Below are 55,877 nucleotides of genomic sequence, written 5' to 3' on the forward strand. Positions count from 1 at the left end.
TTACCTGCGCCCGCAATCAGACCGGAATGCTGGCCTTTGCCTGCCGCCGTTTTTCCAGCGCCAGCAGGACGCGGAACACGATATAAACGAGGATGCAGACGGCGTTGAACGTGACCGTCAACGGCCTGCTTTCAAAGTTCCGTTCAAAGACCGAATAGATGCTGATCTCGCCGATTGCGGCCACGAACCAAAGCACCGGCCCCCAGGTTGCCCGCATCCAGAGACCCGTTGCGGCAACCGGCATTAATACCGCCAGCGCGACCACGGCGGTCTGCCACATCCATGGCATCAGATCGAACCGCCAGAGCAATCCCGGATGAATGCCTATGAGCCGCACCCAATAGAAAACGCCGCTTGCAAGCGCAGTCAGCGCCAGCAACCGAATGAACCATGTAAATGTCCATTCCAGGCCGCTCGGTTGCGTGTGCTGGCGCAACTCATCCATATGCATCAGCAATTCCTCATGAGAACGTCAGTTCCTTTTCGCCAAGATTGACGAAATAGGCGTTCACCTGTTCCGGTTTCACGTCCTCGATGGAAGCCGGTTGCCAGGATGGCGCGCCATCCTTGTCGATCAGAAGTGCCCGCACGCCTTCATAAAAGTCGTGCGCTTCCAGCATCCGGCTGGCAATGCGATATTCCATGCGCATGCAATCATCGAGATCGAGCGGACGACCATCGGCGATCTGCCGGAAGGTCACCGCCACGCTGGTCGGCGACCGCGTTGCGATCACGTTCAGAATATCCGTCGCCGGTTTGCTGCCCGAAGCTGCGGCCTTGTCCAGCAGGTTCATGCAATCGGCAAGCGTCGCGCCGGAAAAGCATTCTTTGATCACATTCCGCGCTTCTGCCGGGGTTTCGAAATCGGGATACTGGCTGCGGGTCAATGCAGCGTCGATATCGGCCGTCGCGATGAGATCCTCGCGCACGTCGTTTAGATCGCTGGCTGCAACCGCATGGGTGGCAATTCCGCTCTGGAGGCAATCACCCCAGCGAATACGATTGCCCGTCAAGGCGAGATAATAGCCGAAATTGTCGTGGAGATGCGGCAGGAATGCGCTTCCTCCAACATCGGGAAAGAAACCGATTCCGGTTTCCGGCATGGCGAACATGGTGTTTTCGGTCACGATGCGATGCGAGCCGTGCACCGAAATGCCAGCGCCGCCGCCCATGATGATGCCGTTGATCAGCGAGATATAAGGCTTGGGGAAACGGCCAATGCGGGCATTGAGCCGATATTCATCGCGGAAAAATTCGTAAGCGGGCGTTCCCTCGCGGCCAGACTTGTAGGCAGCCACCACATCGCCGCCAGCGCAGAATGCCCGGCCCTCGCCTTCCAGAATCACGCAGGCGACTTCGGGATCGTTTTCCCAGGCCTGCAATGCCCGATCGAGCGCCAGAATCATCTTGTGCGTCAGCGCGTTGAGCGCTGCGGTCCGGGTCAGCCTTACCAGACCGGCTTTTCCCTTGCGTTCGAAGCTGATTTCGTCGCCACCGCCAAAGTCAATCTGCATATCTTGTCTCCCGTTCCCCCAAATGGGTAGAAAGTGAGACGCCCCGCGTCAATCCCACACAGGCGAGAGTGGGCCAATCTTCTTGGTTTCACCACTTTTCCCGTGATAAACGGTGCGCATCCGAAGTCAGCCCTTTGATCGCATTTGCATCGCGGCTTCCATTCTCGGGAATAATTCAATGAGCGACCGTCAATCCAAATATCTCCCCCCTCATATCGGCAGGCATGTCGATGACGTAACCGGCAGCCGCCGTTTGCGCCGTATGCGCAAGGCCGACTGGTCGCGCAGGCTGGTGCAGGAAACGCAGCTGACGGTGGACGATCTGATTCTGCCATTCTTCCTCACCTATGGAAACGGCGTTTCCGAACCTGTGGAAGCCATGCCGGGTGTGGAGCGCTATTCGGTTGATATGGCGGTGCGCGTGGCAGAGAAAGCCGCTAAGCTTGGCATTCCAGCCATTGCCCCCTTCCCGCGCGAAAAGGCCGAAGTGAAGACGGATGACGGCGCCTTTGTCGCCAGCCCCGACAATCTGATCAATCGTGCAGTGCGGGCAATCAAGAAGGAAGTGCCGGAAATCGGCATCATTACCGATGCCGCGCTCGATCCGTTCACCACACATGGCCATGACGGCATTTTGCGCGATGGCGAAATCGTCAACGACGAATCCGTCGCGATGGTTGTTCGCGGCGCGCTTTCGCAGGCCGAGGCCGGTGCCGACATCGTCGCGCCTTCCGACATGATGGATGGCCGTATCGGCGCGATACGTCAGGCGCTGGACGAGAACGGCTTTCATCATATTCCGATCATGTCCTATGCGACGAAATTCGCCTCGGCTTTCTACGGCCCTTATCGCGAGGCCATCGGCACGCAGGGCCTGCTGAAAGGCGACAAGAAGACCTATTATATCGACCCGGCCAATCCGGAAGAAGCCGTGCGCGAAGCCGAACAGGATGTTGCCGAAGGCGCGGACATGCTGATGGTCAAGCCCGGCCTGCCCTATCTGGACATTATCCACCGCCTGAAGAACGAATTCCGCCTGCCGACCTATGCCTATCAGGTGTCGGGCGAATATGCGATGATCAAGGCCGCCGGTATGAATGGCTGGATCGACGAGGAAAAGGTGATGATGGAAAGCCTGCTGGCCTTCAAGCGCGCCGGTTGTGACGGTGTCCTCACCTATTTCGCGATCGAGGTCGCGGAAAAGCTGAAACAGCAAAGCTAATAATAGCAGGGTGTCAGTGCTTTCTCTGACACCTTCCTTGAAACGGCCTATTTCATTTACCATGTTGATTGCTGTTCCGCCCGGAAGGCGGAGCGACGCCGGACATGGTTTTTACTCCATGAGTTTTATTCCGGTTGTCTTTTTAAACGACTGGAAGGAAAAATGTCCGACCATATCCTGCACGGCGAGATTATGGCTCCGCGTTACGACAGCCGCGCCTTTTTCGAAGGTGTGCGTACGCGCCGTATCATGGCTTTTCTCATCGACTATCTCATCGTCTTTCTGCTGTGCATTCCGGCAGCAATAGTGATCGCGCTTTTCGGCATATTGACGCTCGGTATCGGCTGGATGCTCTATGGCATCATGTTCCCCATCGTCGCGCTGATCTATGTGTCGCGCACCATGGGCGGCCCGCAGCAAGCCACCAAGGGCATGCAGATGATGAACCTCAAGCTTGTTCGGCTTGAAGGCGGCACGGTGGACCCGATGCTCGCCATCGTTCACTCGGTGCTGTTCTGGGGCCTCAATGTCGTGCTGACGCCGCTGATCCTGCTGGCTACGCTGGTTCTCGACCGCAAGCGCACGGTGCACGATCTTCTGCTCGGCACAGCGGTCATCCGCTCGGATCGTTAAGATCGGGGCCTATCAGGCTTAAGTTCAAAAAAATTCAGAGCCGGCTGCGCAAAATGCCACTTGACGTTTTGCGCCGTCGGTTCGATCCTTGTCCAATATCGTGATGGTTTCGGTATTGCCATTTCGTGGATATTGAATGACCCATCAACCGCAACAGTCTCCGCAGTTTTTCTTGACGGCACCCTCGCCCTGTCCGTATCTCGACGGTCAGATGGAGCGCAAAGTGTTTACGCATCTCGTGGGCGACAAGGCCAACGAGATCAACGATCTCCTGACCCAAGGCGGGTTTCGCCGATCCCAGAACATCGCCTACCGCCCGGCCTGCGAGCTTTGTCGCGCCTGCGTTTCCGTGCGCATTCTGGCGGGAGAGTTCGAGATGACGCGCAATATGCGCCGCGTCTGGAGCCAGAACCGCGATCTGGTCGGTCGCGTCCACAAGGCACAGCCCAGCACCGAGCAATATGCGCTGTTTCGCGATTATCTCGACGCGCGCCACCGTTCAGGCGGCATGTCGGACATGACCGTGCTTGATTATGCGATGATGGTTGAAGATACCCATGTCAACACGCAGATCATCGAGTATCGCCGTCGCGGCCCCGACAGTTTTATCGACCCGAAAGGCGATGGCGAGCTGATCGCCGTGGCACTGACCGATGTGATGGCCGACGGCCTTTCCATGGTCTATTCGTTCTTCTCACCGCATATGCATGACCGCTCGCTCGGCACCTATATGATTCTCGATCATATAGAGCGGGCGCGGGCCGCAGGCCTGCCGCATGTCTATCTCGGCTATTGGGTCGAGGGATCGCGCAAGATGCAGTACAAAATCCGCTTCACACCGCAGGAACATCTCGGCCCTCGCGGTTGGCAGCGGTTTGAGGGGTAACGTCGCGTTTTCTGATCTTGTCGAAGGATCGAAGCGCTGAGGGAAAACGCACAACGTATACCCCTATCCCCTCACCCTTCGAGACGGTTCCCTTCGCTTCGCTCAGGGCACCTCCTCAGGATGAAGGGTGGTGCTATACCTGTCAGAACTTACCCGAACGTGGAAACCCCTTCGGAACAACGCGGCCGGCGGAAGCGCGTGCACCGATCCATTCGATGAGTTCTTCCTTGCTGCGCGTAAAGGTGCGTTCCGCCGAATCCTGCCATGACAGCCCTTCGGCAATTGCAAAAGTGCGGATATCAGACACGCCGCCATCCTTGTATTTTTGCAGGCGCACGCCCTTGCCGCGCGTCATTTCCGGGATTTCCGTCAGCGGGAACACGACCATCTTGCGGTTTTCGCCGACGACGGCAATGTGATCGCCGGAAACGCGGGCGCAAATCTTCGCCTCGTCCGGAGCCTTTACATTCATCACCTGCTTGCCCTTGCGGGTGTTGGCGACGGCTTCGTTTTCCGGAACGATGAAACCATTGCCTTCATGCGAAACGAGCAGCAGCTTTGCCGACGGATCGTGCACGAAGGCCGTCAGAATATCCTGATCGTTTTCCATATCGACCAGAATGCGGATCGGCTCGCCATGGCCGCGACCGCCCGGAAGCGTATTCGCACCGATGGTGAAGAACTTGCCGCCTGTCGTGAAGAACAGAAGCTTGTCGGTGGTTTCCGCGTGGAAAGCCAGTTTGAGCTTGTCGCCTTCCTTGAAGGAAAGCGTCGAGAAATCGGCCATATGGCCCTTCATCGCGCGCAGCCAGCCCTTTTCCGATACGACGATTGTGACAGGCTCGCGCTCGATCATGGCATTGTGGATGTCTTCAAGATCGTGGGTCGGGGCTTCCGCGAAATTCGTGCGGCGCTTGCCGAGCTTGGTAGCAGGGCCGAATTTCTCGCGCACCGCCTTGATTTCGGTGCTGATCTTCTTCCACTGGCGCGTGCCGGAAGCGAGCAGTCCTTCCAAATCGGTCTTCTCGACGGTCAGAGCGTCGAACTCTTTGCGGATCTCGAATTCTTCGAGCTTGCGCAACGAACGCAGGCGCATATTGAGGATGGACTCGGCCTGAACATCGGTCAGTTCGAAGGCCCGCATCAATTCCTGCTTCGGCTCGTCTTCCTCGCGGATGATGCGGATAACCTCATCCAGATTGAGATAGGCGATCAGAAAGCCGCCGAGGATTTCCAGACGCCGTTCAATCTCGGCCAGACGATATTGCGAGCGGCGAACCAGAACTTCCTTGCGGTGTTCCAACCATTCGCGCAGCACGCCGCCCAGCGAGAGAACATTCGGCACCTTGCCGTGCGACAGCACATTCATGTTGAGCGAAACGCGATTTTCGAGCTCGGTCAGCTTGAACAGCGATTCCATCAGCAGTTCAGGATCGACCGTGCGGTTCTTCGGCTCCAGAACGATGCGGATATCTTCCGCAGATTCATCGCGAATATCGTCGAGCAGCGGCAGCTTCTTGGCCAGCAGCAATTCGGCAATCTTCTCGATCAGGCGCGACTTCTGTACCTGATAGGGAATTTCGGTGACAACGATCACCCAGGTGCCGCGATTGCCCTCTTCTTTTTCCCAGCGCGCGCGAACGCGAAACGCGCCGCGACCGGTGCGATAGGCTTCGACAATATTGCCGTGTTCTTCAACCAGAACACCGCCCGTCGGGAAATCCGGGCCGCGCACCTTGGCTTTCAAAAGTGCAGACGGATCCGATTTCGCTTCCTGCTCGATTTCCGCATATTGCTCCGGCGAGGTGATGAGTTCTTCCACGCCCGCATCGGGATGATTGATCAGATAAAGCGCCGACGAGCACAGCTCCGCCACATTATGCGGCGGAATATTCGTGGCCATGCCAACCGCGATGCCCGCCGAGCCATTGGCCAGCAGGTTCGGGAATGCGCCCGGCAGAACGATCGGCTCCTCGTCTTCCTCATTATAGGTCGGACGGAAATCGATGGCGTCCTCGGTGATGCCTTCGAGCAGCAGCGTCGCCACTTCGGTCATGCGCGCTTCGGTGTAACGCATGGCGGCGGCATTATCGCCGTCGATATTGCCGAAATTGCCCTGCCCGTCGACCAGCGGATAACGCACCGCGAAATCCTGCGCCAGTCGCACCAGCGCATCGTAAATCGACGCGTCGCCATGCGGATGGAACTTACCCATCACATCGCCCACGATACGCGCGCATTTCGCATAGGCCTGATCGGGATTGAGACGCAGCAGGCGCATGGCATGCATGATGCGGCGATGCACCGGTTTGAGACCGTCGCGCACGTCCGGCAGCGCACGATGCATGATCGTGGACAGCGCATAAGCGAGGTAACGTTCCTCGAGGGCCGATTTAAGATCGACCTTTTCGATGTGTTCTTCGCCGTCGCCCGGCGGAATCAGACTTTTTCCCATGCTTCTCAGTACCAAGTGCGCGATTCGTCAGCAAGCGTTCAGGAGAACTAAACCAGTACATTACAGTGCAGCTGCGCCAAATAGGACACGCAAAGCGCAAGGCTGCGCTTGAAATCCACTGCATAGTTGCACAAATCCAGATTGGAGTGTGCAACAGAGCGTCAGTCGCAAATCCGCCGCCATTTACACACTATAGAGCAACCGGAAACTAGTTTTCTCGTGCTGCAACCACAGGATTAGCAAATCTGGTTGTTAAATTAGAACATTTGCGCCTATGAATGCCGCACCCAAATCAAGAGATGAGCCAGGAGCTTCGAATGCAGGTTTTCGTCAACATCAAGCCAGCGGCGCGCATTTTTGCTGCAAGCACAGCGCTTTCGCTGATTTTCGGCAGCGCCGCCATGGCTGCGGATGCCAATGCCGTCGCCGAGCGCCTCAAGGCCCTCTACGAAAAGCAGGGCGGTGAACTGAGCTTTGCCAATGTAAAGGCCGACGGTTCGAATATCGTCCTCGAAGGCACCAAGGTCAAACTTGCCACGCTGTCTCCGAAAGACGTGGAAGTCGGCGATGTGACGCTTGAAGATGTTCAGGACGCACAGGATGGCGGCTTCACCATCGGACAGGTTGTCGTTCCCGACCTCACGCTCGACAGCACCGACGGCAAGAACGATCAGGCCTCCATCAAGGGCATGTCGATGCAGAACCTGCGGATTCCAGCCGAATCCGCCAAGGGTCCGCTCGACAGCATGGTTCTTTACGACAAGATGAAGATCGATGAACTCGCCTTCGGCAAGCCGGGCACGGATGGCGCCACGGTGAAGGGCATCGATGTCTCGCTCGACACGTCGAACAAGGCGGAAAAGATCGGTTACAGCGCCACTGTCGCCAGCATTGACGCCACCTTCGGCAAGGACGGCCAGAACCCGCTTGAGCCGCTGGGCATGAAGAGCCTTCAGGCCGCCGTCAACATGAAAGGTCAGTGGTCGCCGAAGTCGGGCGATGCCACCCTCGACCAGATGGAAGTTGATGCGCAGGACCTCGGCAAGATCAACATTACCGGCAGCCTTGGCGGTTACGATCTGGCCTTTGTCGAAGCCGTGCAGAAGACGCAGGAAGCAATGACCAAGTCGGACGCCGACAAGGACGCCGCCGGTCTTGCCATTCTCGGCCTCGCAGAACAGCTGAACCTCAAGAACCTGACGATCCGCTTTGACGATGCATCGCTGACCGAAAAGCTGCTGACCTATTATGCCAAGCAGCAGGGTTCGGACGCCAAGGCGCTTGGCGAACAGCTGAAGATGATGGTTCCGCTGATGGCCACCCAGCTGAAGAACCCGGAATTTGCGCAGCAGCTGAAAGCGGCATCGGACAAGTATTTCTCCGATCCGAAGTCTCTGACGCTGAGCGCCTCGCCTGACCAGCCGGTCACCTTCGCATCGATCGTTGCAACCGCCTCGCTCGATCCAACGAAGATCATCCAGCTGTTGAAGGTCGGCATCGACGCCAACAACTAAAATCGAAGAAGCCCGGTGAATGCACCGGGCTTTTTTTCGAGATTTGATCCAAAATAAAAAACCCGGCTCAAAGGCCGGGTTTTTTGTTCTCTGAAAAAGAGCTTAGCTCTTCTGAGCCTGGGGAGCCAAACGGATATGAAGATCGCGCAGCTGGGCTGGCGTCACTTCCGAAGGCGCGTTCATCAGAAGATCGAGCGCCTGCTGGTTCATCGGGAACAGCGAGATTTCACGCAGGTTCTTTGCACCGACCAGCAGCATGATGACGCGGTCGATACCGGCAGCCATGCCTCCATGCGGAGGCGCACCGTACTGGAACGCACGGTAGAGACCGCCGAAGCGCTCTTCCACGTCCTGCTGGCTCAGTCCCACCTTTTCGAAGGCCTTGACCATGACGTCCGGCAGCTGGTTACGGATCGAGCCCGAAGCGATTTCGAAGCCGTTGCAGACGAGGTCGTACTGATAGGCCTTGATGGCGAGCGGGTCCTGATTTTCCAGCGCATCCAGACCGCCCTGCGGCATGGAGAACGGGTTGTGCGCGAAGTCGAGCTTCTTGTTGTCTTCGTCCCATTCGTAGAACGGGAAGTCGATGATCCAGGCCAGTTCGAAACGGTCGCGATCCACGAGGTTCAGTTCTTCGCCTGCACGGGTGCGCGCATCGCCAGCGAACTTGTAGAACTTCGACGGTTGGCCAGCCACGAAGAAGCAGGCGTCGCCATCGTCGAGGCCCATCTGCACACGGATTGCTTCGGTGCGTTCCTCGCCAATGTTCTTGGCAATCGGGCCAGCGCCTTCAAGCTTGTCGCCTTCCTTGCGCCAGAAGATATAGCCAAGACCCGGCTGGCCTTCGCTCTGCGCCCAGGAATTCATGCGGTCGCAGAATGCTCTGGAGCCGCCAGTCTTGGCCGGAATGGCCCAGACTTCGACTTTGGGGTCGTTGGCGATCATGTTCGCGAAGACCTTGAAACCGGAACCCGCGAAATGATCGGTCACAGCCTGCATTTCGATCGGGTTGCGCAGATCCGGCTTGTCGGAACCATAGGTGCGGATCGCGTCGTCATAGGCGATACGGCGGAATTTCTGCGTCACCGGCTTGCCTTCGGCAAATTCTTCGAAAATGCCGCGCATGACCGGTTCCATCGTTTCCCAGATTTCTTCCTGGGTCACGAAGCTCATTTCAAGGTCGAGCTGGTAGAATTCGCCCGGCAAGCGATCAGCGCGCGGGTCTTCGTCGCGGAAGCAAGGCGCAATCTGGAAGTAGCGGTCGAAACCGGCAACCATCAGAAGCTGCTTGTACTGCTGCGGTGCCTGCGGCAGCGCATAGAACTTGCCTTCGTGAATACGACTTGGCACGAGGAAGTCGCGTGCGCCTTCCGGCGACGAGGCCGTCAGGATCGGCGTGGTGAACTCGTTGAAGCCGATTTCGGTCATGCGGCGACGCATCGCGGCAATGATCTTGGTGCGGCTCATAATGTTCTTGTGCAGCGTTTCGCGGCGCAGATCGAGGAAGCGATACTTCAGTCGGATATCTTCCGGATAATCCGGCTCGCCGAAGACAGGCAGCGGCAGTTCCTTGGCTGCGGCCAGAACTTCGATCTCGGTCGCGAAGATTTCAACTTCGCCGGTCGGCAGGTTCGCATTGACCGCATCACCTGCGCGGGCCTTCACTTCACCATCGACGCGGATGACCCACTCGCCGCGAACTGTTTCGGCAACCTTGAAAGCGGGCGAATCGGGATCGGCCACAATCTGGGTAATGCCGTAATGATCGCGAAGATCGATGAAGAGAATGCCGCCATGGTCACGGACGCGGTGAACCCAGCCGGACAGACGAACGTTCGAACCGACGTCCGTCTTACGGAGGGCTGCGCAGGTATGGCTGCGGTAACGGTGCATGATTTCTGCCTTTTGGTAAGATAAGTCAGTGCAGGCAAAGCGCTGCAAATTCTGGCGGAAAAGCGCATTTTGACCGGGTTTTGTCAAGTCTGCACTCTCTACAAGTGGCGCGGTTCTGACCGCATGACGTAACGTATCGACAAAAAACACGATTTGCACTTGTTATGCTATCGCTTTTGCGCATTCTTTCGGGACAATCAATGTCGCTTTGTCTAAAAGAAACTTATGCAACTCATCACGACCACCGAGGCCCTTGAAGAGGCCGTATCCGCCCTATCCAAGTCAGATTTCGTCACTGTCGACACGGAGTTCATCCGCGAAACGACGTTCTGGCCGGAATTGTGCCTTATCCAGATGGCTTCGCCGGATCACACCGCGCTGGTGGATGCGCTTGCGCCCGGTCTCGACCTTGCACCCTTCTTCCGCCTGATGGCCGACGAGAAAATCGTCAAGGTTTTCCATGCTGCGCGGCAGGATATCGAAATCGTGTTTCATCTTGGCGATCTCATCCCGTCTCCTGTCTTCGACAGTCAGGTCGCGGCGATGGTCTGCGGTTTCGGCGATGCGATTTCCTACGACCAGTTGGTCCAGAAAGTCACCGGCAAGCATCTCGACAAGTCGTCCCGCTTTACCGACTGGCGCAGACGTCCGCTTTCGGACAAGCAGCTCGACTATGCGCTGGCCGATGTCACCTATCTGCGCGATATCTATCTCTATCTGAAGGAAGAGCTTCAGAAAGAAGGCCGCAGCGAATGGGTGAACGAGGAAATGGCGGTTCTGACCGCCCGCGAGACCTATGATCTGCATCCGGACGACGCATGGCGGCGGGTCAAGGCGCGCGTGCGCAAGCCGATCGAACTGGCCATCATGCAATCCGTTGCTGCATGGCGCGAGCGGGAAGCGCGCGAACGCAATGTGCCGCGTGGCCGTATCATCAAGGACGATACAATTGCCGAAATCGCGCAGCAGCAGCCGCGTGACGCCGAGGCGCTTGGTCGTCTGCGTTCGATCCCGAAGGGGTGGGAACGCTCGGCGCAGGCTGCCGGTCTGGTCGCCGCAATTCAGTCAGCGCTCGCTATCCCTAAAGAAGACCTGCCGAAGCTGCCGAAGCCGTCGCATTCGCCGGAAGGCAGCGCTGCCGCAGCCGATCTTCTGAAGGTTCTGCTGAAGCTGGTGACAGAAGAACACGGCGTTGCCGCCAAGATCGTCGCCAGCTCGGATGATATCGACAAGATTGCAGCCGAAGGCGATGAAGCGAAAGTGCAGGCCTTGCAAGGCTGGCGTCGCGAAGTGTTCGGTCAAAAGGCACTGGACCTGATCGACGGCAAGATCGGCATCAAGTTCGAGAACCGCCGTATTCGGGCGGTGGAATTAGGGGAGTAAGGGAATAGGTGAAAAGGGCTGTATAAACATACTCCCCTATTCCCTTACTCCCTTATTCCCCTCCCTTGTCGCTGATCGCAAAATACAGGTTCTTGCCCGTCAATTTGGCAAGCTGCTGCAGGCGACCTTCCGGGCGGTCCGAAACAAGATCGGCAAGATCGCCCGGCACGACCAGCGCAATGCCGTTTTCTTCCTCACGCCAATAGAGGCGTGGAATGACACCCGGCATCGATGCCGACAAAAGATAGACGACGCGTAGCAATGCACCGAGCAGCTTGGCCCTTTCGCGCAGGCGCGGTGTGGCAAGCTGCACGATTTCCGGCGCAATCTCGTCTTCGATCAGCCCTTCATGACGATAGTAATTGGCCAGCGCCATATAGGAACGGCCCGGATGGTCAATGCCGCCGAACGAGCCGTGAGCAATGATGTTCAGCGCCTGCGAACCGCGATAATCGGGATGCGCGCGCCAGCTTATATCCGCCACAAGACATGCGGCTTCGCGATAACGCGCCTCATCCTCGGTTTCATCAAAGCCCAGTTGCGGCAATGAAAGCGTCGTCCAGACGGCAAGTTCACGCGCATGGCGTGGCGAACGCGACCGCAGGATCGCCAGTTCTTCCGCAGAAGCCAGCAATGGGTCGAGTTTCTGCTCGTTCTTCGGCAACAGCGAATAGAGATATCCTTCGCGCACGCCCAATGCCGAGAAAACGATCTTAGATGGCTTCATGCGGCGGATGGTTTCCAGCATCACGGTCGCGCCATAAGACAGAAGCTGGCGACGGTTCTTCGATACCGCCTCAATACCGCGCATCGTGTCGATATTGCCCTTGGCGACGCGCTTGAGAAAACTCTGCGCCTCGACCGGGTCCATCTCGTAGCCATGCATGACCAGCAGGGGATAATGCTTCGCGGTCATATGCAACTTGGCAAGGTTACGCCACGTGCCGCCGACCGCATAGAAAACCTGCCCCTGATGCATTTCAAGCAGCGTTGCCTTTGCAAGCTCCGTGCGTGTGATCGTCGCAGCTTCCGTCAGCTTTTCGTCGGACATGTCCTGAAGGCGCAAGCCGCCGAGCGGCAGGGTGATGCCCTCGCCGATATCGTGATCGTTGACGGCCACCAGCTCAAGGCTGCCGCCACCGAGATCACCCGCCACGCCATGGGGCTTGTGGAAGCCGGAAATGATCCCCAGCGCCGAATAATAGGCTTCTTCCTTGCCGGACAGTACTTCAATGTGCCGCCCGAGAATGGCCTCGGCCTGCGCGATGAAATCAGGCCCGTTCTTCGCTTCGCGTGCGGCGGCTGTCGCCAGCGCGTGCACGGAAACGGCGCCAGCCTGTTCGGCCAGCGCACGGAAGCGCCGCAAGGCGCGCAGCGCAATATCGACGGACTTGTCGTTGAGCCGACCTGTCTTGGCCAGTCCCTTGCCGAGACCGCAAAGGAGTTTTTCGTTGAAAAGCACCGTCGGTGAACGGACGATACCTTCGTAAATGACGAGACGGATCGAATTCGAGCCGATGTCAATGACCCCGATGGGCTTGAGACCCTTCAGACGGCCTTGTGCTATAGCTGGGCTCATGCAGTCGTTTTTCTTTCCGCCTGCGCACGCTTGCGATGTGCGATGAGGCGGGGGGCCGAAGACTTCAGCGACTTTCCGCGACCCGAAAGGCTAGGATTGGTCATGAAATATTCCTGCGCGTTGAAAGCTTCCTCTCCTTCTTCTTTTTCTATCCGGCGAGAGGTGCCATCCGCAAGTAGCTGATAGCTCTGTTGGTTATCAATTATGTTGGCAAACATGATTTGTGATAAAATTTGTTGATGAACTGTTGCGTTGGTGATGGGTACTAAAGTCTCCACACGGCGGTCGAGATTGCGCGGCATCATATCGGCGGAACCAATATAGACAATCGCCTTGTCGGACGGCAGATCATGCCCGTTTCCAAAGCAGAAAACGCGGCTATGCTCGAGAAAACGCCCGACAATGGACTTGGCGCGAATATTGTCCGATAAGCCTGGAACACCCGGCCGCAGGCAGCAAATGCCGCGGACCACCAGATCGATATGAACGCCCGCCTGGCTTGCCTTATAGAGCGCATCAATAATCTGTGGATCGACCAGCGAATTCATCTTCATCCAGATCGCCGCCGGTCGCCCAGCCTTCGCATGCGCCACTTCATCCTCAATGTGCTTGATGATACGCGCGCGCAAGGTGAATGGCGAAATGGCGATTTTCATTTCCTCGGCGGGCTGGGCATAGCCGGTGATGAAATTGAAGATATGCGCCACATCGCGGGCAATATCCGCATCCGAGGTGAAGAAGGATAGATCCGTATAAATGCGCGCGGTGATCGGGTGATAATTGCCCGTGCCCAGATGCACATAGGAGCGCAATTTCTGATCTTCGCGCCGCACGACAAGCGACATTTTTGCGTGCGTCTTCAATTCGATAAAGCCGAACACCACCTGCACGCCCGCGCGTTCGAGATCGCGCGCCCAGCGAATATTGGCTTCTTCATCGAAGCGCGCCTTCAGCTCGACCAGCGCCGTCACCGACTTTCCCGCTTCCGCCGCATCGACCAGCGCACGCACAATCGGGCTGTCGTTGGAGGTGCGGTAGAGCGTCTGCTTGATGGCCAGCACATCCGGGTCCGCCGCCGCCTGACGCAGGAACTGCACCACAACGTCGAAGGATTCATAAGGGTGGTGAACCACGATATCCTTTTCGCGAATCGCGGCGAAGCAATCGCCGCCATGTTCGCGGATACGTTCCGGGAAACGCGGATTGTAGGACACGAATTTCAGGTCATCGCGCGGGATCGAAACGATTTCCGAGATCATGTTGAGCGCCAGAAGTCCTTCATGCACGCTGACACGATTTTCGGAGACGCCAAGTTCGGTCGCCACAAAGACGCGCAGGGCTTCCGGCATTTCGCCATCGAATTCGATACGGATCACCTGACCGCGACGGCGGCGCTTCAGCGCCGTTTCGAAGAGACGCACGAGGTCTTCGGCTTCTTCTTCAACTTCGATATCGCTGTCGCGAATAATGCGGAATGTGCCCGCGCCGCGCACCTCATAACCAGGGAACAGCCGCCCGATAAACAGGCTCACCGCATCTTCAATGGTGATGACACGATAGACGTTTTGTTGGTCTGTCGGCAGCTGGATGAAACGCTTCAGAGCCACCGGAATGCGCAGCAGCGCAGTCATCGGGTGATTGTCGGCGCGACGCGCCAGCTGCAAGGCAATTGAGAAGCCCAGATTCGGAATGAACGGGAAAGGATGAGCCGGATCGATGGAGAGCGGCGTCAAAACCGGGAAGATCGTTTCAAGAAAATGGCTTTCCAGCCATTCCTTTTCCGAATCCGACAAGCCCGACGGGCGAACGATGTCGATATTTTCCTGCACCAGTTCATCACGCAAAATGCGGAAACGTCCCTGTTGCTCGGCCTGCAAGCGGCTCACTTCATCCAGAACGAAATCGAGCTGTTCCTGTGGCGTACGACCATCGGCACTGCGCAGCGCCACGCCGGCCCGCACCTGTCCGGCAAGACCGGCAATGCGCACCATGAAAAATTCATCGAGATTGGTGGCCGAAATAGACAGAAAACGCAGGCGCTCCAGTAAGGGCTGGCGCATATTGGCCGCCTCGTCCAGAACGCGACGATTGAACTGGAGCCAGGAAAACTCACGATTAACGAAGCGATCCGCGCTGTTCATCAGCTCCGCGATCTTATCTTCATTCAAAGCTTTGTGAGCATCGGGAGCGTTTTGCATGTCCGAACCGATATCGGAGGTGCGGGCTGGTTCAGCTGTCATCTCATGAGCCCCGTTCTGGGTTTGGCTTGCCAACGCACTGTTTTCGTTCATTTTTCCTAATCCGGCATCTGCCGGAACGAACCGGCGCATCGTAAAGCCTATGGCTGTCGCATGACAGTTTGATAGCAAATCACTTAAATATCCCTAGAATTGATGAAAACGCTTCCGGAAACAAGCGTTTCGCGGTAAACGCAAGCAGAGTTTTGAGCGCGCTGGTCTGAGGCGTGCTATATACCGCGAACGACAGCCCGGAGCGTATTATGTCCGATCACATCATTCCTCATTTCCAGAACGACGCCGGCCATAATGCCATTGAAATCGGCGTAAAGGAATTCATGTGCGTCGGCGCAAACCCGCCTTTCGACCATCCGCATGTCTTCCTCGACATGGGCGATGAAAGCGAAGTGGTCTGCCCGTATTGCTCGACCCTTTATCGCTACAATGCCAAGCTGCATGCCGACGAAACCGTCCCGTCAGGCTGCACCTACGACGCCCCAGCCGACAAAGCGGCCTGATCGGCGTCTGTTAAAGCCCATCTCGTCACAGCATTGGGCAAGAAGACCGATATGGGCAAAGGCCACATATTGATAGCAGGAGCCGGTGTCGCGGCATTGAGCGCGGCGCTGGAACTTGCAGCACGGGGCTGGACCATCCGGCTCATCGAGAAAGCCTCAGCTCTTTCTGAAGTCGGTGCGGGCCTGCAGCTGGCCCCCAACGCCATGCGTCACCTCGAACGCCTCGGTATCGCCGACAGCTTGGCTTCCCACGCCGTAACACCTGAAAAGCTCTACCTCGTTGACGGGCGCAAGGCGCGTCCCCTGCTTGCGATGGAGCTGGGCGACAGGGCTTTTAAGCGCTGGCATCATGCCTATGTGGTCTGCCATCGTGCCGATTTGCAATCGGCCCTGTTGCAAGCTTGCGCGGAAAACCCGGCGATCCAGATCAGTCTCGGCAGCGAAATCCTCGATCATAGCGCTCGCGACAAGGGCATCGTGGCGACCGTCAAAAGCGAAAGCGGAACGGAGACCATCGAGGCCGATTATCTGATCGCCTGCGATGGAGTCTGGTCGGTCGAGCGCGCACTTGCCGGTTATGACAAGGCGCGGTTCAGCGGCCATATTGCGTGGCGCGCAACATTGGCAACCAATGCCCTGCCCGCCTCTTTCCTGAGCGCTCTTCCCGTACGCAAGGCCGTATCGGCCTGGCTCGGCCCGAGGATTCATTTCATCGCCTATCCCGTCAAAGCCGGGACATTCTTCAATTTCGTTGCCATAACGGCAGGTGAAAATGCGGGCGAAAACTGGTCCAGAACAGGCGACCGCGCAAAGCTGCAAGCCGCCTATCGGGATTGGGCCAAGCCGGTTCGCGATGTTCTGGCAACTGCCGAAGATTGGACGTATTGGCCGCTTTTCGAAATGTCGGAACCGCAGTTTCTGGGGCCAAACCGCACCATATTTCTGGGCGATGCGTCCCATGCCGTCACGCCATTTGCCGCGCAAGGTGCGGCGATGGCGATTGAAGATGCTGCCGCACTTGCCGAAGCGCTTGATGCCGCCGATCAATCGGTGGGACTGCGTCGCTTCGAAACCGTCCGCAAGGAACGGATCGCGGCGGTCGCCAAACGCGGCCAGCTTAACCGCTTTGCCTATCACGCCACCGGACCGATGGCGCTTGGCCGCAACATGCTGTTTGCCTTGCGCCGCCCGGATACTTTTCTGAAGGATCTGGACTGGCTCTACGGCTATGATGCGGTTGCGGCCATACGTGGATAGTCGGTTAAAACTCAGGCAGCGTCGCGCGCCGCTTCCAGTGTCGCAACATCGATCTTGACCATCTTCATCATGGCGTCCGCTACGCGCTGACGGACATCGGGCGCACCGTTTTCGAGAATATCGAGCAACATGTCGGGCACGATTTGCCATGCGAAACCGTATTTGTCGGTCAGCCAACTGCATTCCATCGGCGAACCGCCTTCCAGAAGTTTTTCCCAGAAGGCATCCACCTCTGCCTGATCCTTGCAGCGAATGATCAACGAAGCCGCTGGCGTAAACTTGAACGACGGACCGCCGTTGAGGCCGCATATTTTTTGCCCATCGAGCGTGAAGTTCGCGGTGACTGCCTGTTCTTCGTTCTGCTGATGGCCATGCTTGAAGCGGATGAAGCCATCAATTGAAGCCGGTCGCCCGCAGGCGCGAAAAATCGAGACGTAATGATTGGCGGCTTCCTCCGCCTGCCCATCGAACCACAGGCAAATGGTGAGACCAGACATGGTCAATTCCTCCCTGTCTATCCGGTTTGATGTCAGCCCATGACTTTGGCTGCTTCTTCCATATCCATCCACATCAGCTCCCAGATATGGCCGTCCGGGTCCTCGAAGCTGCGCCCATACATGAAACCGTAATCCTGTTTGGCCGCTGGATCGGCACGACCGCCAGCCTTCGCGGCCTTTTCGACCGTATCATCCACCTCGGCCTTGCTGTCGGCGGAAAGGCAGACCAGTACTTCGCTGACTGCGGTGGCATCGGCAATTTTCTTCGGCGTGAACTGGCTGAACTTGTCATGATCAAGGATCATGGCGTGGATCGTATCGGAGAAAACCATGCAGGACGCGGTTTCGTCCGAGAACATCGGGTTCTTCTGCGCGCCAATGGCTTCATAAAAGCTGGTCGAGCGCGCAACGTCTTTCACAGGCAGATTCACGAAAATCATTTTCGGCATGTTATTTCCTCCATTGGCAGGGTGCAGCCCTGTCTCCATTGCGAACATTAATCGCCGCTGGGCCAGACATTTTCTGCCTCTACCGGACATGTCTGGATTAAGTTTGCTTGAACATAATGACAGATAAGTTATATTAAGCAACTATGAAGTTAGTAAAAATAACTAAAAGCGAAAAACAAGCCGCCAAGCGCAGCTATGACGATGCGTGCGCCGCAGCGCATGGCCTTGATTTAATTGGGGAGCGCTGGGCGCTGCTGGTCATGCGAGAGCTGATGCTGGGCCCAAAGCGCTTCAGCGATTTGCGCGCCGATCTGCCGGGCGTCAGCGCCAATGTGCTGACCCAGAGGCTGGAAGGGCTGGAACTGGCGGGCATTCTCCACAAGACCAAATTGCCGCCGCCCGCCTCGGTGCAGGTCTATGAACTCACCGAATGGGGCTATGAAAGCGAGCCTATCCTGCAAGCACTCGGTCGTTGGGCCGCGCGTTCGCCAATGCACGATCCGAACCTGCCGATATCAACGGTGTCGTTCTTGCTATCCCTGCGCACTATGTTGGATAGCGAAAGCGCGCATGGGATGAATGCGACCATCCACCTGCAGCTGGATGGAGAAGATTTCACCGCCCACCTGCATGATGAGGCGCTGGATATCGCCCGTGGTAAGCCAGAACGATGCGATCTTTCGCTGCAAGGCGCACCGCGCATGGTCGCCGCAACGATCTATGGCGGTCAGCCATTATCAGCGCTTGAGGAGGCCGGTCTGCTGATCGTCGAAGGAGATCGCGCCTTGGCAGAAAAGCTTCGCACGCTGTTCCCCTTGCCCGACAAAGCACCCTCCCCGGAATAAATATGCAACTTTTCGGTTGCTTATTTTTCCTGAACCTGTAAATTAGCAACCATTGAGTTGCCAATTACGGAGGATTTACACCATGACCCTTGCAAGTACGACAGATCGTATTGAGAAAACCGTTGATATTCGCGCAGGCATTGACCGCGTTTGGCGCGCCCTGACCGACCATGACGAGTTTGGAAGCTGGTTTCGCGTCAAGATCGATGGCCCGTTCGTCGTCGGCACCGCTTCGACCGGCCACATCACCTATCCGGGCTTTGAGCATGTGCGCTGGGAATCCTTCGTCAAGGATATGGAGGCGCCGAACTATTTTGCCTTCACCTGGCATCCTTATGCGATCGAGCCCGATGTCGATTACTCCAAGGAGCCGCCGACGTTGGTGGAATTCAAGCTTGAACCAATCGAGAGCGGCACCCGCCTGACGGTTGTTGAAAGCGGTTTCGATGCCCTGCCCGCCGAGCGCCAGCCATTGGCACTGCGCATGAACGATGGCGGCTGGCAGGAGCAGGTCGGCAACATCAAGGCCCATGTCGAAAAATGAATGAAAGCCCGGCCAGTCACGCCATGGAAATATCCGCTATTTTCGGGGCGCTTGCCGACCCGACCCGACTTGCGCTCATCGAAACATTGAGTGACGGTGAGAGCCGCTCCATCGTGGTGCTGTCGCAGAATGGCAGCATCACACGGCAAGCCGTGACCAAGCACCTGTCCGTTCTCGAACAGGTCGGGCTTGTGCAACGGGAAAAGATCGGGCGGGAAAGTCATTTCCGCCTGCATCCGGCTCCACTTGTCGATGCCCGCGCCTATCTGGCGGCCGTTTCGACGCAGTGGGACGATGCCTTGCAGCGCCTTCGCCATTTCGTGGAGGATTGAATCACGACTGGTTGAAAAGTAGCGATGAAGTGCCTTTAACGAAGCCGATTTTTTCATAGAACGGCACCAGCCGGTCCGGGCAATAAAGTTCGAAACTCTTCACGCGTTGCAGCTTTTCGTGGCCCAACACGCGGTTGACGATGGCTTGTCCGAGCCCTCGTCCCCGGTGATGATCGGAAACGATCACATCGAAAATCATCGCCTTGAAGGTGAAGTCGCTCAACACCCGCGCAAAGCCAGCAATCTTGTCTGCATCGTCGAAGCAGAACACAAGCACATCGCAATGGCTGAGCATGTGGACGACATCTTCGAAGCTTCGCTCGCGTGTCCACCATTCCTTGCTGTAAAACGCATGAAATTCGCCATATTGCTCAGGCGTGAGCTTCTCTTCCCACCGGAAATCCGTCACGAAATACCTCCCCGCTTCAATGGGCTATCAGTCGCAAAGGCTGTGCAAAATGACAATCCACTTTGAACAAACCTGCCCCGTCTTTCGGATTTTCGACATTGAGAAAGCCAAGGAGTTCTATATCGGTTTTCTTGGCTTCACCCTCGACTGGGAGCACCGATTTGCAGAGAATATGCCGCTTTACATGCAGGTGTCACGCGAAGGCCTGATCCTGCATCTGAGTGAGCATCACGGCGATGGCAGCCCCGGCGCCAATATTTTTGTGCGCATGCAGGGCGTCGACGCCTTGCATAAGGAAATCACTGCGCGCGGCTATCGCTTCATGCGTCCGGAGATTGAGACCGAGTCCTGGGGCCGCGTGATGGGCGTGATCGACCCATTTGGCAACCGCATCCAGTTCTGCGAAGGGCCGCACGCCGAATAAACGGCAGCCTGTCCGCAATATGCTTTCCAACTAAAACACCCGCCAGCGACACTGGCGGGTGTTTTTCAATGCAAGGCAATCGGCCTGATCAGTGCAGGATCTGGCTGAGGAACAGTTTGGTGCGTTCGTGCTGCGGATTGTCGAAGAACTCGTTCGGCGAGTTCTGTTCGACAATCTGGCCCTGATCCATGAAGATCACGCGATTGGCGACCTGACGGGCAAAGCCCATTTCGTGCGTCACGCAGATCATGGTCATGCCTTCGGCGGCAAGGCTCACCATCGTATCAAGCACTTCCTTGACCATTTCCGGATCGAGCGCCGAAGTCGGTTCGTCAAACAGCATGACTTTCGGATTCATGCACAGCGCACGGGCAATTGCCACGCGCTGCTGCTGGCCGCCGGAGAGCTGGCCCGGATATTTATTAGCCTGCTCCGGAATTTTCACGCGGGCCAGATAATGCATGGCGATTTCTTCCGCCTTTTTCTTCGGCATCTTGCGCACCCAGATCGGGGCCAGCGTGCAGTTTTCCAGAATGGTCAGATGCGGAAAAAGGTTGAAGTGCTGGAACACCATGCCGACTTCGCGGCGCACTTCATCGATCTTCTTCAGATCGTTGGTGAGTTCGATACCGTCAACGACGATCTTGCCCTTCTGATGCTCCTCCAGACGGTTGATGCAGCGGATCATCGTCGATTTGCCGGAACCAGACGGACCAGCCACGACGATACGCTCACCGCGCATGACCTTCAGGTTGATGTCGCGCAGAACGTGAAACTCACCATACCACTTATGCATATTGGTGATTTCGATGGCGACATCGGTTTTGGAAACCTGCATCTTGGAGCGGTCGACATCGACACCGAGCTCGGATTGCGGGAGGGCGCTTTGTGCACTCATTCCATTATTCCCTTTTGTTCTTTTTATCGTTTGTGACCCGTGTCGAGCCGTCGTTCCATGAATATAGAGTATCGCGACATAGCGAAACAGAAAATCCAGAAAACGAAGCCCGCAAAAATAAGGCCGGTAGCAGGCGTCTGTGGAGAAGCCCAATTGGCATCGGAGAAATTCTGGCGAACAATGCCCAGAAGATCGAACATGCCGATGATGTAGACGAGGCTCGTATCCTTGAAGAGACCGATGAAGGTGTTCACGATGCCGGGAATCACCAGTTTCAGCGCCTGCGGCAGGATGATGAGACCCGTCTTCTGCCAGTAGCTGAGGCCGAGCGCATCCGCGCCTTCATATTGCCCGCGCGAAATGGCCTGTAGTCCGCCGCGCACCACTTCCGCCATATAGGCCGAGGCAAACAACGCCACGCCGATCAACGCACGCAGCAGTTTGTCGAAGGTGACACCTGGCGGCAGGAACAGTGGCAGCATGACGCTCGCCATGAACAACACTGTGACCAGCGGAACACCGCGCACCATCTCGATGAAAATGATGCTGAATGTCTTGATGACAGGCAGATGCGACCGGCGACCGAGCGCCAGCAAAATGCCGAGCGGCAGTGAGACGGCAATGCCCACGAAGGACAGAACCAGCGTTACCAGAAGGCCGCCCCAAAGCGGCGTTTCCACGAAGGACAGGCCGAACCAGCCGCCAACCAGCAGGAAGAAAGCGACGAACGGAAACACGAAGAAGAACAGAATGGCGTTGAGCGCCTTCTGCGGCACCTTCGGGATCAGAAGCGGCACCAAAAGAACGACGAAGATCAGCGCCGTGAGATTGACCCGCCACCGCTCATCGATCGGATAGCGCCCATAAATGAACTGCTCATACTTGGCCTGAACGAAAGCCCAGCACGCCCCGGACCAGCCATCCGGCTGTGCGCCGCCCTGCGCAACGGTCAGACAGGCGGTGCGGTCGGTTCCGCTCCACACCGCATTGATGAAGAGCCACTGAATCGCCGAAGGCAGAAACCAGAACAACAGAAACAGAGCGAAGATCGTCAGGGCCGCATCGGTTGGAGAAGCGAAGAGATTGACGCGCAGCCAGTGCGAAAAGCCCTGTACGGAACGCGGCGGCTTTTCGCTATCGACCATTTGCGTGCGGATATATTGGAGATCGGCATTGTCCATGGTCATCTCTCCACCAGCGCCATTTTGGCATTGAACCAGTTCATGAGGGCGGATGTAACCAGACTGATGCCCAGATAGATCACCATCCAGATCGCCACGACTTCAACCGACTGGCCCGTCTGATTGAGGATCGTGCCGCCGACGGCGACCAGATCCGGATAGCCGATGGCGATTGCCAGCGAGGAATTCTTGATAAGGTTCAGATACTGGCTCGACAGTGGCGGAATGATGATGCGCAGCGCCTGCGGCACGATGATCAGCCGCATGGTCGGGCCGGGCCGCATGCCAACAGCATAAGCGGCTTCCGTCTGCCCCTTGTTGACGCCAAGAATGCCTGCGCGCACCGTTTCGGCAATGAACGACGCCGTATAGAAAGACAGAGCCAGAAACAGCGCCAGAAATTCCGGTTTGACCTGCGCACCACCCGTCAGATTGAACGTCCCGAGTTTCGGGACATCGAAGGATACCGGAAAACCGGTCGCGATGAAGGCAAGTAGCGGCAGACCAATGATCAAAGCGATCGCGACACGGATTGTATGGAAGGGCTGCCCCGTCGCCATCTGCCGGCGCTTGGCCCAGCGCGCCACCACGAAAGAGCCGACAATGCCCAATGCGAGCGCCGCCAGTATCAGCCACGCCCCCTCACCCCAGACCGGCGCGGGCATGAAGAAACCGCGTGTATTGATATAGGTGTGCAGCGGTCCGCTGATGCTCTCGCGCACATTCGGCAAGGTGGCCAAAATGCCGAAATACCAGAAGAAAATGACCAGCAGCGGTGGGATGTTGCGAAACACCTCGACATAGACCGTGCAGATCTTGCGGATCAGCCAGTTGCGCGACAGACGACCGATACCGACAAGAAAGCCGATGATCGAGGCCGTGATAACGCCCAAGCCCGCCACATAGAGTGTGTTGACCAGACCGACCAGAATGGCCCGGCCATAGGTGGAATCGCTGTTATAGGAAATCAGTGTCTGGCTGACATCGAAACCCGCGCGACCGTTCAGAAAGCCGAAGCCGGAGGCGATATTCGCGCGCTGAAGATTGGTGATCGTGTTTCCGACGATCCAGTAGATCGAGCCTACGACCGCGACGAACACAATCACCTGATAGAAGATGCCGCGAACGCGCGGATCGTAGAGAAGTGAGGTTCCACCGCCATCATGGCGTTCGGTTGCAGAATAGGAAGCCATATGTTTCCCGTATCTTGGGGCTCTGGCGCAAATTTTTCGGAACGGAAACGGCGCTCCCAAACGGAAGCGTAATTCTCGAAACGTCAATGCAGCCGAACCATACTTTTTTGCGACGGGCCGGTTCAAATGTCTGGCCAGCGAAATGCTATGCGCTCTTGTGGGCAAACGCCCATTTCAAATGCCTGCTACGAAACAGGTCCGATCCCGAGGGAAACCTGTTCTCAGGGAAATAAAGAGCTGACAAATCCGGCATGAGGCGGGTGCAAATGCCCCCACCCCATGTCAGATGCAAAAGCCGTCGTCCTTAGCGGATCGGCATGCCGTATTGCAGGCCACCCTTCGTCCACTGGGCATTGAGGCCGCGCGCGATCTTGAGTGGACTGCCGCTGCCGAGATTGCGTTCGAACAATTCGCCGTAATTGCCGACGCCCTTGATGATCTTGACGACCCAGTCATTGTCGAGGCCGAGATCGGTGCCGATCTTGGTATCGGCTTCCGTGCCAAGCAAGCGCTTGATTTCCGGGTTGTCGGAGTTCTTCATCTCGTCGACATTGGCCTTGGTGATGCCGAATTCTTCGGCGTTCAACAGGGCATAATGGGTCCAGCGGATAACGTCTGCCCACTTGGAATCGCCCTGACGGACAGCTGGTCCAAGCGGCTCCTTGGAAATGATTTCCGGCAGGATGACGTGATCGTCCGGATTGGCGAGCGTCAGGCGGATCGCATAAAGGCCGGACTGGTCGGTGGTATAAGCGTCGCAACGACCGGAATCGTAAGCCGCATTGGCTTCATCGACCTTTTCGAAGACGACCGGATTATATTCCATTTTGTTGGAGCGGAAATAATCGGCCATGTTCAGTTCGGTCGTGGTGCCAGCCTGAACGCAGATCGAAGCGCCGGAAAGCTGAAGCGCCGAATTGATGCCGGAAAGCTTCTTCGAATTGATCATGAAGCCCTGGCCGTCGAAATAGTTCACGCCCGCGAAATCAAGACCGAGCGAGGTATCGCGGCTGATTGTCCAGGTGGTGTTGCGGATCAGAACATCCACTTCACCAGACTGCAATGCCGTGAAGCGTTCCTTGGCATTGAGCGGCGTAAACTTCACCTTGGTCGGATCGCCAAAGATCGCGGACGCGACCGCGCGGCAATAATCCACGTCGAAGCCCGACCATTCGCCCTTGTCGTCCGGCGAAGCAAAACCGAGAAGACCGGTGTTGACGCCACATTGCAGGAAGCCCTTTGCCTTCACATCCGAAAGCGTGTCGGCAGATGCCCCTGAAGCTGCGCCGAACAGCGCTGCCGCACCCAATAACCCCATTACGATTGTATTTTTCATCTGGCCTGCAACCTTTTTGTTCCCTGGAAACGTCGGGCAAACTGCCCGTGCGTCTCTCTCGTTGTTGTTGCATAGGTTTTTCCGGAAAAAGCGTTGCGCTCCTCCTCACCCCACGCTGCATAGCAGACCGCCTCTCGCCCTGACCGGTTTATCCGGCCTCTTGATTAATTTTCGAGCACAGCGGCGCCTGTCGCCTTCACCGCCTTATCGAAGGCGATATTTGGGCATTGGTCAAGTTAATAACGGCGGCAAAATCCGCGTTTCGTGGAAAAGCCCGAAAGAGCGGTTCAATTTTTTACACGGTTTCCCAATTTCTGGGTAGCGCGACTAACAAAGTGTGAGGTTCGACACTTGCTGGAATCTCGAAAGTGAAAATAGAGTAATAACAGTTATTTAAATGAACATAGCCCTAGTGCGGCCGTCGAAAACAGCCGCGGTCAAGGTCAGAATCACGCTGTGGGGAGCGTGTGCTTATCATCCAGTGAAAAAATAATATTTCGCGTCGCCATGTAGCGCGCCACCCACCAGGTTGCGAGCAATCCAATCGTACAACCTGCCACAATGTCGGTCGGGAAATGCGCTCCGGCAGCAAGCCTGCTGATGCAGAACAATAGACCGATAACGATAATCGGAAAGCGCCAGCGCGGCAGAAAAATGCTCAGCGACATCATCATGATACCCGCCATCATCGAATGGCCCGACGGGAAACTCTCATAGAGAAACTCGCCCTTGAACGGCGAGAAATAGGCTGCACCATATTGATCGAGCAGAAACGGGCGCGCGCGACCGATGGCAAGCTTGCCGATTTCCGTTGGAATACTGCCCGCGACGATGGACGCCAGCACCAGCGTGGCCCAACCGTGCCAGCGCATGAGAATGGGGCGCATCTGCCCCCGATAACCGGGCGACAAGATGAATGCCGTCACGAGCCAGACGATCAGCGCCACCGCCAGCCACACCAGCGTGCGGATCGCGTCGGTCACGGTTCGCAGGATTTCCATGACGATATTGGTGCTTCCAGCCGCCGCACGAACGATATCGGCGTCCCATAGGTGCAGGATCAGGATGATGAAGGGCAGCAGCACGACGATTGCTGTCATCTGCATCGTCCAGGAATAGGGAGCTCCCTTATAAGCAGGACGCAGAAAGGAGCGGATAAGTTCAATGGCCGCATATACCGGATTGAGAAGCGTGTTTTTCATATCCGGTGATGACATTCCATTATTCCCTTTTCGCATCGCATCTTGCACTTCGAGCACTGACCACAGGGTTGCATCCGGCCCAGACGCGGCTTATCGAATGAACTTCAAAACATTCCGTTATCGGCGGAATCATTGATCTTTCTGCCAACCGCATCTGGCCGCATCCGGTAGACGGTACGACCATGCAGAGCTCTCTAAAAGAGAACCGGCGGAACGCATGCAACACGGTCTGGAGGCAATTTCGTGGCTAAGCAGCAAGTCAACACGGCGAAACTGGGGATAAACACTCGACTGGCGCATGATGGCTATCAGCCACGCGACTATCACGGCTTCGTCAATCCACCGGTTGTCCGCGCCTCGACCGTGCTTTTCCCGGATGCCGAGACCATGGCGACCGGCAACCAGAAATATACCTATGGCACGCGCGGAACGCCCACCAGCGATGCGCTTTGCGATGCGATCAATGCACTGGAAGGCTCTGCCGGAACCGTCTGCGTTCCGTCCGGTCTGGCGGCTGTGACCGTGCCACTGCTGGCCTTCCTGTCTTCCGGCGATCATGCTCTGCTGGTGGATTCGATCTACAATCCGACCCGTCATTTTGCCGATACGATCCTCAAGCGCATGGGCGTGGATGTCGAATATTACGACCCGGAAATCGGCGCGGGCATCGCGGCTCTGATGAAGCCCAATACCAAGGTGGTCTTTACGGAATCGCCCGGCTCCAACACTTTCGAGATGCAGGACATTCCGGCCATCGTTGAAGCTGCCCACAAAGGCGACGCCATCGTGATGATGGACAACACCTGGGCAACCGCAGTCTATTTCAAGGCGCTCGACTTCGGTGTGGATGTTACGATTCACGCCTCGACCAAATATCCATCCGGCCATTCCGACATTCTGTTCGGCACCATTTCCGCCAACGAGAAATGCTGGCCGCAGCTTCTCGAAACCCACGGCACGCTTGGGCTTTGCGCCAACCCCGACGATACCTATCAAGTCCTGCGCGGCATGCGCACCATGGGCATCCGGCTGGAGCATCACCGCAAGAGCGCACTGGAAGTTGCCCATTGGCTCGAAAGCCATCCCGCAGTCGCACAGGTTCTGCACCCTGCCCTTGAAAGCCATCCCGGCCACGAAATCTGGAAGCGCGATTTCACCGGCTCGTCGGGCATCTTCTCGTTCGTTCTGAAAGAAGGCGGACAGGCGGAAGCCCATGCTTTCCTCAACGCGCTGGAAATCTTCGGCCTTGGCTATTCCTGGGGCGGTTATGAAAGCCTCGCGCTGCAGGTGCGCGTTGCCGACCGCCTGATTGCCAAGGGCAATTATCCAGGACCGGTCATCCGGCTGCAGATTGGTCTGGAAGATGTTGCCGATATCATCGCAGATCTTGAAAAAGGCTTTGCCGCGATCTGACGGGCATAATCGAGTGCGAGCGCATGCCCGGCACCTTGCAGCAGCCGGAATGCGCTCTATACTTTTCGCAAAGTGCTTTCAGTGGCACCATATGCGCGGTGGTTTGACGGAAAACCATCAGCGCTAAAGGACGATATCATGATGAATGCGGTTTTCATTATTCAGGGTTTCATCGCCATAGGTCTGGCCGTCCTGGCGATTGCGGTCATTCTGCGCTATCGCCGCTAACCACTGTTTTCGCTGCAAATTCTCCTTTATTTTCGAGCAACCGATTTCAAGGCGAATCGTTCTTATTGCATCACTGCACTTACGGAGGACATAGAAATGCGGAAAGTAGCACTTGGACTGGTGGCGCTGATGGCAATTTCAGGCTGCACCACCACTGAAAAAGATATTTCCATCGGTACGGGTGCAGGCGCGATTATCGGCGGCATCGCCGGCGGCGGGCGTGGTGCTCTGATCGGTGCAGGTGCAGGCGCGCTTGGTGGTCTGCTCGTGCGCGAATTGCGCAATGGCAATTGCGAATACCGCAACCGTCATGGCAAAATCTACGTGGCGCGCTGCAAACGCTAAGCCCGGACCCACCAAGCAAATGTATACAAAAGCGCCGGATATCCCGGCGCTTTTTCTTTGTCCCGTATATTGCTTTTCTCACCGATTGCCCTGACGTCCGACTGTTTACCAAGTTCCAACGAGGAACTTTCGCCCGACAGTCTCGTTTCATAAAAGATTGTCGTCATTCATCGTGTTCATTCAGGGAGATGTTCGATGAAACTCGCTTTGAAAGCTGCCATTGTGGCGTTGGGAGTCTTGTCGGCTGGCGCGGCGCAGGCCGCAAACGCCATCTCCACCGCCAATCTCAATATCCGCACCGGCCCCAGCACCAGCTATCCTTCCATGGGCGCCATCCCGGGCGGTGCGCCGGTGACAGTACACGGCTGCACCTCGGGTTATGGCTGGTGTCAGGTGAGCTATGGCGGAACCCATGGCTGGTCGTCGTCACGCTATATCGCGTTTCAGGAAGGAACGGTCGGCAGCGGCTATTCCAATGATTTCGGTCGTAACGCAGCCCTCATCGGCATTCCGCTGATCGCCGGAGTGGCCATCGGCTCCGCGCTCAATGATCGCGATGATTACTATTATCGTCGCGGTTATTGGGGACGCCCTGACTATCGCTATCGTAACCGGAACTGGGATCGTCCCGGCTGGCACGGCGGACGCCCGGGCGGTCATGGCCCACGTGCCTATATCCGCCCACGCGGCAACGAACCGCGCTAAGCCGGCCACGAGATCAAAAAAATGGCGGGGTTTTTTGCCCCGCCATTTTCCGATCATTCAGACACGGTCTGCGGATTAAGGTTCAGCATCGGGATGGAGCTGTTCGGCAACATGGTCGATGGCAACTGGCCGTTCCATCTTTCCGCCTGTGTCAGCGATACGAGACCCGGATTATCCCGCAGCGCGTCACCACGCGCCTTGATGGCGGTTGCTTCCGCCTCGCCCCTCAGACGAATAGCTTCCGATTCCGCTTCGGCTTGAAGACGCACGGCATCGGCCTGCGCTTCGGCTTCCGCACGGCGCGCATCAGCTTGCGCCTTGGCCTGCGTGACGGTGATTTCCGCCTGCACCTTTTCGCGCTCGGCATTCTGGCGCAAACGCTGCACTTCGACTTCCGCCAGCATGCGCTGCTCGATGGATTGTTCATAGGCATCGGAGAAGTCGATATTCTCAATCTGGACGCTGTCGACAACCACCGGCCCACGTACGCTGCTCTGGATGGCTTCTGCGATCTCCTGATTGAGACGGCTGCGCTCCTGAATGGCCGTCACGGCATTGAACTTGCCGAACACCGTCTTGCTCTCCTCGAAAACGCGACGCTCGACCAGACGCGACAGCAGGCCGTCCTCGCCGCCGTAATTGGCGTAGACTTCCTCGACGCGATCAGGCGGGATGCGATAATTGACCGACAGATTCATGGTCGCCGGTTGCTGGTCGCGGCTATAGGCTTCCATCTGGTTATAGATCGCCGCCTTCGACTGTACCGAAACGCGAACGATGGAATCAATCAAGGGAATCTTGAAACCCAGTCCCGGCTGCGCGACCCCGGCGACCGCGCCATATCGCAGAACGACACCGCGTTCGCCTTCGTCAATCGTGTACCATGAGCCCAGAATAACGCTGAGCAAAACCAGACCGATGAACCCGGCCACCGCCGTTGGAATATAACGCATGCCCTCTCCTCTTCACTTATTAAAGCTTTGCTGAAATACACGCGAAAGCTGTAAACAAGAAAGACAATCGGGCTCTATCCACCGGATATCGACAGTTTTACTGACAATGACAGGGATCAAACCGGCTTATGATCTGCCGGTATAGGGGAAGCAGATCATAGAATTGGGTTTGTCCTTGTTGGGGCAGCATTTCTGCGGGGGTGCGACGATACAACCATCCGCTTGTCCGTCGGACGCCGCATAGGCAATCGGAGTGAGAAAAACAATAGCAAACGATACTGCGAGAAACACGAGCTTCATAACAACCTTTCCGACGAGAAGACCGGCGCCTTTAAGCGCGATTCTCACCGTCGCGGTATTCCAAGTCCTCAGGACCAAGAACCGGCGTGCAAATCCATGCGCGCAACATTTCCCACGGGATGAACGCATGGAGGCAGAACGGAACGGAAATTTGGGAAAGGTGGCGATCCCGGCAGGATTCGAACCTGCGACCTACGGCTTAGAAGGCCGGTGCTCTATCCAGCTGAGCTACGGGACCACGTCTTTGAAAAGTCGAAGACATTTTGAGCGCTTCGGGCTTCAGTAAAAGCCCGAGCGATCATATTCCGGCCTTAGCGCGATGACCAAGACCGGGCAAGCTGTCAATGCGTCCAGGGCATCGTGCGATCGAAGCGGAAATTGTCCGAATAGGACACTTTGCGGCGCTTCGGTTCGTTCGGCTCGGCAACGCGATAGGCAATGCCATAGCGCTTTGCATAAGCGATGGCGTCTTCCAGGTTATCGAAAGCGAGACGGATCTGGCTTCTCATATCGCCTGACGACGTGTAGCCCATCAGTGGCTCGACCGTGCGCGGGCTTTCCGGCTCGTATTCGAGGATCCATTGATCTGTCTTGGCCTGACCGGACTGCATGGCAGTCTTAGCTGGACGGAAAATGCGTGCAACCATTTGAAGAACCTTGGACTATGCTCTTGCCGCCCCCAAAAGGGCTCTGAATTTCAACAAGGCAATAGTAGACCCACCAACCCATGTCAACGCGATAAAGACACGCGCCGCAAGCCAAGCACTGGATAGCTTGCTTTTTCAGGTCAATCATGGTGGGGAAAACATGGTCGGAGCGGCAGGATTCGAACCTGCGACCCCCTGATCCCAAATCAGGTGCGCTACCAGACTGCGCTACGCTCCGTGGCCCTCTCGGACGTTGAGTTCCCTAGAGAATTCGCTTTCCTAAGGCAAGAGCTATTTTCAAACTTTCATAAAAAAATCGAACAGTTGACGCAAGAGTTGGACCCGCCCCCGCCAAAAGCTCGCTTGAATGCACCGGCCCGCGCATCGCAAGCCGGTGCAAATTCGCGGATAGAATCAGTCTTCCGAGCCGTAAGCGTCGAAATCGAAATATTTGTCGTTGATTTCCTTGTATTTTCCGTTCGCACGGATGGCCTTGATGGCGGCATTGAACTTTGCCACCAATTCGGGACGTCCCTTCTTCAAGGCGACGCCCACGCCAACACCGTGAATTTCCGGGTCGGGCGGATAGGTGCCAACCATCTTGCAGCAGGCGCCATCCGGTGTCTTCAGCCATTCGGCCAGCGTGACGCTGTCATCATTGGCGGCATCGAGGCGGCCATTGGCCAGATCGAGGCGATATTCGTCAGCAGTCGGATAAGCCTTGATCGTGCTGTCGGTGAAGGCGTGTTCGGCATAATTGGCATGGGTGGTGGAAACCTGCACGCCGACCGTCTTGCCTGCAAGGTCCGCCTTGGTCACGCCCTTGATGTCACTATCCTTGGGAACCGCGACGCCGGGAGGCGTGTTATAATATTTATTGGAGAAATCGACCTGCTTCTTGCGCTCTTCCGTGATCGACATGGACGATACATAGGCGTCGAACTTATCGGCCTGTAGCGCCGGGATCGTGCCGTCCCATTCCTGCGTGATGAACGTGCACTCGGCCTTCATTTCATCGCAAAGCGCCTTTGCGATATCCACGTCGAAACCAGCCAGGGTGCCATCCGGCTTAATGAAATTGAACGGAGGATAGGCGCCCTCAGTGCCGATGATGAGTTTCAGCGGTGCTTCGGCATTTGCAGCAGTCGTTGCCAGTCCGCCGATCATGGTTGCCATCGTCGCCACCGAAGCAGCCACGACGATACGCTTCAAGACACGCATTCTAAGTTCTCCCAATTTGCTTTGGCTGGTTCCCTTATTGATGTGCCGACCCAGCCGCCGGCAGGGTAATCACAACCAGTCAATGCAAATTGACGACTCGCAGTGCCTTCCCCCGCTCTATCAATAGATGTTTCTTTTAAATCTGGACAATGTCTTTTCGTGTGAAAGCTTCAGTATCAGTCCTACTGAGCCTTCGCTCGCAATACACGTCAACGACGCACACCGCCGTGTCATGAGTGACAGGCGATGAAAGGATAGTGCAGCTCTAACTGCCTGGTTCTACCCGAACAGCCCGACAAACATCCACACGACGAGGGACGCCATCAGACTGACAATCAACACGGTCAGAACCTGGGTTCCCTGCCTGCCCTGACGAACATTCTGTGCCTCGAATTCCTTCGGCGGCAATGCGCGCGTGACCATGACAGCCTCCTCTCAAAGAGGCCTTCCAATATGCGCTGAAATAACGACGAAAAAGCGGCCTGTATTGGCGCATGCTTTTCCCGAATCAGAACAAGTCCTGACGTTACGTCATTTGAACAAGCACAGTCTTTTCTCCTGCACGAGCAGCATATCCATGCCTAAAGTAGCAGAAGAGCCCGAATTGACAGTCCTGGTAAAGTAAGTTTACCAATCAATCGTCTAAAGAAGTCAACAATCAGCAATAGGCACGTCCGGGGAGAGGATGGTGTCCGTTGCCTCTTCATCGGCAGACAGACCGGTGAAGCATTTTGCATTGAAGAGAGGAACGTTTTTCAGTCCAGGAAGGGAGGAAACCATGCCCTGGAATCAAGTATACGACCCTTTGGGCAGCATGTTCTGGTCAACATTGCTTGCCGCTTTGCCAATTGTCGTCCTGTTGGGCGGCATCGGCTTTCTCCATATGAAAGCCCATACTGCAGCAATACTCGGTCTTCTGACCGCTCTCATCATCGCCGTTGTAGGATTTGGAATGCCCGCCGACAAGGCAGGTGCAACTGCCGTCTATGGCGCGGCCTACGGGCTTTTGCCCATCGGCTGGATTATCTTGAATGTCATTTTTCTTTATCGCCTTACTGAACAGACCGGGCAATTCAACATTCTGCGCGATTCGATCGCCGGGATTACGCCGGATCGCCGTCTGCAGCTGCTGTTCATCGCCTTTTCCTTCGGTGCCTTCTTTGAAGGTGCGGCTGGTTTCGGCACGCCAGTTGCGGTCACTGCGGCGATGCTCATGGGGCTGGGTTTTGCCCCTCTCCCAGCTGCTGGCCTGTCGCTGATCGCAAACACCGCGCCTGTGGCCTATGGCGCGCTTGGAACACCAGTCATCGCGCTTTCCGCCGTGACCGGCATCGATCTTCTGCAACTATCAGGCATGATCGGGCGGCAATTGCCGTTCTTCTCGGTTATCGTGCCCTTCTGGCTGATCTGGGCCTTTGCCGGACGCAAAGGCATGCTGGAAGTCTGGCCTGCCTTGCTGGTTGCCGGTGTGGCCTTTGCGATTCCGCAATATCTGGTTTCAAACTTCCATGGTCCGTGGCTGGTCGACGTGGTTGCCGCCGTCTGTTCCATGGCAGCGCTCGCCGGATTTCTGAGAATATGGCAGCCGAAACGCATCTGGACTTCCACCAGTCTCGATGCCGACGAAGTCGCCGCGCCCTATACGCCACCGCAGCAACATGCGAGCGGAATCGTTTTCCGTGCGTGGTTGCCATGGCTGATTCTGTCAGTCTTCGTGTTTCTGTGGGGCACGCCACAGTTCCGTGCATGGCTCGACTCACTCTGGGTGCTGAAAGTGCAGGTACCTTATCTGCATAATCTGGTGTTCAAAGTGCCGCCCGTCGTCGCCGAAGCTCATGCGGAAGCGGCGGTCTATACGCTCAATCTGCTGTCGGCCACAGGGTCGGGCATCCTGCTTTCCGCCATCGTGGCGGGGCTGGTTCTGGGCTTCAATCCGTTCAAGCTGCTGAAGGAATACGGCAAGACCGCCTATGTGGTGCGCTTCTCGCTCATCACCATCGCGGCCATGCTGGCGCTGGGCTATGTCACCCGCTATTCCGGTACGGATGCCACGCTTGGTCTTGCATTCGCGCAGACCGGCTGGGTCTATCCGTTCTTCGGCGCAATGCTGGGTTGGCTCGGCGTTGCCCTCACCGGCTCGGACACGGCATCCAACGTTCTTTTCGGCGGCTTGCAGAAGATTACCGCCGAGCAGCTCGGGCTCTCGCCGGTACTGATGGCTGCCTCCAACTCGTCGGGTGGCGTCATGGGCAAGATGATCGATGCGCAATCCATCGTTGTCGCGTCCACGGCAACCCAGTGGTACGGGCATGAGTCGAAGATCCTGCGCTATGTGTTCTTCCACTCGGTTGCGCTGGCGTCGCTCATCGGTCTTCTCGTGATGGCACAGGCCTATCTGCCGCCATTTACCCATATGGTTCCGGCGGAAACCCTGCCTGCCATAACGCACTGATTGCCGATCAAGTCCGCAACAACCCACGCGAGCGCATGGCCGCGTGGGTTTTCTTTATCGGAACCGATGGCGCATTCGGGCGTTCCATTCTTACCCCTCACGTTAAGGAGTTGAATGTGAACAGAAACGGGCTTTATCTGATTATCGGCGCATTGATCGTCGTTGCCGCCGGTCTGGCTTTTTACGTCTATCGCGAAGAGACGAAACCCGCCGGGATCGAGTTGAAAATCGGAGAAGGCGGTGTTTCCGTCGAGGAAAATTGACCTCTAAAAAGGTTATAAACATATAAACCGATTTAGATTTCAAGTGCTTACGCTTTGTGATGCAACGTTCTGGGCAGCTCCGTGTTATCTGCATCGCCAGATGAACGGAGGATCAAAATGAGTATCCAGACTGTTTCCGATGAACTTTATCGTCGTCACGAACGCGAATGGGCACAGTGGCGCGACGCAGTTGAAGAGCAGGAATCGAACCAGAAACAACAGGATAAGGTTTCCGGCGAGACTTCTTGTGACGGCAAGACGTCCGGACACTGATTAGCCTCTTCTCGAAGAATTGGATGCGCCGCGAAAGCGGCGTTTTCCGTTTGTGGCCTGCCCTTGCCCGCTAAGCGCCAGGTAACGAAATGCGAAGGAAGACTTGTTAGCGTCTAGCCATCGCGATTCGAACAGGGGTCAGACATATGGCTGCACGGAAGCCCACCCGAAAAGCTGCACCGAAAAAGAGGTCCCGCTCCACCAAGGGCGGATCTGGTTCGTCTGCGCCTGTTCTGGCGTTGGCCGCCATCCTCGGTCTTGGCGCCTTCAGCCTATGGGCCACGTCGCAACACAAAAGCCCGCAAGCCGCGCTGACGGCACTTTTCCAGCGCTCCGCGACCAATCCTTTTGCATCGACCCCGCCCCGTACGGAAAGCAAGCCCACGGTTACCGCGAAGGCTCCAGAAACGACCGCACCGTCGAAGGACAAAGACAAGGACTATGGTGCAGCCGTCGGCCCTGTACCGCGTCCGTCAGCGCCCGTAGCGCCTGTCGCTCCGAAGCCCGTTCAGCAGGCGGCGGCTCAAGCCCCAACTCAAGTCACCGTTCAAGCGCCGAAGCCGCCACGCCCGACCAATCAACTCGTCGCCTCAGCGCCGACCGGCCCGCATATGATGCCGCCGCGTGGCGTCAACACGCCTGCGCATTCGCCTTCGGTCGTCTACGCCCGAACGCAGTTGACCATTCACAAGAATGCATGGGACAAATCCGCAGCCATCGGCACCGTCGCAAAGGGACGCGAGATGCGCTCTTACGGCAAGACAGGGCGCTGGCATCGCGTCATCGTGCCTAAGACCAATATGATTGGCTGGGTTCATGAAGATCAGCTTGTCGGCGGTCGCAACAAGCCCGACAGCGCAACGCTGATCACCGGCTCGGTCACGAAGAAGCCGGAGATCGCTAAAAGCGCGCCTCTACAGACGCAGTCCCGCATCGTCCCGCCCAAGGCGGTTGGAGATAAGAATTAGGCTTTTTTAACTTCCGCAGCCATGGCTGCAATCTGCGGATCGCCAGGAAGATATTCAAACCCGGCCCCGGTCAGTGACGACGTGTCCGCTGTCAGATCACCGAACAGCTGCTCATAGAGCCCCTTTTTTCCGAGTGCCGTCAGCAGCAGGCGCATCAGCATTGGCGGCACGGGCAGAAGGCGCGTCGGACGCCCCATAGCCTTACGGGCGATGGATACCAGTTCCCGGGTTGAACGCGGTTTGGGTTCAGCCAGATGGAACACCCGCCCCGCGACTTTTTCAGCCGGAGCTTGCGATAGGAAAGCAAGTGCGCGGGCGGCATTCTGCAAGGATACGAAGCTGCGCTGGTTGTTCGCCATGCCGAACGGTAGCGGAAATGCACTATCGCAGAGCTTCATCAAGGCCCGGAGATTGGCGCGTGCACCGGGACCGTAGACGAGTACGGGACGCGCAATGACAATCTCGATGCCGGTCATCGCCAACAGCACCGCTTCCGCCTTCGCCTTGGCGCGTCCATAATCGTCGTCTGCCCTCGGCGCTAACGGCATGTCGGGTCTCAGCGGCGAGGGATTTTCGGCAATGGTATAGATGGTTGAAACGAAGATGAAGCGTTTCACGCCCGCCTGTTTCGCCTTTTCGGCCAGTTCAACAGTCAGTCGGTGGTTGACGGCATCGAAAGCATCAGCGTCCGGTCGTTCCGCGCCCGTGCGATGGGCAAGGGCCGCGCAGTGCACAACGGACTCCGTGCCGGAGAAATACGCATTCGCCAGATCGTTGCGAGAGAGGGGCGTGACCTGATGCCCTTCGTCATGCAGCTGCTGCACAAGCGCGCTGCCGATAAACCCGCCTGCCCCCGTGACGACAATCTTCACCGTCAGCCTGCCTTGTCGCCCGTTTGGCCATCCGTATCAGCCAGCACCTGCGCCGCCAGCGCCCGCGTGATGCGGGTTTTCTGTTCCAGAGCCGCCCGGTCGAGCTTGTCGACAATCTGGATCGCAGACAGGAGCGAACGTTCAATCCGGCTGACCAGATAGGTCACGACATGCGGCTCAACGCTGACCTGACGATCGGCAAAAAGCTTGTGAATGACGCCCGACAACAAAAGATCGTCCGGCTCGGCGATTTCCACCACTGTGGCGGCTTTCAGCCGTGAAGCGAGATCGGGCAGCTTTACGTTCCAGTTCGCGGGCCACAGGCGCGACGTCATCAGGAGTGACGGCCCGAAACCCTGCGCGGCATGCTGGCGAACGCTGTTGATGAGGTGAAACAGCCCCGTTTCATCGAACGGCGCGCCGCCAATATCGTCAATCAGCACGGCGCGCTCTGCCGCAGCCTGAACGATTTCATCGGTAATACTTGCTGGATCGACCAAAAGCGCATCTGTGCCCGCGCGCCAGATTTCGGCGAGATGCGTCTTGCCCGCACCGGTAGGCCCGGCCAGGATCGTAACCGGCGATACCCAGTTCGGCCAGCGGTCGATAAGGTCAACCGCCGCACGGTTCGAGCCCGTGACGATCAGGTCTTCGCGGTGATAACCGGGCTGGTGTTCGAGATTCAGCGGAATCTGACGCGGGGCGTCACGCATCGCTGCCTCCCGCACACCCGTCCAGATTGCGGTTCAGTCTCATTTGTCCCTGCCTGCATTCGGGCCTGCATTCTCGCCTGCCTCGATCAGCGGCCCCGCATCCGGGTCGCGACGACGAAAGGCTGGATCGTACATCGGTGAATTGAGATAGCGATTCAAGGCAAAACGCACAAGCACCCCGACTGCCGCCGCAGCGGGCACAGCGACCAGCATTCCGGTGAAGCCGAACAGTGAACCGAACGCGAACAGAGCGAACATGAGCCATACCGGATGGAGGCCAACCGACGAGCCAACCAGCTTGGGCTGGAGGATGTTTCCTTCCACGAACTGGCCGATGAAAAACACCGCCGCGACGGCACAGATCATGATCCAGTCTGGCCAGAACTGCACCAACGCCACACCAATGGCGAGTGCCAGACCGACGAACGAGCCGATATAGGGAATGAAGGAGATCAGACCGGCAAAAAAGCCGATCAGCAGGCCGAAATTGAGCCCCGTCAGGGTCAGTCCCAGGGCATAATACGTGCCCAGAATGAGGCAGAGCGTGCCCTGCCCGCGAATGAAGCCTGCAACCGCTGCATTCATTTCGCGCGCGATCTGGCGCACCGTGTGAAGCTGCGCCCGTGGCACCCAGGAATCGATGCGATTGACCATCCGGTCCCAGTCGAGAAGCATGTAGAAAGCGACGACCGGCGTGACGACGAAAAGTCCCGCAATATCGATCAGGGATTTCCCCGAATTCCACAGGGACTGCAGCAGCGTTGTCATGAAACCGGCGCCCTGCTGGACCAGCGCGCTGAGATTTTGCTGAATGACCGAACTGTCGATGCCGATATATTTCTTCAGCCATTGCGAGTTTTCGTTAGCGAGCAACGACTGCAATTGCGTGATGTATCCGGGCAGTTTGGAAATGAAATCGGCAAGCTGCGTCGCCAGAATTGGCACGATGATCATCAGCCCGACGACGAGCGCGATCAGAAAAACCAGCAGGATGACGACAGTTGCAGTCAGACGCGACAGGCCAAAACGCTGGAGCCTGTCAGCCACGGGATCAAGGAAGTAAGCCAGAGCCATGCCCGCCACAAAAGGCAGCAGAACCGAGCTGAACACCACCAGAAACAGCACGAACAAGGCCATTGTCGCGACCCAGAACATCGCCTGACGCCGCACCGTCGTTCCCGTCAAACTGCCGACTTCGACATTGACGTGGATATTGCCATCCGAAGCGATGGCATCCGTCTGGCGAATGACTTTGCTGCCAGCCGTCTGGTTGGTATCTGTTCTGGCGCTTGTCTGGCGTGTCGGCGTCGGCTTCTTGACCATATGGTTCCGTTCTCTGCAAATATCTGCTGGCAAAATATCAGAATTGCATTACCGGCATCTTATCGCTGATGCTCGGCTCATTTCGTACTAAGAGTAGACTGGCCCGCGCGAAATGCAAAGCCATGCGACAAACGCAGTCATCGGCACGACGACGACCGATCATGCGAAAAACTGGGCAGAATCCAGCAGAGTTTTGCGCTTTTCCCGCTTCTTGACCTTGCGGGCAGCGCCATCTCGTGGCATTGCGCGCTAGGGTCTGAACTCGATTAGGATTTGGAGCGCGGTATGAGCGAAAATCGCTCAGCTTTAGGAGCGAACGCGAAGGTGGAGTGTATCTCCATCAAGTGTTCGCGACGAAAAGATGAGGGATTTCCGTCATATTCCGAAGGAACGCGGTGGATTTTGTCCCAGAATGCGTCGAAAAGCCCTCATGGAGATTTACTCCATCACGGTCTTTTCTCCTATTCTAAAACAAAATCCAGCTCGCGCCGCGCCCGAAACCTAATCGAGTTTAGACCCTAGTGGATAGCACCCAGTTTCAGGAGCAGGCCATGTCCTCGGAAAACAAGCTCGACGGCCATAATGGCCTGACCTATGCGCAGGCAGGTGTCGATATCGATGCCGGCAACCTGATGGTTGAAAAGATCAAGCCACTCGTGCGTTCGACGCGCCGTCCCGGTGCGGATGGCGAGATCGGCGGTTTCGGCGGCCTGTTCGATCTGAAAGCGGCAGGCTTCAAGGACCCGGTTCTGGTCGCCGCCAATGACGGCGTGGGCACCAAGTTGAAGATCGCCATCGACGCTGACAAGCACGACACCGTTGGTATCGACCTCGTCGCCATGTGCGTGAACGATCTGGTTGTACAGGGTGCGGAGCCGCTTTTCTTCCTCGATTATTATGCCACCGGCAAGCTGTCGCCCGATCAGGGCGTGGACATCGTTGCAGGCATTGCCGAAGGCTGTCGTCAGGCTGGCTCGGCGCTGATCGGCGGCGAAACCGCTGAAATGCCCGGAATGTATCGCGACGGCGACTACGATCTCGCCGGTTTCGCCGTGGGCGCGGCAGAGCGCGACCGGCTGTTGCCGCGCGGCGATATTGCCGAAGGCGATATCATTCTTGGCCTCGCCTCTTCCGGCGTTCATTCCAACGGCTTTTCGCTGGTGCGCCGCATTGTTGAACTGTCCGGCCTCGGCTGGAAGTCCGATGCGCCATTCCAGCCGGGTTCGACGTTGGGTGAAGCGCTACTCACCCCGACCCGCATTTATGTGAAGCCGCTGCTTGCAGCCATCCGCGCTTCGGATGGTATCAAGGCGTTGGCGCATATCACCGGCGGCGGTTTCCCCGACAATATTCCGCGCGTTCTGCCTGAAGGTCTGGCTGCCGAAATCAATCTGACTGCGATTGCCGTACCGCCGGTCTTCTCCTGGCTTGCCAAAACCGGCGGCGTGGAGCCCAACGAAATGCTGCGCACCTTCAATTGCGGCATCGGCATGATCGCCGTCGTCACGCCTGAAAAGGTTGACGAAGTGGTCGCGGCCCTCGTTGCTGAAGGCGAACAGGTCGTCACGCTCGGTCGCATGATCGCACGCGAAAAGGACGGCGTCGTCTATAAGGGCACGCTCGCACTATGAGCCGCAAGCGGGCCGTTATTTTCATCTCGGGCGGCGGCTCCAATATGGAGGCGCTGATCCGGGCTGCGCAGGCGCCCGACTTCCCCGTTGAGATTGTGGCTGTCTTCTCCGACAAGGCAGATGCAGGCGGCCTCGTGAAAGCGCAAGCCGCTGGCGTTGCCACACAAGTTTTCACGCGCAGTGATTTTGCGTCGAAGGAAGAGCATGAAGATGCGATCCTCGCCGCGCTGGCTGCGCTGAAGCCTGATTTCCTCTGCCTCGCTGGCTATATGCGGCTTCTGTCCGGGCGTTTTATCGCGCCCTATGAAGGACGCATCCTCAACATCCACCCTTCCCTGCTGCCACTTTTTCCGGGCCTCCACACACATCAGCGCGCTATCGACGCCGGTGTGAAACTTGCAGGCTGCACCGTGCATCTTGTGACGGAAGGCATGGACGAAGGCCCCATTTTGGCTCAGGCTGCCGTGCCGGTCATCGACGGCGACACTGCCGACACGCTGGCAGCACGTGTTTTGAAAGCCGAACATCGGATTTATCCGCTCGTTCTGCGGCAGTTTGCGAATGGCCAGAAGGACGATGATGCGTCTCTAGCCGACGCGATGCTCGTGAGCGCCTGAGGGCGCTTCCGCGCATATGCGCGACAAATTCATCACACCCCAAGTTTTTTGTTAATAAAACTTTAATTTCCCGCAAAAAGCTCTAATTCAGATTTGTAACGGAACTTGCTTCGGCAATCCCCGTTATTGAGACGAGCCTATGCAGCCCCGTCTCTTTCAATATGTGTTCAAGAAGAGGACAAGATCATGTCTCTCCGTTTTTCGACTTCCTTCCTGTCCGCAATGGCCGTCATCTCCGGCATTGCTGTCACCGCTCCCGCCATCGCGGCAGACTTCGTAGCTCCTCCCGCTTCGGGTCGCACGCAGCCGCGTTCGGAAGTCGGCACCCTGACCTGCGACATTTCCCCGGCGATCGGTGTGATCATCGGCAGCCAGCAGGAGGTTGATTGTGTGTTCCGCCCTGCGCGCCGTGGTAATCCTTTGGAACATTACACCGGAACGATCACCAAGCTCGGCGTTGACGTCGGCTTTATCAATGGCGGCACTGTCGCCTGGGCCGTCTGGGCTCCGACCGTTCGTCCGGAAGGCGCACTCAAGGGCCGTTATGTCGGCGCTTCGGCCAATGCAGCCATCGGCATCGGTTTCGGCACGAACATCCTGACGGGTGGTTCTTGGAAGACGATTTCGCTGCAGCCGATTTCGGTTCAGGGCCAGCGTGGCCTCAATGCAGCTGTTGGTGTGTCCAAGCTGAAGCTGAACTACGCCGGTTAATCGTTAGCCTGCTTTACGGAAAAGCCGCGCCGAAGACATTCGGCGCGGCTTTTTATTACGCAAGTTTTCTGATCCAGATCTTTGTGTCATGCACCGCCAGACCGCCATAAGGAGCGGCGGGCTCGGCACCGAGCAGCGTATTGATCCCCTCGCCGCGCTCGAATGACGTGTTTGGAAAAATGCCTTCCGACACCACCACACCGCGTTTTTGACCAGCGCGAAGCACGGCGTGCAGCACCACTTCGCCGCGATGATTGCCGATCTCGATCCGTTCGCCATCGGCAATGCCAAGTTCCGCCGCGTCGTCTGGATGAATCAGCAGTTCCGGGCGGATTTCCTTGGCCATAGAGGTCTGCGTTTCGGCAAAAGTCGAGTTCAGGAAATTATGCGCCGGTGATGTCGCGAGCCGGAACGGATGCTCGGCATCCGCCACCTCAATGACTTCCCAATAATCCGGGAATTCCGGGATCGAGTGGAACTCGCCTTGCAGGCCCATGACTTCCGGCGGACGGTCCGGTGCAGGACTACCCGTCCAGTCAGGACGGAAGCGGAATTTGCCATCGGGCCATTTGAAGCCGTTGATGTAATGCGCTTCCTCGAAAGGCGGTTGCTTGTCCACAAAACGCCGATCTTTCAGTTCGTCGAAATGCGGCAGATCGCTGTTGGCGTTCATATTGTCAATCAGCGTGCGCTCATCGACAGAAAAGCCCGGAAGGTGGCCAACGCCGAGCCGCTTGGCCAGTTCGTTGATGACGAAAATATTCGGTCGCGCCTCGGCTAAAGGTTCGATTAGCTTTGGCCCAAGCACGACGTGCTGCTGGCCGCCGCCGCGATATATATCGTCATGTTCCAGGAATGTGGTGGCAGGCAGCACGACATCGGCCATCTTGGCCGTATCCGTCATGAACTGCTCGTGCACGGTGACGAACAGGTCCTCGCGCGCGAAACCTTTGCGGACAAGACGCTGTTCCGGTGTCACATTCATCGGATTGGTGTTCTGGATGAGCATCGCCATGACGGGCGGGCCGTCATAAAGCGCCTCGCGATCGCCGGTGAGAACGCGCCCGATCTTCGACTGGTCGAGGAAGCGGATGGTCTTATCCTGCATCGCCCGGCCTTCAATCTCGCGCTTGTCGAACTTGAAAATATGCGCGTTGGAGTGAAACGCGCCGCCGCCTTCATAAAGGAATGCCCCGGTCACACAAGCGATAGAAGCTGCGGCATGCATATTCACCGCGCCATTGCGCTGCCGCGTGAAGCCATAGCCAAGGCGGAAATAGGTCCGCTTGGTCTTGCCGACCAGATGCGCGAAGGCTTCGATTTCCTCAACCGTCAGACCGGTGATGGCAGAGGCCCATTCCGGCGTACGGGTTGCCAGATGCGCTTCCAGCCCCTTCGGGTCATCGGTGTAGCGCTCCAGATAATCCCAATCGGCGAGGCCGTCGCGGAACAGCACATGCATGACGGCGCAAGCAAAGGCGCCATCCGTACCGGGCTTGAGTACGATGCCCATATCGGCCTGTCGCACGGTCGCATTGGCATAAATGTCGATGACGACGATCTTTGCACCACGCTCTTTGCGCGCACGCACGGCGTGGGTCATGACATTAACCTGCGTGGCGGCGGCATTGGTGCCCCAGATTACCACCACGTCAGCCTTGCTCATCTCGCGCGGGTCCGGGCCGATCAGGCTACCAGTTCCGGCGAAATAGCCCGTCCAGGCCATATTGGTGCAAAAACTGTCGAACTGATTGGAATAGCGCTTCGCGAAGCGAAGACGGTTGATGGAATCGCGCTGAACAAGCCCCATCGTGCCAGCATAATAATAAGGCCAGACGCTTTCGCTGCCATATTCGGCTTCGGCTTTCAAAAACCGCTCGGCAATCAGATCAAGCGCCGCTTCCCAGGACGCCTGTTTCCATTCGCCCGCGCCCTTAGCGCCGGAGCGTATCAAAGGGTGTTTCAGGCGATCCGGATGATGAACGCGTTCGGCATAGCGCGCCACCTTGGCGCAGATGACCCCCGCAGTATAGCTGTTGTCCTTCGAACCGCGCACACGACCGATGGTGCGCTCGTCCAGAAGCTCGACGTCGAGCGCACAGGTGGACGGGCAGTCATGCGGGCAAGCCGAATGACCGATCTTGATATTGGATATGGAAACTTGCTCGTTCATATTTCTTTATTACCGCAAGCGCTCACACGGTGAAATATGTTTTCGACAGAGAGTTGCTAAGAGAGGCGAAGCGTAATCGCCCCCAGAACGATGAGTGCTGCTGCCGCAAAGCGGGGAAGCCCCACCTTTTCTTTCAGCACGACCGCAGAAATGATCATGCCGAACAGGATGGCGGTTTCACGCAAGGCCGCCACCACGGCAATCGGCGCCATGGTCATCGCCCAGAGTGCCAGCCCGTAGGAACCGAGCGTCCCCACGCCGCCGATCAGCGCCGGACGCCAGCGATTGCGCATATAGCTGATAAAACGGTCGGGCTCGCGATAGAGCGCCCAGCCCGCCAACGGCACGGCATTGATGACAAACAGCCACAATGTATAGGAAAGCGGCGCACCCGACGCCCGCACGCCAAGACCGTCGATGATGGTGTAACCGGCAATAAACCCGGCATTGGTCAGCGCCAGAATGGCCGTGCGACTGGAGGTGCCGCGATTGCGCCGCCTTGCTTCCAGCGCCATGGCCAGCACGCCCGAACAGATGAACACAATGCCGAGCCAGCTCTTCCAGCCCATGACCTCGCCCACCAGCGGCGCGCTGACCAGCGCAACGAGCAAAGGCGGCGTGCCGCGCATGATGGGATAGGCCTCGCTCATATCGCCGGATTTATAGGCCGCCGCCACCAGCGACATATAGAAAGTCTGGGTGACGGTCGACATCAGTATATAGACCCAGCTGACCGCATTCGGCATCGGCAAAAATGGCACGATGAACAAGGCGATGAAACCGGCAGCGCCGGTCACGCTGGCGGCAGCGAAAAACTTGTCGCCGCTGCTTTTGACGATGGCGTTCCAGCTCGCGTGAAGAAACGCGCCAAACAGGACGATCAGAAGGACGCCACCGGACATTGCAAGCTCGACTCAGGTGAAGATGCGGTTGGTGACCGCTGTATGTCACATTTATGACAGTCGTGGCGAATCGGAAATTGGTATCCTCTTGCCGAAAGCGGAAAGCCGTGAAACAAGCGCGATCATGAATTATCGTCACGCCTATCACGCCGGAAATTTCGCGGATGTCGTCAAACACGTCATCCTCGCCCGTATCATCGACTATCTGAAGCGCAAGGATCAGGCCTTTCGCGTCATCGACACCCATGCGGGCATCGGACTTTACGACCTGAAAAGCGTCGAAGCGGGTAAGACCGGCGAATGGACGGGTGGCATTCACCGTGTCATCGAAGCGGTCGAAAAAGGCCAGATCGAACCGGCAGTGCTGGAACTGCTCACGCCTTATCTCGATGCGGTGCGGGCGGTGAACGCGGACGGAAAACTCCGCCACTATCCTGGTTCGCCTTATGTGACGCGGCATTTGTTGCGCAAGCAGGACCGCCTGTCAGCGCTGGAACTGCACCCGCAGGATGCGGCCAAACTGGCAAAGCGCTTCGACGGCGATTATCAGGTGCGCGTCATTGAACTCGACGGCTGGCTGGCGCTTGGCGCGCATCTGCCGCCAAAGGAAAAACGCGGCCTCGTGCTGGTTGATCCGCCGTTCGAAATTGAAGGCGAATTCGACCGTATGGTGGATGGTCTCGCCAAGGCGCACAAGCGCTTCGGCGGCGGCACTTATGCGCTGTGGTATCCGGTGAAGGACCGCAAGGAAACCGAGCGCTTCGCCAAGCGGCTTCATGAAACCGGGATTCCGAAGATCATGCAGATCGAGCTGGCGATTCGCCCGCCCTCATCCGAGCCGCGCCTCGATGGCACCGGTATGATTGTCGTGAATCCGCCCTATACACTCGAAAGTGAGATGCAAACCGTGCTTCCCAGCCTTACGAAACTGCTGGCCGAAGAAAAGGGTAGCAATTTCAGTGTTCGGTGGATACGCGGCGAGACGGATCGCTCTTGACCGCTGCCGCGTGCTGAAAGAAACTGCGCGAAGCAAAGCTTCGGCTATCACAGACATAAGCGCGCGCTTCGCGTTCGCATTTTGGGACAGGATAGAGACATGCAACTTACCTCGGGCAAACTGGATCGCTTCGGTCGCTTTTCGCGGGCCGCCCTCTTCGCCGCCTCCGTCCTGCCGGTGACTTTTGCAGCCCTGCCCGCCAACGCTGCCGATTATCTTCAGTCTGCACCAGCCGTGGTCGATAACACCGTCTGCAACCAGCAGAGCGTGCTGCGCTCGGTGGTCTCGCGTTTCGGCTATCAGGTGCGCCACGTTCCCGAACTGCCGCAAGTCGGCATTTCAGCGATGAGCGATGTTCAGCTGACCCGTTATGAGCCGAAGACCAACCCGGCAGAAATCGAACGCACCTATTGCAAGGCCACTGCCGTGTTAAGCGACGGCCAATACCGTTCCGTCTGGTATCTAGTCGAAGAAGGTCAGGGTTTTGCATCGGTCGGTCGCAACGTGGAATTCTGCGTTGAAGGCTTCGACCGCTGGTATGTCTACGACGCGCCAAGCTGCCGCGTCCTCCGCTGACCTGACCGGAGGTTCCATGCTGCGAAGACTGGCGGCTGTCCCAAGCGCTTTGCTTTCGATTGCCCTGATGGCGACGACAATATTGTCGGGTGCAGCTCTTGCTGACGACCAGGACAATGGCGATGTGCCCGGCGATTTCGACTTCTATGTGCTGTCGCTTTCTTGGTCACCGAGCTATTGCGCGTCGGAAGGCCGTCGCGCCAACAAGCAGCAATGCAACAACCAGCGCCCTTTCGGCTTCGTCGCCCATGGTCTCTGGCCCCAAAATGAATGGGGCTATCCGGCCAATTGCCAGCTCGACAATGTGCGCAGCCGCGGCGGTTATGTTCCGCGTCAGATTATTTCCAGCCTGTCGGACATCATGCCGGCCGCTGGATTGATAGGCCATGAATGGCGCAAGCACGGAAGCTGCTCGGGTCTGTCCCAGAGCGATTATTTCGACACGCTGCGCAACGCCTATGAGCAGGTCAATATTCCGCCCAGCCTTCGCAATGTAAGCGGTGACCGCCGGGTTGACCCGATGCTGGTCGAAAAAGCCTTTCTTGCAGCCAATCCGGGCATGAAGGCCAGCGGCATTTCTGTCACCTGCCAGCGCAATTATCTTCAGGAAGTGCGCATCTGCATGACGAAGGATCTCCAATATCGCGCCTGCCAGGAGGTTAATAATAACGCCTGCCGCAGCCGTTCGGTCATGATGCCGGCAACCCAATAATCTTCATTCTCAGGAATCAAATATGACGCAGATTCTCTATTCACCCGCCTCGCCTTACAGCGCGAAGGTGCGCATGGCCGCGCATTATGCAGGCGTCCCTTTTGAAAGCGTGGTCGTGAACACGTCGGCGGAGCCGGAGAACCTCATCAACGCCAATCCACTTGGCAAGATTCCAACCCTTGTTACCGATGACGGCAAGGCGGTGTTCGACAGCCGCGCCATCACCCAATATCTGAACCGCGTTTCCGGCAACAAGCTTTTCCCGCGCAATGCGGAAAAGCGCACCGATGCCGAGCGTTATGAAGCTATTGCCGATGGTCTGGCCGACGTTCTGCTCGCGCATGTCTATGAACGCCGCCTGCGGCCGGAAGATAAGATCCACCAGCCATGGCTGGATCTGCAATGGCGCAAGGCCGAGCGCGCGCTCGACCTGCTCAATGAGGCCCCGCCGCGTCTGGCGGGCAAGCTGCATGCGGGCCATATCGCCGTCGCTGCTGTGCTGGGCTATCTCGCGCTGCGCTTCGATGGCAAATGGGAACGTGGACGTCCGAAGCTGAAGCGCTGGATCAAGCGTTATCAGGAACTGCATCCGGAACTGGCGGCTTTGCTGCCGCAAGGCTAAGTTCTGCGCCAAGCTTTCAAACGCCCCGGATGGCAGCCGCTATCCGGGGCGTTTGTATTTTCAGCGATTATTGATTGCCGTCCAGCGCCTTCAGAATGCGGTAACCGGCCTTGATCCGCGCCTCATTGGGATAATTGCGGTTTGCAAGCATCACAATGCCGATCTTTTTGCCCGGCACAAAGGCCACATAGGCCCCGAAACCGCCGGTCGAACCGGTCTTGTTGAGCAGCATGTCATCCGACGGCTGCAAAGGTGGGTCGAGCTTTTCGATTTTGTGCGATTTCATCGCCATATCGGAGGTGTTGCCGCCGAGCAGCCTTTTCAGGCTCAGAGGATAGGCGTAACGCTCCCAGCCAAGGCTCTGTGTCATGTCGCCAACCTTGTAATAGCCGGTATGCGTGGCCGCTACGGCCTTTTGCATCGGCTGATCAAGCGATGTGCTGTCCATATTCAACTGAACGAAACGGATCAGGTCCGGCGCAGTGGTCTTGATTCCATAAGCCTGCGCGTCGAAGGCGCCGGGAGACACGCGGATCGGCTTGTTGGCTTTCGAATAACCATAGGCGTAATTCTTCATCTGGCTTTCAGGCACCTGGATGAATGTGTGCTTCAGGCCGAAGGCCGGAATGAGCCTTGTTTCCATCACCTTGTCGAAGGGCTCGCCCATGCTTTGAGCGGCGAGATAACCAAACAGACCGATACTCGGATTTGAATAGCGGCGCTGCGTGCCCGCAGGATAATCCGGCTTCCAATTCCTGAAATAGTCGATCATCGTCTTGTGGTCGGTGACACTGTCTGGAAATTGCAGGGGCAAACCGCCAGCAGTGTAGGTGCCAAGATCAAGCATCGAGACCTTGTCGAAGCTGCTACCTGCCAGTTTGGGAGCGTATTTCGTCGCCGTGTCCCCCGGTTTAAACGCACCCTCCGCAAGCCCCAACCCGCCGAGCGTCGCGGTAAAGGTTTTGGAGACGGAACCAATCTCGAAGATCGTGTCTTCGGTCACCTTCTGTCCGCTTTCCTTAGAGGCGACGCCATAGCCGAAAAAGTAGGTCTCGCCACCCGCCGTAACGGCGACAGCCATTCCGGGAATCTTGTGTTCGGCCATGACAGGCTTGATCGTTTCATCGACCAGATGCCTGATTTCTTTCTCGCTCGGCGCGTTTGCGGCCTGTGCGGAGACACTGGTCAACAGGCTGGCGACGGCAGTTATGCTCAAGGCGGAAACGGTAGTTTTTCTCATGACTTATACGCAATCCTCATTGTGAACCGATTTCCCTGCCGCGTGGGAGACATGCGGAAGGAATCGGTGTGTTCTCATGTGAAATAACGCGCGTTAAACCGGATGCAGGTGAATTGAAATCAAAACCCGTCTATTCGGCACTCTCGATATAAGCGAGCTATACGTCCGAAACAAACGACGTTATCTTGCCTCTGACATTAGAAAAATTTGGGTATAGCGATGGTCCGGCCTCATCTTCCCCTGAATGCACTGCGCGCCTTCGAGGCGTCGGCACGCCATCTCAGCTTCACCAAGGCGGCAATCGAATTATGCGTGACCCAAGCCGCTGTCAGCCATCAGGTGAAAAGCCTCGAAAGCCGCCTCAATGTCACCCTGTTCGAACGCTTGCCGCGCGGATTGCTGCTCACCCATGAAGGTGAAACGCTGCTGCCCACCTTGCGGGAGGCCTTCGATAACATTGCCGGGACGCTGGAACGTTTTGAAGGCGGACATTATCGCGAGGTTCTGCGCGTTGGTGTGGTCGGAACTTTGGCCGTCGGCTGGCTGATCCCTCGCCTGCGCGATTTTCAGACCACGCATCCGTTTATCGATTTGCGGCTTTCGACCAATAATAACCGCGTCGACATCGCCGCTGAGGGACTGGATTTTGCGATTCGGTTCGGGTCCGGGGCGTGGCACGGCGTCGAGGCAACCCGCCTTCTGGAAGCGCCGCTTTCGCCCTTGTGCATTTCGGACATAGCCAGTCAGCTGAAAACACCGCCTGATCTCGCTCGCCATACACTGCTTCGGTCCTATCGGGCCGATGAATGGTCGCAATGGTTTGCTGCTGCTGGCGTCACCGGCGACATGCCGCTGCCCAAAAGCATCATGTTCGATTCGTCGCTGGCCATGATGGAAGCTGCAATACAGGGGGCAGGTGTCGCGCTTGCGCCGCCGTCAATGTTCACCCGGCAGCTTCACGCCGAAACAATCGTCCAGCCCTTCCCGCAAACGGTGACGATGGGCAGCTATTGGCTGGCCCGACTTCAATCGCGCCCGGAAACGGACGCGATGGCCGCTTTTCGTAAATGGCTGATCGATACCGCACAGCAGGAAGGTTATTGAGGGCCTGTCTGCCCGAAGAAAATTCGGGCAACAAAAAACCGGGCAGTTGCCTACCCGGTTTTCCGTGTTCAATTATCAGATAATTAGAACTTGTAGCCGAGACCGACGCGGATGTCGTGGGTGTCGAGCTTGTTGCCAACGGTGGTGCCACCGAGGTCATAGTCCTTGTTACCGAACTGGGTGTAGCGGTATTCAACGCGGCCCAGGATGTTTTCGGTCAGCTTGGCTTCCATACCGGCGCCAGCAGTCCAACCAACGCGGAACTTGCTTTCGTCGTCGCCATTGCCGCTCAGCTTAACCTGCGAACCAGCGATACCACCGGTGATGTATGGCATGATCGGGTTCAGGTCGTAGCCGAGACGTGCACGCAGCGAGCCTTCGAAGCCCTGCTTGACTTCCAGACCGTCCTTGGACTTCTTGGCCCAGGAGTAACCAGCGTCACCTTCAACACCGTATACGAACTGGTCCTGCTGGAAGTTCCAGCCAGCATAAGCGCCAGCCTTCCAGTCGTCAGGCTTTACGGTGCCGACGATGTCGTTCTTGGCCTTGTTCCAGCCGTAGCCGAGGTACAGACCGGTATAACCGCCAGCCCAGGTGTTCTGGGGAGCCATTTCGACCGGAGCCGGAACAGGAGGCTGTTCCTGAATGGCGTCAGCTGCAAAGGCAGTCGCAGAGAACGGCAGCAGCGCAGCCGAGGCGATTACGAGAGACTTAAGAGTGCGCATAGCATTCTCCTTACACAAATTACGTTTGACACGGTCCCTTATCGGGCGGGCAGCATGTTGGGAGTTCGAAGTTGCCCATGCCGTGCTGATGGGGAGGAGGTATCGTCGGTAATTGCGGCACGAAATGCCCGCTTCTGTGAAGAAAACCCGACGAGAAAATGGCAAAAATGCGATGTTGCATTCTCGCAACGCCAAGCTTTTGTGACTATATGAGCAGGTGCGGATTGTTGCGGGGCAATCAACTCACTCCCTCGCTACGAGAAGCAACTGATATTGCTCGCATTTTGTCAGTAGCGGACGTATTTCCCGCTATTAATGGATGCAATCTGACGAGCAAAATGGCATGAAAATCACGAGAGAATCTCGATAAGAAAGTGTTTACCGTGTTGAACGAACAGGAAGTCAGCCAGCTTGCAAAATGTCCGGTCCTCGTGACGGGCGGCGCACGGCGCATCGGAAAGGCGATTGTCGAAGACCTCGCAGCCCATGGCTTCCCTGTTGCGATCCACTGCAACCGTTCCATCGAAGAAGGTCAGGCTCTTGCCGATGCCATCATTGCGCGCGGCGGAACGGCCTGCGTCGTTCAGGCCGACCTCTCATCCGAGCAGGATGTGCGCGGCCTTATTGCGCAAGCCGAGCGCCAGATCGGGCCGATCCGCCTGCTCGTCAATAATGCGTCCTTGTTTGAGGATGACCGGGTTGGTGATCTCGACATGGCTTTGTGGGACAAGCATTTTGCAATTCATCTCAAAGCCCCGGTCATGCTTTCCGAAGCAATGGCCAAGGCTCTGCCGGAAGCAGTGGACGGGTTGATCGTCAACGTGATCGACCAGCGCGTCTGGAAGCTCAATCCGAACTTCTTCTCCTATACGCTGTCCAAGACAGCGCTTTGGAATGCAACCCGCACGCTTGCGCAGGCATTGGCCCCGCGCATTCGTGTCAACGCCATTGCGCCGGGCCCCACCTTGCCGAGTGAGCGGCAGCGACCGGGTGATTTTGAACGACAGGTCAGCAAGGTCGCCTTGCAACGTGCGCCAGAATTGCCGGAATTCGGGCGCACAGTGCGTTACTTCTGGGAGAATCGTTCCATTACCGGCCAGATGATCGCGCTTGACGGCGGGCAGCATCTGGCATGGGAAACCCCCGACATTGCAGGAATCACTGAATGAGCGGCAACCGCAAAAACCATGACGATACTGGCTCTAGCTTGCCGTCCGACGACGAGCAGGACGTGGCCGGTATTATCATTGGCGACGCGGAAGCCGAAGATGATGAAGACAGCGACGACACCGGTTCCGAAATCGTCGTAGCACCTTCAATGGCCGATCAGATCCAGTGGGACTCGTCCGATGGACTGCCGGATACGGCAGGTCTCAGCGGTCAGGATATCATCAACGCCTTCGTCAAGCGCCTGCCGAACAATCCCGGCGTCTATCGCATGTTCAACAGCGATGGTGACGTGCTCTATGTCGGCAAGGCGCGCAATCTCAAGAAACGCGTTTCCAATTACGCTCGCGGCATAGCCCATTCGAATCGCATCGTGCGGATGATCCGTGAGACAGCGATGATGGAATTTGTCGTCACGCGCACCGAAACCGAAGCGCTGCTGCTCGAAGCCAATCTGATCAAGCGATTGCGCCCGCGCTTCAATGTGCTGATGCGCGACGACAAGTCGTTTCCCTATATTCTGCTGACGGGCGATCATCGCGCGCCCGGTATTTTCAAGCATCGCGGCGCACGCTCTCGCAAGGGCGACTATTTCGGCCCCTTCGCGTCGGCCGGCGCGGTAGGACGCACAATCAACGCGTTGCAACGCGCCTTTCTGCTGCGCACCTGCACCGATTCGGTATTCGAAAGCCGCACGCGCCCCTGTCTGCTTTATCAGATCAAGCGCTGCTCCGGTCCGTGCACGCACGAAATCAGCGATGCCGACTATGCCGAGCTGGTCTCGGAGGCCAAGGCATTCCTGTCCGGCAAGAGCCAGTCGGTGAAAGACCATCTGGCCACCGCCATGCAGGCGGCATCTGCCGATCTCGATTTCGAACATGCGGCAGTCTATCGCGACCGTCTGGCAGCGCTTTCGCATGTCCAGTCACATCAGGGCATCAATCCGCAGACCGTCGAAGAAGCCGATGTGTTCGCCATCCATCAGGAAGGCGGCATGACCTGTATTCAGGTCTTCTTCTTCCGCACCGGCCAGAACTGGGGCAACCGCGCTTATTATCCAAAAGCCGACAGCTCGCTTGGCCCGGCGGAAGTTCTGGGCGCATTCCTGTCGCAGTTCTATGACGACAAGCCCTGCCCCCGCCTTGTGCTTCTGTCTGAGGCCGTGGAAGAACAGTCGCTCATCGCCGAGGCGCTTTCCACCCGCGCCGGTCATAAGGTGCAGGTCAATGTGCCCCAGCGTGGCGAGAAGAAGGACCTTGTCGATCACGCCCTGACCAATGCGCGCGAAGCGCTGGGCCGCAGACTTGCCGAAACCTCGTCGCAGGCGCGCCTGCTGCAAGGCATGGCAGAGACATTCGGCCTTGCGCGTACGCCACGCCGCATCGAGGTTTACGACAACTCGCACATCATGGGCACGAACGCCGTCGGTGGCATGATCGTCGCCGGACCGGAAGGGTTCGTCAAAAACCAGTATCGCAAGTTCAATATCCGCTCGACAGATATCACGCCGGGCGATGATTTTGGCATGATGCGCGAAGTGATCGAGCGTCGCTTCTCAAGGCTGGTGAAGGAGCATGGCGCGCCGGATGAAGCACCCGATCCGGAAAGCCCTGAAGTTCCTGAAATAAATGACAGTTTCCCGGCCTGGCCCGATGTGATTCTCATTGACGGTGGACAGGGGCAAGTGGGGGCTGTGCGTCAGATTCTCAACGAGATGGGTATCGCCAATCTGGTCAATGCAATCGGCATCGCCAAGGGCGTGGACCGTGAAGCGGGACGCGAACGGTTTTTCGTGGAGGGTAAGCAGCCTTTCACCCTGCCGCCGCGCGATCCGGTTCTCTATTTCATCCAGCGCATGCGCGATGAGGCGCACCGGTTCGCCATCGGCACGCATCGCGCACGGCGCAAGAAAGAAATGGTCAAGAACCCGCTCGATGAAATTGCGGGAATCGGCCCATCGCGCAAACGCGCATTGCTGCATCATTTTGGAACGGCAAAAGCGGTTTCCCGTGCGGCGATGGAAGACCTGATGCAGATCGACGGCATATCGGAGGCAATGGCACGCACCATTCACGATCATTTTCGTGACCGGTGACGCAATTTTGATGCGCTTTTGCGCGCCAGCGTCATAAGGTCCGAGCAGAACACCTGCACAAGAGTTGATTTTATTGGTCATCCCTGTTGATGTGCACAAAATAACGTTACGGCGGAACAATGCAGAACAAACATACCCTCTCCTTGCCCAACATCCTCACATATGGACGGATTGTCGCCGTGCCGCTTGTGGTGTTGTGCTTCTTTGTGGAGGGGCGCCTCGAATCCAGCGACTTCGCGCGCTGGACCGCTCTTGGCCTGTTTATCGTGGCCAGCATCACCGATTTCTTCGACGGCTATCTTGCCCGTATCTGGAAGCAGACCTCGACCATCGGTCGCATGCTTGACCCAATCGCAGACAAGCTTCTCGTATCCGCCATTCTGCTGCTTCTGGCCGCCGATGGCACCATCGCTGGCTGGACGCTCTGGGCGGCGATCATCATCCTGTGTCGCGAAATTCTGGTTTCCGGCCTGCGTGAATATCTGGCGGAACTGAAAGTCAGCGTTCCGGTTTCGCGTCTCGCGAAGTGGAAAACCACAGCGCAAATGGTTGCATTGGCCTTTTTGCTCGCTGGCCCTGCCGGTGATAAAATCATGCCCTATGTAACGGAACTGGGCATTGTCCTGCTGTGGATTTCGGCAATCCTCACGCTTTATACGGGCTGGGATTACTTCAAGGCAGGCCTGAAGCACGTGATGGATTAAGCTCGTGAGCGTTAAAGTCGTCTATTTCGCCTGGGTGCGGGAGAAAATCGGCAAGGATGAGGACCTCATCGTCCTCCCTGCCCGGAAAGTGACGGTCGGCGAACTCATTAGCCAGCTGAAAACCCACGGCGAAGAATATGAAGCCGCTTTCGAACATGGCGACGTTATCCGCGCGGCGATCAATCAGGAACATGCCGAACACCACGAATTCATCCAGGACGGCGACGAGGTAGCACTTTTCCCGCCCATGACGGGTGGCTGAGATGAGTGGGCAACCAATTTGCCCGCTGTTTGTCAGCGTTCGCGAAGATGATTTCGACGCGGCGGCGGAAGTGGAAAAGCTTCGCGACGGGCGCAAGGATATCGGGGCCATAGTCACCTTCTCCGGGCTTTGCCGGGACGAAAATGGCCGCCTCTCCGCGCTTGAACTTGAACATTATCCGGGCATGGCCGAAGCCGAGATTAGGCGCATTGCCGAACAGGCGATGGCGCGCTGGCCGCTTCTCGGCATATCCGTCATTCATCGCTATGGGCTCATCAAGCCCGGCGACAATATCGTCCTCGTCGCGACCGCTTCCGCGCATCGCCTCGCCGCCTTCGAGGCCGCCTCTTTCCTGATGGATTTCATGAAGACCGGCGCACCGTTCTGGAAGCGCGAACACCTCGTCAATGGCACAGCGGATGGGTGGGTAGAGGCCAAGGCAGACGACGATTTGAGTCGTCAGCGGTGGGGCAAGTCGCGCGATACTTGAGCCGTCCAAACAGTGCGCTGATCTATTTGCTGAAAACTGCGTTTATCTTTAAGTGCGAATTAACTATTTAAA

Annotated in this window: 56 protein-coding genes and 2 tRNA genes; 31 read left to right on the plus strand and 27 right to left on the minus strand. The window is 57.1% G+C overall.

The features are described from left to right. Positions 1–16 precede the first annotated feature (16 nt). Both FIC94_RS10170 and FIC94_RS10175 read right to left on the minus strand, forming a co-directional pair. Positions 17–451 carry a DUF6163 family protein gene (locus tag FIC94_RS10170; protein WP_109368726.1) on the minus strand — a complete coding sequence of 145 codons (435 nt, stop codon included), beginning with the start codon at positions 449–451 and terminating at the stop codon, positions 17–19. A gap of 10 nt (positions 452–461) precedes the next feature. After that, the gene (locus FIC94_RS10175) at positions 462–1,514 is read right to left on the minus strand and encodes an enoyl-CoA hydratase/isomerase family protein (RefSeq protein ID WP_140024797.1); all 1,053 of its coding nucleotides are present in this window, start codon (positions 1,512–1,514) and stop codon (positions 462–464) included. Between the two features lie 178 nt (positions 1,515–1,692). Between FIC94_RS10175 and hemB the strand changes: the two genes are divergently transcribed. The 3 genes from hemB (at position 1,693) to FIC94_RS10190 (ending at position 4,255) form a co-directional block, all read left to right on the plus strand. Further along, complete coding sequence (gene hemB / locus FIC94_RS10180; protein WP_140024798.1) at positions 1,693–2,736, plus strand: porphobilinogen synthase; 1,044 nt, start codon at positions 1,693–1,695, stop codon at positions 2,734–2,736. Positions 2,737–2,898: 162 nt separating this feature from the next. After that, on the plus strand, positions 2,899–3,369 hold the full coding sequence (locus tag FIC94_RS10185; protein ID WP_140024799.1) for an RDD family protein: 471 nt from the start codon (positions 2,899–2,901) through the stop codon (positions 3,367–3,369). A gap of 136 nt (positions 3,370–3,505) precedes the next feature. Beyond that, entirely contained in the window at positions 3,506–4,255 is a 750-nt protein-coding gene (locus FIC94_RS10190; RefSeq protein WP_109368722.1) for an arginyltransferase, read from the plus strand. 142 nt (positions 4,256–4,397) lie between these two features. On the opposite strand, the gene parC is transcribed toward FIC94_RS10190, so the two are convergent. Next, positions 4,398–6,710 (minus strand): DNA topoisomerase IV subunit A, encoded by a 2,313-nt coding sequence (parC, locus tag FIC94_RS10195; RefSeq protein WP_140024800.1) that lies wholly within the window; start codon positions 6,708–6,710, stop codon positions 4,398–4,400. Between the two features lie 317 nt (positions 6,711–7,027). Here parC and FIC94_RS10200 point away from each other — a divergent pair, with 317 nt between their 5' ends. After that, positions 7,028–8,224 carry an aq_1923 C-terminal domain gene (locus FIC94_RS10200; RefSeq protein ID WP_140024801.1) on the plus strand — a complete coding sequence of 399 codons (1,197 nt, stop codon included), beginning with the start codon at positions 7,028–7,030 and terminating at the stop codon, positions 8,222–8,224. Between the two features lie 102 nt (positions 8,225–8,326). On the opposite strand, the gene aspS is transcribed toward FIC94_RS10200, so the two are convergent. After that, on the minus strand, positions 8,327–10,117 hold the full coding sequence (gene aspS, locus FIC94_RS10205; protein ID WP_121535712.1) for an aspartate--tRNA ligase: 1,791 nt from the start codon (positions 10,115–10,117) through the stop codon (positions 8,327–8,329). 225 nt (positions 10,118–10,342) lie between these two features. On the opposite strand from aspS, the gene rnd reads away from it, so the two are divergent. After that, positions 10,343–11,500, plus strand: a complete 1,158-nt coding sequence (rnd, locus tag FIC94_RS10210; protein WP_109368718.1) for a ribonuclease D — start codon at positions 10,343–10,345, stop codon at positions 11,498–11,500. Between the two features lie 52 nt (positions 11,501–11,552). On the opposite strand, the gene ppx is transcribed toward rnd, so the two are convergent. Then, the gene (gene ppx, locus FIC94_RS10215) at positions 11,553–13,079 is read right to left on the minus strand and encodes an exopolyphosphatase (protein WP_140024802.1); all 1,527 of its coding nucleotides are present in this window, start codon (positions 13,077–13,079) and stop codon (positions 11,553–11,555) included. Beyond that, the gene (locus FIC94_RS10220) at positions 13,076–15,319 is read right to left on the minus strand and encodes an RNA degradosome polyphosphate kinase (protein ID WP_371830902.1); all 2,244 of its coding nucleotides are present in this window, start codon (positions 15,317–15,319) and stop codon (positions 13,076–13,078) included. Before FIC94_RS10220 ends, ppx begins: the two co-directional genes overlap by 4 nt. A gap of 260 nt (positions 15,320–15,579) precedes the next feature. Between FIC94_RS10220 and FIC94_RS10225 the strand changes: the two genes are divergently transcribed. Together FIC94_RS10225 and FIC94_RS10230 are read left to right on the plus strand one after the other, a co-directional pair. Beyond that, on the plus strand, positions 15,580–15,834 hold the full coding sequence (locus tag FIC94_RS10225) for a zinc-finger domain-containing protein (protein ID WP_109368715.1): 255 nt from the start codon (positions 15,580–15,582) through the stop codon (positions 15,832–15,834). A gap of 51 nt (positions 15,835–15,885) precedes the next feature. Further along, entirely contained in the window at positions 15,886–17,091 is a 1,206-nt protein-coding gene (locus tag FIC94_RS10230) for an FAD-binding protein (protein ID WP_140024803.1), read from the plus strand. A gap of 11 nt (positions 17,092–17,102) precedes the next feature. Here FIC94_RS10230 and FIC94_RS10235 read toward each other — a convergent pair whose 3' ends face one another. Next, a complete protein-coding gene (locus tag FIC94_RS10235; RefSeq protein ID WP_140024804.1) occupies positions 17,103–17,588 on the minus strand; it encodes a VOC family protein in 486 nt (161 codons plus the stop codon). A gap of 32 nt (positions 17,589–17,620) precedes the next feature. Then, on the minus strand, positions 17,621–18,037 hold the full coding sequence (locus FIC94_RS10240; protein WP_109368712.1) for a VOC family protein: 417 nt from the start codon (positions 18,035–18,037) through the stop codon (positions 17,621–17,623). 143 nt (positions 18,038–18,180) lie between these two features. Here FIC94_RS10240 and FIC94_RS10245 point away from each other — a divergent pair, with 143 nt between their 5' ends. From FIC94_RS10245 to FIC94_RS10255, 3 genes are all read left to right on the plus strand, one after another. Beyond that, on the plus strand, positions 18,181–18,882 hold the full coding sequence (locus tag FIC94_RS10245) for a winged helix-turn-helix transcriptional regulator (RefSeq protein WP_140024805.1): 702 nt from the start codon (positions 18,181–18,183) through the stop codon (positions 18,880–18,882). Positions 18,883–18,964: 82 nt separating this feature from the next. Continuing rightward, positions 18,965–19,426, plus strand: coding sequence for an SRPBCC family protein (locus FIC94_RS10250; protein WP_109368710.1), 462 nt, complete (start codon positions 18,965–18,967; stop codon positions 19,424–19,426). After that, positions 19,423–19,758, plus strand: a complete 336-nt coding sequence (locus tag FIC94_RS10255) for an ArsR/SmtB family transcription factor (RefSeq protein ID WP_235891988.1) — start codon at positions 19,423–19,425, stop codon at positions 19,756–19,758. Before FIC94_RS10250 ends, FIC94_RS10255 begins: the two co-directional genes overlap by 4 nt. Position 19,759: 1 nt before the next feature. Here the strand turns inward: FIC94_RS10255 and FIC94_RS10260 are convergent, their stop codons facing one another. Beyond that, positions 19,760–20,167, minus strand: a complete 408-nt coding sequence (locus tag FIC94_RS10260) for a GNAT family N-acetyltransferase (RefSeq protein WP_140024806.1) — start codon at positions 20,165–20,167, stop codon at positions 19,760–19,762. Between the two features lie 49 nt (positions 20,168–20,216). Here FIC94_RS10260 and FIC94_RS10265 point away from each other — a divergent pair, with 49 nt between their 5' ends. Beyond that, positions 20,217–20,591 carry a glyoxalase superfamily protein gene (locus FIC94_RS10265; protein WP_140024807.1) on the plus strand — a complete coding sequence of 125 codons (375 nt, stop codon included), beginning with the start codon at positions 20,217–20,219 and terminating at the stop codon, positions 20,589–20,591. 88 nt (positions 20,592–20,679) lie between these two features. Here FIC94_RS10265 and FIC94_RS10270 read toward each other — a convergent pair whose 3' ends face one another. The 5 genes from FIC94_RS10270 to lpxE all read right to left on the minus strand — a co-directional run bounded on the left by FIC94_RS10270 (position 20,680) and on the right by lpxE (position 26,416). Next, positions 20,680–21,489: an amino acid ABC transporter ATP-binding protein gene (locus FIC94_RS10270; protein WP_121535689.1), complete on the minus strand. Its 810-nt coding sequence runs from the start codon at positions 21,487–21,489 to the stop codon at positions 20,680–20,682. Between the two features lie 23 nt (positions 21,490–21,512). Beyond that, positions 21,513–22,670 carry an amino acid ABC transporter permease gene (locus FIC94_RS10275; protein WP_140024915.1) on the minus strand — a complete coding sequence of 386 codons (1,158 nt, stop codon included), beginning with the start codon at positions 22,668–22,670 and terminating at the stop codon, positions 21,513–21,515. A 2-nt stretch (positions 22,671–22,672) separates the two neighbouring features. Continuing rightward, complete coding sequence (locus FIC94_RS10280; protein ID WP_140024808.1) at positions 22,673–23,863, minus strand: amino acid ABC transporter permease; 1,191 nt, start codon at positions 23,861–23,863, stop codon at positions 22,673–22,675. Positions 23,864–24,167: 304 nt separating this feature from the next. Continuing rightward, positions 24,168–25,199 carry an amino acid ABC transporter substrate-binding protein gene (locus FIC94_RS10285; protein WP_109368706.1) on the minus strand — a complete coding sequence of 344 codons (1,032 nt, stop codon included), beginning with the start codon at positions 25,197–25,199 and terminating at the stop codon, positions 24,168–24,170. A gap of 449 nt (positions 25,200–25,648) precedes the next feature. After that, positions 25,649–26,416, minus strand: a complete 768-nt coding sequence (gene lpxE / locus FIC94_RS10290; protein WP_140024809.1) for a lipid A 1-phosphatase LpxE — start codon at positions 26,414–26,416, stop codon at positions 25,649–25,651. A 228-nt stretch (positions 26,417–26,644) separates the two neighbouring features. Between lpxE and FIC94_RS10295 the strand changes: the two genes are divergently transcribed. The 3 genes from FIC94_RS10295 (at position 26,645) to FIC94_RS10305 (ending at position 29,092) form a co-directional block, all read left to right on the plus strand. After that, a complete protein-coding gene (locus FIC94_RS10295) occupies positions 26,645–27,814 on the plus strand; it encodes a cystathionine beta-lyase (protein ID WP_109368704.1) in 1,170 nt (389 codons plus the stop codon). A gap of 324 nt (positions 27,815–28,138) precedes the next feature. After that, positions 28,139–28,387 carry a YMGG-like glycine zipper-containing protein gene (locus FIC94_RS10300; protein ID WP_109368703.1) on the plus strand — a complete coding sequence of 83 codons (249 nt, stop codon included), beginning with the start codon at positions 28,139–28,141 and terminating at the stop codon, positions 28,385–28,387. A 195-nt stretch (positions 28,388–28,582) separates the two neighbouring features. Continuing rightward, positions 28,583–29,092: an SH3 domain-containing protein gene (locus FIC94_RS10305; protein WP_121535680.1), complete on the plus strand. Its 510-nt coding sequence runs from the start codon at positions 28,583–28,585 to the stop codon at positions 29,090–29,092. Positions 29,093–29,145: 53 nt separating this feature from the next. Here FIC94_RS10305 and FIC94_RS10310 read toward each other — a convergent pair whose 3' ends face one another. The 6 genes from FIC94_RS10310 to FIC94_RS22400 form a co-directional block, all read right to left on the minus strand. Next, positions 29,146–30,045: a prohibitin family protein gene (locus FIC94_RS10310; RefSeq protein WP_109368701.1), complete on the minus strand. Its 900-nt coding sequence runs from the start codon at positions 30,043–30,045 to the stop codon at positions 29,146–29,148. A gap of 461 nt (positions 30,046–30,506) precedes the next feature. After that, a tRNA-Arg gene (locus FIC94_RS10315) sits at positions 30,507–30,583 on the minus strand. A gap of 103 nt (positions 30,584–30,686) precedes the next feature. Next, positions 30,687–30,992 (minus strand): ETC complex I subunit, encoded by a 306-nt coding sequence (locus tag FIC94_RS10320; protein ID WP_140024810.1) that lies wholly within the window; start codon positions 30,990–30,992, stop codon positions 30,687–30,689. A gap of 161 nt (positions 30,993–31,153) precedes the next feature. Continuing rightward, a tRNA-Pro gene (locus FIC94_RS10325) sits at positions 31,154–31,230 on the minus strand. 176 nt (positions 31,231–31,406) lie between these two features. Further along, on the minus strand, positions 31,407–32,213 hold the full coding sequence (locus tag FIC94_RS10330) for an ABC transporter substrate-binding protein (protein ID WP_140024811.1): 807 nt from the start codon (positions 32,211–32,213) through the stop codon (positions 31,407–31,409). Positions 32,214–32,492: 279 nt separating this feature from the next. Further along, positions 32,493–32,636, minus strand: a complete 144-nt coding sequence (locus FIC94_RS22400; RefSeq protein ID WP_180917957.1) for a hypothetical protein — start codon at positions 32,634–32,636, stop codon at positions 32,493–32,495. A 355-nt stretch (positions 32,637–32,991) separates the two neighbouring features. On the opposite strand from FIC94_RS22400, the gene FIC94_RS10335 reads away from it, so the two are divergent. From FIC94_RS10335 to FIC94_RS10345, 4 genes are all read left to right on the plus strand, one after another. Further along, complete coding sequence (locus FIC94_RS10335; protein WP_109368696.1) at positions 32,992–34,665, plus strand: L-lactate permease; 1,674 nt, start codon at positions 32,992–32,994, stop codon at positions 34,663–34,665. 116 nt (positions 34,666–34,781) lie between these two features. Then, positions 34,782–34,928 (plus strand): hypothetical protein, encoded by a 147-nt coding sequence (locus tag FIC94_RS10340; RefSeq protein WP_119045079.1) that lies wholly within the window; start codon positions 34,782–34,784, stop codon positions 34,926–34,928. A 117-nt stretch (positions 34,929–35,045) separates the two neighbouring features. Beyond that, the gene (locus tag FIC94_RS22405; RefSeq protein ID WP_167836021.1) at positions 35,046–35,201 is read left to right on the plus strand and encodes a hypothetical protein; all 156 of its coding nucleotides are present in this window, start codon (positions 35,046–35,048) and stop codon (positions 35,199–35,201) included. 146 nt (positions 35,202–35,347) lie between these two features. Next, complete coding sequence (locus tag FIC94_RS10345; RefSeq protein ID WP_140024812.1) at positions 35,348–36,169, plus strand: hypothetical protein; 822 nt, start codon at positions 35,348–35,350, stop codon at positions 36,167–36,169. Here the strand turns inward: FIC94_RS10345 and FIC94_RS10350 are convergent. Genes FIC94_RS10350 through FIC94_RS22610 form a run of 3 tightly spaced genes read right to left on the minus strand, consistent with a single transcriptional unit; the run spans position 36,166 to position 39,077 of the window. Next, positions 36,166–37,041 carry an NAD-dependent epimerase/dehydratase family protein gene (locus FIC94_RS10350; protein ID WP_140024813.1) on the minus strand — a complete coding sequence of 292 codons (876 nt, stop codon included), beginning with the start codon at positions 37,039–37,041 and terminating at the stop codon, positions 36,166–36,168. The genes FIC94_RS10345 and FIC94_RS10350 overlap by 4 nt on opposite strands. Positions 37,042–37,043: 2 nt before the next feature. Beyond that, complete coding sequence (gene hdaA / locus FIC94_RS22605; protein ID WP_140024814.1) at positions 37,044–37,754, minus strand: DnaA regulatory inactivator HdaA; 711 nt, start codon at positions 37,752–37,754, stop codon at positions 37,044–37,046. Positions 37,755–37,793: 39 nt separating this feature from the next. Continuing rightward, on the minus strand, positions 37,794–39,077 hold the full coding sequence (locus FIC94_RS22610; RefSeq protein WP_109368692.1) for an AI-2E family transporter: 1,284 nt from the start codon (positions 39,075–39,077) through the stop codon (positions 37,794–37,796). A gap of 551 nt (positions 39,078–39,628) precedes the next feature. Between FIC94_RS22610 and purM the strand changes: the two genes are divergently transcribed. The 3 genes from purM (at position 39,629) to FIC94_RS10375 (ending at position 42,036) form a co-directional block, all read left to right on the plus strand. Beyond that, entirely contained in the window at positions 39,629–40,708 is a 1,080-nt protein-coding gene (purM, locus tag FIC94_RS10365) for a phosphoribosylformylglycinamidine cyclo-ligase (protein WP_140024815.1), read from the plus strand. Beyond that, positions 40,705–41,325, plus strand: a complete 621-nt coding sequence (gene purN / locus FIC94_RS10370; protein WP_140024816.1) for a phosphoribosylglycinamide formyltransferase — start codon at positions 40,705–40,707, stop codon at positions 41,323–41,325. The genes purM and purN overlap by 4 nt, the downstream gene beginning before the upstream one ends. A 186-nt stretch (positions 41,326–41,511) precedes the next feature. Continuing rightward, positions 41,512–42,036, plus strand: coding sequence for a DUF992 domain-containing protein (locus tag FIC94_RS10375; RefSeq protein ID WP_109368689.1), 525 nt, complete (start codon positions 41,512–41,514; stop codon positions 42,034–42,036). Between the two features lie 55 nt (positions 42,037–42,091). On the opposite strand, the gene FIC94_RS10380 is transcribed toward FIC94_RS10375, so the two are convergent. Then, positions 42,092–44,209 carry a molybdopterin oxidoreductase family protein gene (locus FIC94_RS10380; RefSeq protein ID WP_140024817.1) on the minus strand — a complete coding sequence of 706 codons (2,118 nt, stop codon included), beginning with the start codon at positions 44,207–44,209 and terminating at the stop codon, positions 42,092–42,094. A gap of 56 nt (positions 44,210–44,265) precedes the next feature. Further along, positions 44,266–45,111, minus strand: coding sequence for an EamA family transporter (locus FIC94_RS10385; protein ID WP_109368687.1), 846 nt, complete (start codon positions 45,109–45,111; stop codon positions 44,266–44,268). A gap of 124 nt (positions 45,112–45,235) precedes the next feature. Here FIC94_RS10385 and FIC94_RS10390 point away from each other — a divergent pair, with 124 nt between their 5' ends. The 4 genes from FIC94_RS10390 to FIC94_RS10405 all read left to right on the plus strand — a co-directional run bounded on the left by FIC94_RS10390 (position 45,236) and on the right by FIC94_RS10405 (position 48,018). After that, complete coding sequence (locus FIC94_RS10390) at positions 45,236–46,108, plus strand: 23S rRNA (adenine(2030)-N(6))-methyltransferase RlmJ (protein ID WP_140024916.1); 873 nt, start codon at positions 45,236–45,238, stop codon at positions 46,106–46,108. Positions 46,109–46,207: 99 nt separating this feature from the next. After that, positions 46,208–46,684, plus strand: a complete 477-nt coding sequence (locus FIC94_RS10395) for a phage portal protein (protein WP_140024818.1) — start codon at positions 46,208–46,210, stop codon at positions 46,682–46,684. 16 nt (positions 46,685–46,700) lie between these two features. Further along, positions 46,701–47,396 (plus strand): ribonuclease T2 family protein, encoded by a 696-nt coding sequence (locus FIC94_RS10400; RefSeq protein WP_140024819.1) that lies wholly within the window; start codon positions 46,701–46,703, stop codon positions 47,394–47,396. A gap of 22 nt (positions 47,397–47,418) precedes the next feature. Then, the gene (locus FIC94_RS10405) at positions 47,419–48,018 is read left to right on the plus strand and encodes a glutathione S-transferase (protein ID WP_140024820.1); all 600 of its coding nucleotides are present in this window, start codon (positions 47,419–47,421) and stop codon (positions 48,016–48,018) included. Positions 48,019–48,085: 67 nt separating this feature from the next. Here FIC94_RS10405 and ampC read toward each other — a convergent pair whose 3' ends face one another. Next, positions 48,086–49,258: a class C beta-lactamase gene (gene ampC, locus FIC94_RS10410; RefSeq protein ID WP_140024821.1), complete on the minus strand. Its 1,173-nt coding sequence runs from the start codon at positions 49,256–49,258 to the stop codon at positions 48,086–48,088. 219 nt (positions 49,259–49,477) lie between these two features. Here ampC and FIC94_RS10415 point away from each other — a divergent pair, with 219 nt between their 5' ends. Beyond that, the gene (locus FIC94_RS10415; protein ID WP_140024822.1) at positions 49,478–50,362 is read left to right on the plus strand and encodes a LysR family transcriptional regulator; all 885 of its coding nucleotides are present in this window, start codon (positions 49,478–49,480) and stop codon (positions 50,360–50,362) included. Positions 50,363–50,445: 83 nt separating this feature from the next. On the opposite strand, the gene omp25 is transcribed toward FIC94_RS10415, so the two are convergent. Then, complete coding sequence (gene omp25, locus FIC94_RS10420) at positions 50,446–51,087, minus strand: outer membrane protein Omp25 (protein ID WP_109368681.1); 642 nt, start codon at positions 51,085–51,087, stop codon at positions 50,446–50,448. A 374-nt stretch (positions 51,088–51,461) separates the two neighbouring features. Here omp25 and FIC94_RS10425 point away from each other — a divergent pair, with 374 nt between their 5' ends. The 5 genes from FIC94_RS10425 (at position 51,462) to FIC94_RS10445 (ending at position 55,805) form a co-directional block, all read left to right on the plus strand. Next, a complete protein-coding gene (locus FIC94_RS10425) occupies positions 51,462–52,256 on the plus strand; it encodes an SDR family oxidoreductase (RefSeq protein WP_371830776.1) in 795 nt (264 codons plus the stop codon). Further along, positions 52,253–54,349 (plus strand): excinuclease ABC subunit UvrC, encoded by a 2,097-nt coding sequence (gene uvrC / locus FIC94_RS10430; protein WP_140024823.1) that lies wholly within the window; start codon positions 52,253–52,255, stop codon positions 54,347–54,349. Before FIC94_RS10425 ends, uvrC begins: the two co-directional genes overlap by 4 nt. A 119-nt stretch (positions 54,350–54,468) precedes the next feature. Then, a complete protein-coding gene (gene pgsA, locus FIC94_RS10435) occupies positions 54,469–55,053 on the plus strand; it encodes a CDP-diacylglycerol--glycerol-3-phosphate 3-phosphatidyltransferase (RefSeq protein ID WP_078340745.1) in 585 nt (194 codons plus the stop codon). 4 nt (positions 55,054–55,057) lie between these two features. Continuing rightward, complete coding sequence (gene moaD / locus FIC94_RS10440; protein ID WP_140024824.1) at positions 55,058–55,315, plus strand: molybdopterin converting factor subunit 1; 258 nt, start codon at positions 55,058–55,060, stop codon at positions 55,313–55,315. A gap of 1 nt (position 55,316) precedes the next feature. After that, positions 55,317–55,805, plus strand: coding sequence for a molybdenum cofactor biosynthesis protein MoaE (locus FIC94_RS10445; RefSeq protein ID WP_140024825.1), 489 nt, complete (start codon positions 55,317–55,319; stop codon positions 55,803–55,805). Positions 55,806–55,877: the final 72 nt, after the last annotated feature.

Origin of the sequence: Ochrobactrum teleogrylli (assembly GCF_006376685.1) — a bacterium.
Taxonomy (GTDB): Bacteria; Pseudomonadota; Alphaproteobacteria; order Rhizobiales; family Rhizobiaceae; genus Brucella; species Brucella teleogrylli.

Bases quoted from the DNA above. Each gene is read 5' to 3' on its own strand.
- FIC94_RS10320 (WP_140024810.1), bottom strand. From the start codon at position 30,992: ATGGTTGCACGCATTTTCCGTCCAGCTAAGACTGCCATGCAGTCCGGT.
- FIC94_RS10345 (WP_140024812.1), top strand. From the start codon at position 35,348: ATGGCTGCACGGAAGCCCACCCGAAAAGCTGCACCGAAAAAGAGGTCC.
- FIC94_RS22610 (WP_109368692.1), bottom strand. From the start codon at position 39,077: ATGGTCAAGAAGCCGACGCCGACACGCCAGACAAGCGCCAGAACAGAT.
- FIC94_RS10225 (WP_109368715.1), top strand. From the start codon at position 15,580: ATGTCCGATCACATCATTCCTCATTTCCAGAACGACGCCGGCCATAAT.
- FIC94_RS10305 (WP_121535680.1), top strand. From the start codon at position 28,583: ATGAAACTCGCTTTGAAAGCTGCCATTGTGGCGTTGGGAGTCTTGTCG.
- hdaA (WP_140024814.1), bottom strand. From the start codon at position 37,754: ATGCGTGACGCCCCGCGTCAGATTCCGCTGAATCTCGAACACCAGCCC.
- FIC94_RS10200 (WP_140024801.1), top strand. From the start codon at position 7,028: ATGCAGGTTTTCGTCAACATCAAGCCAGCGGCGCGCATTTTTGCTGCA.
- FIC94_RS10395 (WP_140024818.1), top strand. From the start codon at position 46,208: ATGCAACTTACCTCGGGCAAACTGGATCGCTTCGGTCGCTTTTCGCGG.
- aspS (WP_121535712.1), bottom strand. From the start codon at position 10,117: ATGCACCGTTACCGCAGCCATACCTGCGCAGCCCTCCGTAAGACGGAC.
- FIC94_RS10245 (WP_140024805.1), top strand. From the start codon at position 18,181: ATGAAGTTAGTAAAAATAACTAAAAGCGAAAAACAAGCCGCCAAGCGC.
- FIC94_RS10310 (WP_109368701.1), bottom strand. From the start codon at position 30,045: ATGCGTTATATTCCAACGGCGGTGGCCGGGTTCATCGGTCTGGTTTTG.
- lpxE (WP_140024809.1), bottom strand. From the start codon at position 26,416: ATGTCATCACCGGATATGAAAAACACGCTTCTCAATCCGGTATATGCG.
- FIC94_RS10335 (WP_109368696.1), top strand. From the start codon at position 32,992: ATGCCCTGGAATCAAGTATACGACCCTTTGGGCAGCATGTTCTGGTCA.
- omp25 (WP_109368681.1), bottom strand. From the start codon at position 51,087: ATGCGCACTCTTAAGTCTCTCGTAATCGCCTCGGCTGCGCTGCTGCCG.
- parC (WP_140024800.1), bottom strand. From the start codon at position 6,710: ATGGGAAAAAGTCTGATTCCGCCGGGCGACGGCGAAGAACACATCGAA.
- ampC (WP_140024821.1), bottom strand. From the start codon at position 49,258: ATGAGAAAAACTACCGTTTCCGCCTTGAGCATAACTGCCGTCGCCAGC.
- FIC94_RS10380 (WP_140024817.1), bottom strand. From the start codon at position 44,209: ATGAACGAGCAAGTTTCCATATCCAATATCAAGATCGGTCATTCGGCT.
- FIC94_RS10185 (WP_140024799.1), top strand. From the start codon at position 2,899: ATGTCCGACCATATCCTGCACGGCGAGATTATGGCTCCGCGTTACGAC.
- FIC94_RS10265 (WP_140024807.1), top strand. From the start codon at position 20,217: ATGACAATCCACTTTGAACAAACCTGCCCCGTCTTTCGGATTTTCGAC.
- FIC94_RS10220 (WP_371830902.1), bottom strand. From the start codon at position 15,319: ATGACAGCTGAACCAGCCCGCACCTCCGATATCGGTTCGGACATGCAA.
- FIC94_RS10285 (WP_109368706.1), bottom strand. From the start codon at position 25,199: ATGAAAAATACAATCGTAATGGGGTTATTGGGTGCGGCAGCGCTGTTC.
- FIC94_RS10255 (WP_235891988.1), top strand. From the start codon at position 19,423: ATGAATGAAAGCCCGGCCAGTCACGCCATGGAAATATCCGCTATTTTC.
- FIC94_RS10190 (WP_109368722.1), top strand. From the start codon at position 3,506: ATGACCCATCAACCGCAACAGTCTCCGCAGTTTTTCTTGACGGCACCC.
- FIC94_RS22400 (WP_180917957.1), bottom strand. From the start codon at position 32,636: ATGGTCACGCGCGCATTGCCGCCGAAGGAATTCGAGGCACAGAATGTT.
- purN (WP_140024816.1), top strand. From the start codon at position 40,705: ATGAGCCGCAAGCGGGCCGTTATTTTCATCTCGGGCGGCGGCTCCAAT.
- FIC94_RS10400 (WP_140024819.1), top strand. From the start codon at position 46,701: ATGCTGCGAAGACTGGCGGCTGTCCCAAGCGCTTTGCTTTCGATTGCC.
- FIC94_RS10405 (WP_140024820.1), top strand. From the start codon at position 47,419: ATGACGCAGATTCTCTATTCACCCGCCTCGCCTTACAGCGCGAAGGTG.
- FIC94_RS10280 (WP_140024808.1), bottom strand. From the start codon at position 23,863: ATGGCTTCCTATTCTGCAACCGAACGCCATGATGGCGGTGGAACCTCA.
- hemB (WP_140024798.1), top strand. From the start codon at position 1,693: ATGAGCGACCGTCAATCCAAATATCTCCCCCCTCATATCGGCAGGCAT.
- FIC94_RS10240 (WP_109368712.1), bottom strand. From the start codon at position 18,037: ATGCCGAAAATGATTTTCGTGAATCTGCCTGTGAAAGACGTTGCGCGC.
- FIC94_RS10270 (WP_121535689.1), bottom strand. From the start codon at position 21,489: ATGAGTGCACAAAGCGCCCTCCCGCAATCCGAGCTCGGTGTCGATGTC.
- FIC94_RS10170 (WP_109368726.1), bottom strand. From the start codon at position 451: ATGCATATGGATGAGTTGCGCCAGCACACGCAACCGAGCGGCCTGGAA.
- FIC94_RS10275 (WP_140024915.1), bottom strand. From the start codon at position 22,670: ATGGACAATGCCGATCTCCAATATATCCGCACGCAAATGGTCGATAGC.
- FIC94_RS10445 (WP_140024825.1), top strand. From the start codon at position 55,317: ATGAGTGGGCAACCAATTTGCCCGCTGTTTGTCAGCGTTCGCGAAGAT.
- FIC94_RS10250 (WP_109368710.1), top strand. From the start codon at position 18,965: ATGACCCTTGCAAGTACGACAGATCGTATTGAGAAAACCGTTGATATT.
- FIC94_RS10390 (WP_140024916.1), top strand. From the start codon at position 45,236: ATGAATTATCGTCACGCCTATCACGCCGGAAATTTCGCGGATGTCGTC.
- FIC94_RS10235 (WP_140024804.1), bottom strand. From the start codon at position 17,588: ATGTCTGGTCTCACCATTTGCCTGTGGTTCGATGGGCAGGCGGAGGAA.
- FIC94_RS10375 (WP_109368689.1), top strand. From the start codon at position 41,512: ATGTCTCTCCGTTTTTCGACTTCCTTCCTGTCCGCAATGGCCGTCATC.
- ppx (WP_140024802.1), bottom strand. From the start codon at position 13,079: ATGAGCCCAGCTATAGCACAAGGCCGTCTGAAGGGTCTCAAGCCCATC.
- rnd (WP_109368718.1), top strand. From the start codon at position 10,343: ATGCAACTCATCACGACCACCGAGGCCCTTGAAGAGGCCGTATCCGCC.
- pgsA (WP_078340745.1), top strand. From the start codon at position 54,469: ATGCAGAACAAACATACCCTCTCCTTGCCCAACATCCTCACATATGGA.
- FIC94_RS10230 (WP_140024803.1), top strand. From the start codon at position 15,886: ATGGGCAAAGGCCACATATTGATAGCAGGAGCCGGTGTCGCGGCATTG.
- uvrC (WP_140024823.1), top strand. From the start codon at position 52,253: ATGAGCGGCAACCGCAAAAACCATGACGATACTGGCTCTAGCTTGCCG.
- FIC94_RS22405 (WP_167836021.1), top strand. From the start codon at position 35,046: ATGAGTATCCAGACTGTTTCCGATGAACTTTATCGTCGTCACGAACGC.
- FIC94_RS10330 (WP_140024811.1), bottom strand. From the start codon at position 32,213: ATGCGTGTCTTGAAGCGTATCGTCGTGGCTGCTTCGGTGGCGACGATG.
- FIC94_RS10175 (WP_140024797.1), bottom strand. From the start codon at position 1,514: ATGCAGATTGACTTTGGCGGTGGCGACGAAATCAGCTTCGAACGCAAG.
- FIC94_RS10385 (WP_109368687.1), bottom strand. From the start codon at position 45,111: ATGTCCGGTGGCGTCCTTCTGATCGTCCTGTTTGGCGCGTTTCTTCAC.
- purM (WP_140024815.1), top strand. From the start codon at position 39,629: ATGTCCTCGGAAAACAAGCTCGACGGCCATAATGGCCTGACCTATGCG.
- FIC94_RS10415 (WP_140024822.1), top strand. From the start codon at position 49,478: ATGGTCCGGCCTCATCTTCCCCTGAATGCACTGCGCGCCTTCGAGGCG.
- FIC94_RS10300 (WP_109368703.1), top strand. From the start codon at position 28,139: ATGCGGAAAGTAGCACTTGGACTGGTGGCGCTGATGGCAATTTCAGGC.